Genomic DNA, 56,769 nt, shown 5'->3' with positions numbered 1-56,769 from the left:
CCCGCACGGCGCCGCACCCGCGATGCCCATCACCTGGGAGAACGTCGGCGGCACCTGGAAGCTCTCGGACCAGAGCGGCTGCCTGCTGCTCGGCTTCGCGCAGGCACCCTGCGTTCCGGCCTGACCAACGACGACGGCCGAGGGCGGCGTGCGGACGCCCTCGGCCGGTTCAGCCGGCGCGTCAGCCCTTCGACGGCCTGCGCTGCGGCTTGGGGGTCACCGTGCCCTCGGCGAGCTTGCGCGCGCTCACCAGGAAGGCCGTGTGGCCCTGCATGCGGTGCTCGGGGCGCACCGCGAGGCCGACCACGTGCCAGCCGCGCACGATCGATTCCCAGGACCGCGGTTCGGTCCAGCATTCCTGTTCGCGCAGCGCCTCCACGACCCTGGACAGCTGGGTCACCGTGGCCACGTAGACGATCAGCACCCCGCCGGGCACCAGCGCCTTGGCCACCGCGGGCAGCGCGTCCCAGGGCGCGAGCATGTCCAGAACCGCGCGGTCGACCGGTTCGCCATCGAAGTCGGCGACGTCGCCGACCGTCAGCGACCAGTTAGCCGGTCGTTCGCCATAGAACGTTTCGACGTTGCGGATGGCGTGATCGGCATGATCCTGGCGGATTTCGTAGGAGATGACCTCCCCCTGCGGCCCGACGGCACGCAACAGCGAACAGGTCAGCGCGCCGGACCCCGCGCCGGCCTCCAGCACCCGCGCGCCGGGGAACATGTCGCCCTCGTGCACGATCTGGGCGGCGTCCTTCGGGTAGATGACCGCGGCGCCGCGCGGCATGGACAGCACGTAGTCGACCAGCAACGGGCGCAAGGCCAGATACGGGGTGCCGTTGGTGGAGGTGACCACCGAGCCCTCGTCGGCGCCGATCAAGCTGTCGTGCTTGATCCCACCGCGATGGGTGTGGAACTCCTTGCCCTCCTCCAAAACCACCGTGTACAGGCGGCCTTTGGCATCGGTCAGCTGTACCCGGTCACCGAGGGTGAATGGCCCGGTCCGTCTGGCCGTCATGAATCTCCGTTCGCTGGAAGAACTAGTGCGGATGAATAGGCTTGCACCGACGTGCGGCCTCGCGCATTCGCGCTCGCAAGCGCTCTATGTCGGTGCCGCCGGATAGCCTGCCAGGTATGAGCTCGCCCGTGTCCACGCCCCCTACCGACGGCGCCCCGGCGTCCGATCCCGGTGAGGCGGCGAGCCGGTCGCGCCCGGCGCTGTCGCCTTCGCGGGCAATGGATTTCAAGCAGTGCCCGCTGAAGTACCGATTCCGGGCGATCGACCGGATCCCGGAGCCGCCGAATCGCAACGCGCTGCGCGGCACGGTGGTGCACGCGGTGCTGGAGGACCTGTACGGGCTGCCTGCGGCGCAGCGGCAGCCGCAATGCGCCGACGGCCTGGTCGTGCCCGCGTGGGCGCGGGTGGCGGCCGAATGGCCCGCGGTGACCGAGCTGATCACCGACGACGAGCTCGACGGCTTCCTCGGCGAGGTGCGCTCGCTGGTCCAGGCGTACTACCGCCTGGAAGATCCGACCCGCTTCGATCCGGAGTCCCGGGAGGCGCGGGTCGAGGTGGAGCTCGACGACGGAGTTCTGTTGCGCGGCTTCGTCGATCGGATCGATGTCGCGCCGACCGGACAGCTGCGGGTGGTCGACTACAAGACCGGCCGCGCGCCCGGACCCAACCAGGAGACCAGGGCGCTGTTCCAGCTGAAGTTCTACGCGCTGGTCGTGCTGCGCACCCGCGGCATCCTGCCGGCCCAGCTACGCCTGATCTACCTGTCCGACGAGCAGATCCTCACCTACGCCCCCGACGAGGAGGAACTTCGCCGTTTCGAACGCACGCTCGCCGCGCTGTGGGAGGCCATCCTGGCGGCGGGCCGCACCGGCGACTTCCCGCCGAACACCAGTTGGCTCTGCGCGTATTGCGACTACAAGCCGCTGTGCCCCGAATTCGGCGGCACGCCCCCGCCCTACCCCGGCTGGCCGGCCGGGGGCACCGGCGAGTCGCCGGACGAGACCCTGGCCGACGCGGTGGCCGAATGAGCGAGCGCTAGCGGCCCGACCCCAGGATGAAATCCAGTGACGTGCCATGTGATCCGATGATCGCCACCGCAACGATCAACACCACGACGCCCACCACGTCACCGGCCAGGATCAGCACGTTCCGGATGCGGGGCCATTTGTCGACTGTTTCGGTTTCCGTCGTCATCGACGTCCCTCCGTACCTCTGTGCAAGGGGCGCACAGCAGCGCCCCGACGTTCTCTCTGGGTGATTTCGCCCGACACATCGCACAGTGTCACCGACACCCCATGAAGTTTTCGTGAAGGCTCGCGGAACAAGCCGCCGGGCTCCCACCGCCGCGCGCACAACTGGGCAGATTACAACGCGCGCGGCGGCCGGGCCACTACTTCGCCGGATCGATTCAGAGGGTGAAGTTGTGGAACAGCAGCACGGAAAGGCCCAGTCCGACCGCCAGGTTGACCACGACCGCGGAGCCGAACACCACGACCGGCCGCCAGCCCGCCTCCCGCAGCCCACGCAGCGAGAACTCCAGCCCGATGGACACGAACGCGAAGATCAGGAACCAGGTGCGCAGATCGTTGACGATGGCGATGTGCGCGGCGCCGGATTTCTTGTCCGCGGCTTGCAGGTAGAGCGTGCCGATGACGGACGCGGCGACGAAGCCGAGCACGAACTTGGGGAACCGCTCCCAGAACTGCCGCAGCGAGGGCCGCACCGCGCCTGCGATGCGTTCCACCTTCAGGGTGAAGTACGCGGTCAACGCGATCGCCACGATGCCGATCAGCGCGTTCTGCGTGGTCTTGACGATGGTGGCGATCTGCAGCGCCTTCTCCCCCGCGATCGCGCCCGAGGCCGCGACCGCCGCCGTGGTGTCGATGTTGCCGCCGATCCACGCGCCGGCGACCGCGTCGGACAGCCCGAGAACATCGGCCAGCCAAGGCAATACGAAGATCGACGGCAGCGCGAAGATGATCACCAGCGAGGCCGCGTAGGCGATCTGCTCGCGCTTGGCCTGCACCGCGCCCGCCGCCGCGATGGCCGCGCTGACGCCGCAGATGGACACGGCCGAGGACAGCAGCGCGCGCAGCTTGTCGTCGAGCCCGAGCCGCCCGCCGAGCCACCAGGTGAACCCGAACACCACGGTGATCAGCAGCAACGCCTGCACGATCGACGGCCCCGCGGCGGTCACCAGGATCTTCAGGTTGATCGAGGCGCCGAGCAGCACCACGCCGGTCTTGATGAAGAACTCGGTCCGGAAACCGGCCGAAAGCCGTTCGCGCAGGGCGAGTTTGGACAGGATGACATTGCCGAGCAGTCCGATCGCGATGGCGTAAACCGGGAACTCGATCGACTTGGCCACCCGCTTGACCGGGGTGTCCGCCGCCCACCGCGGGACGTGGGTATCGAAGTAGCGGGTGAGCGCACCCAATACGATGACCACCGCCAGACCCGCCACGATCGCACCGACGGTGGGCCGTGAGACCGCTTGCAACGCCGCCGTTTCCGACTTCACCGGGTCGGAAGCCCGGGTCTGCGCGCCGGTTTCGGCCGACGCGGTGACGACACTCCCATCGGCGGCCGGATCACCTTCGCGCGCTGGCGTATCCGACATCACGGCACCAGCCAATCCGGAATCGCGCCGACCAGGACCAACGCGATCAGCGCCAGTCCGACGATCGCCGCCAGCCAGTCCTCACTCCAGGCGAATATGCTTCCCGAGCGTTCCTCGGGCGATGTCTGTGACACGGGCGTGCTCCTTGCGTTCCTCATCGAGAGGCCGCACGGTAGCAACGCCCGGTCACCCGGCACACCGGTTGCGTTCAGCGTGAATTATTCACGCATACCCGACAATTCAGACGGCGATAATCCGCTCAGAACGCGCGGCAGGAGCGGATGTCGAAGGCGAGGATGGCCTTGGCGCCGAGCTCGGCGAGCTGGTCCATCACCTCGTTGCCCTGCTTGCGCGGCACCATCGCCCGGATCGCGACCCAGTCCGCGTCGGCCAGCGGCGAGACCGTCGGCGACTCCAGACCCGGCGTGATCTTGACCGCCGCCTCCAGCAGTTCCTTCGGGCAGTCGTAGTCCAGCATGATGTACTGCTGGCCGAAGACCACGCCCTGCACGCGGGCGATGAGCTGGTTGCGTGCCCGTTCCTGCTGATCGGAGCCGGTGCGCTCGATCAGCACGCCCTCCGAGTCACACAGCGACTCACCGAACGCGACCAGGTTGTGCTGGCGTAGCGTGCGGCCCGAGCCGACCACGTCCGCGATCGCGTCGGCGACGCCGAGCTGAATGGAGATCTCCACCGCGCCGTCGAGGCGGATCACCTCGGCCTCGATGCCCCGGCGTTGCAGATCGCTGAGCACGAGGTTCGGGTAGGAGGTGGCGATCCGCTTGTCGTAGAGGTCCTCGACCTGCCAGGCCCGCCCGTCCGGTGCGGCGTAGCGGAAGGAGGAGCGGCCGAAGCCGAGGGCGAGCCGTTCGCTGACCGGCGCGCCGGAGTCGAGCGCGAGATCGCGGCCGGTGATGCCGAGGTCGAGTTCGCCGGACCCGACGTAGATGGCGATGTCCTTGGGCCGCAGGAAGAAGAACTCGACCTGGTTGGCCGGGTCCAGCACGGTCAGGTCGCGGGAATCGGTCCGCTTGCGGTAGCCGGCCTCGACCAGAATGGCGGTGGCGGCTTCGGACAGGGCGCCTTTATTGGGGACTGCGACGCGCAGCATGGGCTGGGGTCCTTTCGGGAAGTGAAACTACGGAGTAAGACGCGGCCGTCACAGATGTCGGTACACGTCTTCGAGCTTCAGTCCACGACCCACCATCAGCACCTGCACCCAGTACAGCAGCTGCGAGATCTCCTCGGCGAGCGACTCGTCGCTCTCGTGCTCGGCGGCCAGCCAGACCTCGCCTGCCTCCTCGAGCACCTTCTTACCCTGGCTATGCACGCCCGCGTCCAGCGCGGCCACGGTTCCGGACCCCTCGGGGCGGGTGACCGCACGTTCCTGCAGCTCGGCGAACAGGGTTTCGAAGTTCTTCACGATGAGCCATTGTTTCAGACCGGTGCGCGGGGGCGTTGCTCCGGCCCATCCCGGCTTTCGGGGACCGCCGCGGTGGGCATGATGGTGCCATGCCGTTCCGGACCGCGCTGACCGAGTTGTTCGCCCTGCGTCACCCGATCGCCCTGGCCCCGATGGGCGGGGTGGCGGGCGGCGAACTCGCCGCCGCGGTGTCGAACGCGGGTGGAATGGGGTTGATCGGGGCCGGGGGCGGGGATCGGGAATGGCTGGCGCCGCAGTTGTCGATCGTCGCGGAGCGGGCGCGGGCACCGTGGGGTGTGGGGTTTCTGTCCTGGGCGGTCGAGCCGGACACCGTGCGGTGGGTGCTCGACGAATACCGGCCGGGCGCGGTGGTGCTGTCGTTCGGCGATCCGAGCCCGTTCGTCGCGGCGGTGCGCGACGCCGGTGCGAAGGTGCTGGTGCAGGTCACCGATCTGGACGAGGCGCGGCGCGCCCGGGATCTCGGCGCGGATGTCGTCGTCGCGCAGGGCGGCGAGGCGGGCGGCCACGGCGGCGGGCGTTCGACCCTGACGATCGTTCCCGCGGTGGTCGATCTGGTGCAGCCGACGCCGGTGCTCGCCGCGGGCGGCATCGCGGACGGCCGCGGGCTGGCCGCAGCGCTGACGCTCGGTGCGGCCGGCGCGCTGATCGGCACCCGGTTCGAGGCGACGCACGAGGCGCTGCTCGCGCCCGAGGAGGCGAAGGCGATCGTGGCCGCGCGCGGCGACGACACCGCGCGCAACCGGGTGTACGACATCGCGCGCAGGTCACCGTGGCCGGCGCGGTACACCGCGCGCATGCTGCGCACCCCGTTCTTCGACAGCTGGCAGCACCGCGAGGACGAACTGGAAGCAGACGCCGCGGCGCGACAGAGCTACCTCGACGCCCTCGATCGAGACGACCCGGCGGCGATGGCGGTCTGGGCCGGCGAGGCGGTCGATCTGATCGGCTCGATCGACCACGCCGCCGACGTCCTGACCCGGATCATCGCCGAGGCGGACGCCGCCTTCGGACGCGCTGACACCCAGCGCGTCCGCGGCGACTGACTACTCCGAGCCGAGCAAGGCCGCCAAATCGGCCACCGCGGTACGCAAGTGGCCGGCGAAGGCGTGCATCTCGTCGGCGACCGTGGTCGGCGTGGCCAGATACAGATTCCAGCGATCCGGCAGCAGGACGTACGCGACGCCGATGCAGCGCGGGCTGGTCGAGCCGAAGCCGAAGTAGCGGATGTTGACCGACGGCGCCGAGCTGGTGCTCAGGTAGTCGTCGCGCAGGATCAGCCAGCCGGGGCTGTCGTAGAGCGGAATCGGTTCGGTGACACCGAGTTCCGCGCCACGGCGGCGCTGGATCCACTGGAGTTCCCAGAGGTGCTGTTCGGGCGCGTCCCCGGCCTGGCACTGCTTGGCCCTGGCCACGTGCGCGGCGGCCGCGGTACGCGCGGCGGCGAGCTTGGCCGCCCGATCGACGCCGGCGTCCTGCATCGCGTCGACGAACGCGATCATCTCCGGGGTGATCACCCGCATGGCCTCGGTGCGGCCGTTGCGATACTGCCGGGTGGCGATGGATTCGTAGGTGGCGCCGGTGATTCCCTTGCTGCGCCGATGCGCGAGCTGATAACTCAACTGCGCGAACGCATCCGGGGAGATGCCGAGCTGCTTGGCCTGGGTGGTGCCGAAGTCCGGGAAAGACACCGTCTGCGTGGCGTTTTCGGCGGCGTAGCGGGCGAAGTCGGCACCGGCGGCGGCAATGTCGTTGCGCTGCGCCGCATCCAGCACGAACTCGATCGGCTCGACCACGGGCAGGCCCTGCGCTTGCGCCCCGGACCGCTCGGCGTGGTCCTGCGCCGAGGTCTCCAGCAGGGTGTCGACGAAGGACAGCACGGTGGTGCCGTCGAGTCCGCAGTGCTCGATGTTGATGCCCGCCTGGCCATCCGCGAACACGATGAACGACACCGCCTTGTCGAACCACCGGTTCGCGCTGTCGCCGTGCAGCAGGCTGTCACACGCCTGCTGCTCATCGGCCGGCGCGAAGTCCTCCAGGCAGACGCAGAACAGCGCGGTCTCGATCGCGTCCAGCGCCGCGGCGTTGGCCGGCTCGGCCAGCAATTCCTGCCTGCTCGCCGCCCATTCGGCCCGCGCCTTGGTGGTGAGATGGCCTACCGCGGAATCGGTTCGGGTCGAGCGGGCACCGGCCTTGAGCACCTCGCGCAGCCCGCAGGCCAGGTCGTCCAGCGAGTGCGGCACGCCGTCCGGGCCGATGGCGTCCATCCGGAAGATGCTGCCGCGGAAGAAGACCACGATGTGCCGGGCGGTGGACGGACCGGGCCATTCCGCGCTGTAGGGCACCCGGACGGTGTCCTGCTCCGCGCCGGGGATGCGGGTCTCGGAGAACAGGTACTTGTTCTGCCACATGGACAGCGCCTGCCCGCGTTGCCGCACCGGCGGGATCGCCTCGGCGTCCAGGGCGATCTTGTAATCCACCGCGGCGGCGATGATTCCGGCCGCCCGGTCCACCTGGGTGGCGGCGGTCGAGGCGGCGAGCACGGTCTCGTCCCGGAACAGGAAGAAGAAGTTGGCGTTCAGCGCGATCCGGTCGCGCCGGCCCAGGTAGCGCGACGGCCAGAACAGGTCGAGCCAGCTGCCCGTGCCGGGGGCGGCGTCGTACTCGGCCAGGGCCGCGTGCAGCGTGCGGCCCGGCCCGTCGGCGCGCAGCAGGTCGGTGACCGCCGCCTCGGTGGTGGCGAGCTCGTCGGCGGTCAGCAACGGTGCGCACCACTCGAGAAATCTGGCGCAGCTGGCTTCCAGCGTCGGCAGTGGCACCCGGGGCAGGGTGTCGTCGGCGGCGAACGTGCGTTCGGTCAATGCTGGTCCTCGGTGTCGGCGTGGTGCTTCGGCAACGGTCGCGATAGGTACAGGCCGGCATAGAGCCAGCCGTCGGTTTCCCGGTCGGTGGTGTCGATTCCCTTGGCGGACAAGGTGTTCAGCACCTGGGTCTGCTCGGCCGCGGAGGCGAACCTGCGCTGCTGGTAGAGCCCCGGCGCCTGCTCGGTCCGGTAGCCGAGCGCGGCGAGGTCCGCGGCGATCGGGGCGAAGTCGAACATGCGCAGCACGAAGTGTGCCATCCATGGTCGCCGACGCGGATGCGCGGTCGCGAGCCGGGTCAGCGTTTTCTCGGTGACGTAGCCGATGCACCCGGTGGAGATGATGATGTCCGCGCCGGCCAGCAGCTCGCGCTGCTCGTCGGTCGGCTCGCCGGACTCCAGGTCGGCATGCACGGTGTCGTGCAGCAGGCCGGTCGCTTTCGCGTAGGCGAGCGCGGGCGCGGAGGCGTCCATGCCGAGGAAGCGGACGTCGGTGAGGCCGTCCCGGCCGCCGAGCGCGGCGTGGTCGCGGGCGATGAGCGCCGCGCGGTCCCCGCTCGCGGTGCGGTAGTGCTCGGTGAGTTCGGCCATGGTGGTGTCGAGGCGCAGCAGCGCCGCGTTGACGCCGTAGGAGCAGCCGATGTCCAGCACGGTGGGGGTACTCACCCGCGCCGAGGCGCGATACTCCCGGATCTGTTGCTGGAACACGGGTTTCGCCAGTTCCGGAATGCGATAGTGGAGGTCGGACATGCGGGCGTAGTAGTCGCGTGGATCGGGACGATCGTAGATGTCGTCGAAGGAGGCTTTCCCGGTCGTGTGTAACGGCACTGCCACAGTCGTTCCTCTCGGGTCGAGCGGTTGTCCCCGATCACAGTTTTCGATCGGGCCGTTCGGCTCAGTCGAGCAAACGGTCGCCGCGGACAACGTCGGCCGCGGCGGCCAGATGGTCGGGTAGTACACGGCCGAAGAGTTGCCGGGTGCGTTCCACCGTGCCGATCACGCCGGGGCGGTCGGTGTAGGCGAAGATCGCCGAATGCCGTTGCGTAGCACCGGCGACGGGCGACACCCGGTGCAGCGAGAAGCGACCCTGGAACAGTTGCAGGTCGCCGGGGCGCAGGTCGAGGCGCTGGATCAGGCCCTCGCCCGCGCCGGTGAGCACGGCGCGCACGTCGTCCAGGTGCTCCGCCTCCGGCGTGCGAATGTTGGGGCAGTACTCGAAGATTCCGCCTGACTCGGCGGGCTGGGTCAGCATGCTGACGGTGAATTCGTTGGTATCGAAGTGCCACGGATGCGACATGCCGGGCGCGACGACGTTGAGGCACAGGCCCGCCAGCGGATCGGCGAACTCGTGCAGCTCGGCCAGGCCGAAGCAGTCGGCGACGAATCGCTGAAATCCCTTGTCGGTGTAGAGCCGATGGATCAGCGCGTCGCCGGGGATGCGGTCGCGCGGCACGAAGGCGTTGCCGCGCTCCAGCACGATGGCACCCGGATGGTCCTGCGGCAGTTCGGTATCCAGCGGGATGTTGTACGCGTTGACCCGCTCGACCTCGTAGTAGGCGTGCGGTGCCATCGCATCGCCCTGTGCCCGCAACGTTTCGGTCAGTTCCGGGCGAATGAAGCCGCGCAGCACGGTGCACCCGCTCGCGGCCAGTTCGGCCCGCGCGTGCGCCACGGCGGCGCTGCGGCCGGGGTCCGCGGCACGCACCAGGGGATACCGTGCGGTATCGACGATCTCGTCGAGGACACCCAACGCTGCCATGGCGACATTCTGGTAGAGCGGACCGCCGACACGCCCGGGATTGGGCGAGATTGCCGGTGATCGCGGTCACACCTACCAGCAGCGCGCACTACCGTTGCGGCACAGTAACTCTCGGAAAAGCGCGGTCGGCAGTGTCGGACGGTCTCCGGTCAGCCGCGCCGCTCGAGCGCTTGCTCGAGGTCCTCGACCGTCAGACCGACCAGGGTGTCGCGGAAGCTGCGACCGGGTCCGTCCGGCACCGGAATCTCGCACGGGATCACGATCACCGCGCAACCCGCGGCGTGCGCCGCACGGGTGCCGGTCGGCGAATCCTCCACGGCGACGCAGTGCCGCGGATCGACGCCGAGCAATTCGGCGGCACGCTGATACACGTCCGGTTCCGGCTTGCCGCGCGCCACTTCGTCGCCGCAGACCGATACGTCGAAGAAGTCGCGCCCCAGGGTGTCGAGCCCGTACTCGGCGAGCGACCGCTTGGTATTGGTGACGAGCGCGGACTTCAGCCCCACGGACCGGACGAGTCCCAGCGCGTCCTTCGCGCCCGGCCGCCACGGGATGGGGCCGGTCATCAGCTCGGTCACCCGGTGCTCGATGAACTCCCCCGCCTCGCGCACCGCCTCGGGTGTCGGCTCGACGCCGATGCCGGTGAACAGCAGTCGCAGCGCGTCCGGCCCGGACGCACCGATGAACGTGTGCCGGAGCTCAGCGGTCAGCTCCCGGCCGTGCAGCCCGGCGAGCTCGCGCATCGCGACATCCCAAAGCTTCTCCGAATCCAGGAGCGTGCCGTCCATATCCCACAGAACAGCGAGTGGTCGCGCGCTCACACATCTCCTCGTTCGAAGTACCGATCCGGCCGTAGCCACGATAACCGCCGCCACCGCACCACCGCCGTGGCCAGTTGCGTAGTTGTGGCCTCTACCACGCCGGAGGGTTGCGCTTACGTTCCCGACGCGGTGATCAGCATGCGGCCGTTCTCGGTGGCGACCTGGAACCAGCGGGTCTCGTTCACCGTCTCACCGCTCTTCTTCACGTAGGTGAGCGAGGCGACCGCGCGGTTGTCGCCGTTCGGCGTCACCGAGCGAACGGTGATCGAGCGGATCGTGCCCCACCAGCGGACGTACTCGTTGTACCCGCCGGCCACGCCCTGATACGCGGGCGAGAGCTGCGACCACGCGGCACTGGGATTGCCGGGAAGCATGCCGTAGTAGCCGGACACGAACTGGGAGACCTTCTCCGGCGTCGGCGGACCGAACGGGGTCGCGCTGAGCGTCGGCGGTGGCGTGGTCGCCGGCGCGGACGAGGGCGGAGGCGTCGCGGAGGGCGGGGCCGAGGACGGCGTCGGCGTGCCGCTCGGCTGCTCCGACGGCGCGGGGTTGGTGGCAGGCGCCTGCGCCTCCGGCTGGCCGGGCCCCGCCGCGTTCGGCGGCTGCGCGGGGACCTCCGCGGATGTGGACGCGATCGTGTTGGCCTGCGGCGTCGCGGTGTCGCCGCCCTTGCGATCGTTGGTGAGGAAGGCGACGAGTCCGATCACCGCGAGCACGACGACGAACGCGGCGCCCGCCATGGCGAGCGAACGATTGCGCGACGGCCCGCTGCCCGGGCCGCCCGGCAGCGTCGCGCCGCTGCGCGGCGGGACCGGCGGCTGAGCGGAAACGGATTGGGCGACCGGCGGATCGGTCAGCGCGGCGGTCGGCACCACGGTGGTCTTGTCGTTCGCGTTACCGCCCGTCGCGTCGGCGCGCGGCGAACTCGGTTGCGGCAGAACGGTGGTCGCGTTGTCCGCGCCGGGCGCGGGCAGCGCCTTGGTGAGCGCGGGCTCGCCCAGGCTCGGAACCCGGCCCTCCGCAACGGCTTCCAGCGCCTTCTGCGCCTCGCGCATGGTGGGGCGCGCGTCGATGGTCGGGGCGAGCAGGCGCAGCAGGACGGGGCCGAGCGCGCCGGCGTGCTCGGGCGTCGGCACCTCGCCGCGCGCGACGGCGTGCAGCACGGCCAGCGGGTTGTCCCCCTCGCCGAACGGCGGCTGCCCCTCCACGGCGGCGTAAAGCGTTGAGCCGAGGGCGAATACGTCGGACGCGGGTTCCGGGTTCTCGCCGCGCGCCACCTCGGGCGCGAGGTAGGCCGGGGTGCCCGCGAGAAAGCCGGTGGCGGTCACGGTGACGTCGCCGACGGCGCGGGAGATGCCGAAGTCGGTGATCTTCACCGTGCCGTCGTCGCCGACGAGCAGGTTGGCCGGCTTCACGTCGCGGTGCATGATGCCCGCGTCGTGCGCGGCGGCCAGCGCGCCTGCGGCCTGCGCGCCGATCCGGGCGACCTCGACCGGCGACAGTGTGCGCTTGCCGGAGAGCTTGGCCGCCAGGCTCGGCGCGTCCATGTACTCCATCACCAGCCACGGCTGGCCGTCTTCCTCGGCGACGTCGAAGACGGTGATCGCGTGCGGATGGTGCAGGCGTGCGGCGATGCGCCCCTCGCGCATGGCGCGCAGCTTCGCCTCCAGCGCGGCGGTGCGGGTGAGTCCGGGCCCGAGGATGAGCTGCTTCACCGCGACCGTGCGGCGCAGGCGGACGTCGGTGCCTCGCCAGACGACGCCCATCGCGCCTGTGCCGATCGGATCCGTGAGTCGATACCGTCCCGCGATCAATCGGTCCGCCGTCATGCTGTTGTGCCTTCCTGCTTACGCGCCGAGCTGGTACTGCATCGGCCCGCAACGCCGGGAAATCCCCGAAATTGCTACGCGCCGTAGTCCTTTACACCCGTAAGCAGCGATGGCGACGCATCCGCCGACTGCCCCGGATGCAGTTGCAACGCTTCCGACAATGGCATACCCACCCGACACACATCCACCTCACCGCACGCTCTCCGGCGATCGCCCAGGTCAGCGCCCCGCCACGCCGAAGCACGAAATCCGCTCGGCGCGTCGGGATTTGCCCAAATCATGGCATACGAGCAGGTAGCCAAGGCCCTCGCGGTATGCGAACAGTGTTCCGCGACACGGTGACCACGGTCACTACGCACCGACCGGTTCGATAACCGATCGGACCCACCCCGGGCACGCGACCAGCCGCACACTCGCCGTAGCGAGCGTGCGGCTAACCCACACGAAAGCGCGGCGGCACTGCCCCCGGAGCAGAACCTCAGGCGTTGAAGTACTTCGCCTCGGGATGCAGCAGCACGAAGGCGTCGGTGGACTGCTCCGGATGCAGCTGGAGCTCCTCGGACAGGACGACACCGATCCGATCGGCCTCGAGCAGGTCGACCAGTTTGGCACGGTCGTCCAGGTCCGGGCAGGCGCCGTAGCCGAACGAGTAGCGCGCGCCGCGGTAGCCGAGTTTGAAGTATTCCAGGACGTCGCTGGGGTCGTCGTCGGCGACCGCGTGCCCGTCCAGGGTCAGTTCCTCGCGCACCCGGCGGTGCCAGTACTCGGCCAGGGCCTCGGTGAGCTGCACGCCGATGCCGTGCACCTCGAGGTAGTCGCGGTAGTTGTCCGCGGCGAACAACTCGTTGGCGAAGTCGGCGATCGGCTGGCCCATGGTGACCAGCTGGAACGGCAGCACGTCCACCTGACCGGTCTGCTCGGCCCGTTCGCGCGAGCGGATGAAGTCGGCGATGCACAGGAAGCGATCGCGCTGCTGACGCGGGAAGGTGAACCGATAGCGTTCGGGCGCACCGGGATTCGGTTCGGTGAGCACGATCACGTCATCGCCCTCGGACACCGCGGGGAAGTACCCGTAGACGACCGCCGCGTGCTGCAACACGCCCTCGGTGCTGAGCCGATCCAGCCAGGCGCGGAACCGCGGCCTGCCCTCGGTCTCCACCAGCTCCTCGTAGCTCGGCCCCTCGCCGCCGCGCTGGCCGCGCAGCCCCCACTGGCCGAGGAACAGCGCCCGCTCGTCGAGCAGCCCCGAATACTCGTGCAGCGCCAGGCCTTTCACCACCCGGGTGCCCCAGAACGGCGGCGTCGGCACCGGCACGTCCGCGGCGACATCGGAGCGGGCGGGCACCTCGATCGGCACCTCGGCCGCCTTGCGCTCCTCGGCGATCCGCTTGGACCGCTCGTGCCGCGCCTTGCGCTGGGCCGCCTTCTCCCGCTCGGCGATCGCCTCCGGGCTGTCCGGGTCGATGCCGCCGCCGCGCTTGCGGGTCATGATGTCGTCCATCAACCGCAGACCCTCGAACGCGTCGCGGGCGTAGTGCACGTCGCCCTCGTACACCTCGGTCAGGTCGTTCTCGACGTAACCGCGGGTCAGCGCCGCGCCACCGAGCAGCACCGGGAACTGCTCGGCCACGCCCTTGGTGTTGAGCTCCTGGAGGTTTTCCTTCATGATCACGGTCGACTTCACCAGCAGCCCGGACATGCCGATGACGTCGGCCTTCTTGTCCACGGCGGCGTCGAGAATGGTCGCGATCGGCTGCTTGATGCCGAGGTTGACCACCTCGTAGCCGTTGTTGGACAGGATGATGTCGACCAGGTTCTTGCCGATGTCGTGCACGTCGCCCTTGACCGTGGCCAGCACGATGCGGCCCTTGCCGCTGTCGTCGGTGGCCTCCATGTGCGGCTCCAGGTAGGCGACCGCGGCCTTCATCACCTCGGCCGACTGGAGCACGAACGGCAGCTGCATCTGGCCGGAGCCGAACAGCTCACCGACCGTCTTCATGCCGGACAGCAGCGTCTCGTTGATGATCTGCAACGGCGGCACCTGCCGCATCGCCTCGTCGAGGTCGGCCTCCATGCCGTTGCGCTCGCCGTCCACGATCCGCCGGGCCAGCCGCTCGAACAGCGGCAGCGCGGCCAGCTCCTCGGCCCGCGAGGCCCGCGACGACGACGTCGACACGCCCTCGAACAGGCTCATCAGCTTCTGCAGCGGGTCGTAGTCCTCCCCGCGACGGTCGTAGACCAGATCCAGCGCGGTCTCGCGCTGTTCCTCCGGGATCCGGGCCATCGGCAGGATCTTCGACGCGTGCACGATCGCGGAATCCAGTCCGGCCTGGACACATTCGTGCATGAACACCGAGTTCAGCACCTGCCGGGCCGCCGGATTCAGGCCGAAGGAGATGTTCGACAGGCCCAGCGTGGTCTGCACGTCCGGGTGCTTGCGCTTCAGCAACCGGATGGCTTCGATGGTCTCGATGCCGTCCTTGCGCGACTCCTCCTGGCCGGTGCCGAGGGTGAAGGTCAGCGTGTCGATGATGATGTCGCTTTCCCGCACCCCCCAGTTGCCGGTGATGTCCGCGATGAGCCGTTCGGCGATGGCCACCTTCTTCGCGGCGGTGCGCGCCTGGCCCTCCTCGTCGATGGTCAGCGCGACCACCGCGGCGCCGTGCTCGGCGACCAGCCGCATGGTCTGCTGGAACCGCGATTCCGGGCCGTCGCCGTCCTCGTAGTTCACCGAGTTCACCGCGCACCGGCCGCCGAGATGCTCCAAACCGGCCTTCAGTACCGGAGTTTCGGTGGAGTCGAGCATGATCGGCAGCGTCGAGGAGGTGGCCAGCCGCGAGGCCAGCGCCTCCATGTCCTTGGCGCCGTCACGACCGACGTAGTCGACGCACAGGTCGAGCATGTGCGCGCCGTCGCGGGTCTGGTCCTTGGCGATGTCGAGGCACTTCTGCCAGTCCTCGGCCAGCATCGCGTCGCGGAAAGCCTTGGAGCCGTTGGCATTCGTCCGCTCGCCGATCATCATGACCGACGCTTCCTGCTCGAACGGCACCGCGGTGTACATACTGGACACCGCGGGCTCGTGCACCGGGCTGCGCCGGTCGTCGAGCGGCGGCAGCTTCGGCTCGAGCTCGCGCACCGCCTCGGTGACCTGCCGGATGTGCTCGGGCGTGGTGCCGCAGCAGCCGCCGACCAGCGCGAGGCCGAACTCGGAGACGAAGCCGCTCAGCGCGACCGCCAGTTCCTCCGGGGTGAGCGGATATTCGGCGCCGTGCTTGCCGAGCACCGGGAGCCCGGCGTTCGGCATCACCGACACCGGCACCTGCGCGTGCCTGGACAGATGCCGCAGGTGCTCGCTCATCTCGGCCGGGCCGGTCGCGCAGTTGAGGCCGATCATGTCGATGCCGAGCGGCTCCAGCGCGGTGAGCGCCGCGCCGATCTCGCTGCCGACCAGCATGGTTCCGGTGGTCTCCACGGTGACGTGGGTGATGATCGGAATGCGCCGGCCGAGCAGGCGCATGGCCTCCCGGCTGCCGTTCACCGCGGCCTTGACCTGGAGCAGGTCCTGGCAGGTCTCGATGAGGATCGCGTCGGCGCCGCCCTCGAGCATGCCCAGCGCGGATTCGGTGTAGGCGTCGCGCAGCGCGGTATACGGAGCGTGGCCGAGGGTGGGCAGCTTCGTGCCGGGGCCCATCGAGCCGAGCACATAGCGCGGGGTACCGTCGGCGGACGGGCCCATTTCGTCGGCCACCTCGCGGGCCAGCCGGGTGCCCCGCTCGGACAGGTCGCGGATGCGATCGGCGATGTCGTAGTCGGCCAGGTTCGGCAGGTTGCAGCCGAACGTGTTGGTCTCGACCGCGTCGGCGCCTGCCTCGAAGTACGCGCGGTGAATGGTGCGCAGTACGTCGGGGCGGGTGTCGTTGAGGATCTCGTTGCAGCCTTCCAACCCGATGAAGTCATCGAGGGTCAGATCGGCCGCCTGCAACATGGTGCCCATCGCACCGTCGCCGATCACGACACGGCGGCGCATCGTGTCGAGGAGCGTGGTGTCGAACGCGGCGGGGATGGACGCAGACATGAGATCAAGCGTAATGGTCGGGTGCGACAGTGCAGCTCGCCGAGTCGAGTGGGCAGCGACACACCTGGCCGCCGCCGCTGCCGAACACGCCGGGGCCGTGCCGATGGCGCCCGGCCGCAGGGCCTGCGTGGTTGCGCCCCGCCGTCGCCTCCGGACCTGACACGGCCGAGCGGGCCACGGCATACGACACGCCAGTTCCCCGCACACATTAGGCTGACCGAGTGAACCCCAGTGAAACTCCCGATCCGGAACTGCCGACATTGCGGGAACCGGTGCTGGTCGCGGCCTTCGAAGGCTGGAACGACGCGGGCGACGCGGCAAGCGGCGCCGTTGAGCATCTGGAATTGATCTGGGACGCCGAGCCGCTAGCCGAACTCGATTCCGAGGACTACTACGACTATCAGGTCAACCGGCCGACCGTTCGGCAGGTAGACGGCGTGACCAGGGAAATCCAGTGGCCTTCGACCATGCTGTCGGTCTGCTCGCCCCCGGGCAGCGATCGCGACGTCGTGCTGCTGCGCGGCATCGAGCCCAACATGCGCTGGCGCAGCTTCTGCGAGGACCTGCTGGAGTTCATCGAACAGCTCGGCGTGCAGACCGTGGTCATCCTCGGCGCGCTGCTCGCCGACACCCCGCACACCCGTCCCGTTCCGGTCACCGGCTCCGCGTACAGCAAGGAGGCGGCCGAGCGCTTCAATCTGGAGCAGACCCGCTACGAGGGACCGACCGGCATCACCGGCGTGCTGCAAGACCAGTGCGTCAAGGCCGGTGTCCCGGCGGTGTCGTTCTGGGCCGCCGTACCGCACTATGTCTCGCAGCCGCCGAACCCGAAGGCCACCATCGCGTTGCTGCACCGGGTCGAGGACGTGCTCGATATCGAGGTGCCGCTCGGCGAGTTGCCCGCGCAGTCCGAGGAGTGGGAGACCGCGGTCAACGAGATGACCGCGGGCGACGACGAGGTGAGCGAGTACGTGCGCTCGCTGGAGGAGCGCGGCGACGCGGCGGTCGATGTGAACGAGGCGATGGCCAAGATCGACGGCGACGCCATCGCGGCCGAGTTCGAGAAGTACCTGCGCAGGCGCGGTCCGGGCAGCTTCGGCCTCTGAACCGCCTGAGCGCCAACCACTCTGATTCGCCGTGTGCCGGATGGTTGCGGCATGCGTCGGACACCGCCGCGGCGATCGCCGCGCCGATCGCCGCACGGGTAGCCGTCAGGTTGCTGCACTACCGCTGAGAAATCCGGCAAATATGCTGCTACGCAACGGGATTCCGGGGCGATGCGCGACGGCGGACGAAGCTGCGCCGCTCCCGCCGATGGGCACGTGGGTGTTCGCCATCGGCTGACGGCCGCCGAGGGGCGGCGGCGGTGGGCAGCTGCCTGTGCGCGTTGTCCGGTTGGCTTGGGCGCCCGGCTGTTTCGATTCGCCGGACCCGAAGCGAGTGGTCATGGCCGGGGCGCCTGCCCGCGTGCCACGGCTGCGGCGGTCCAGGGCCGACAGCTCGCTGTTCGGTTATCTCCTGCGCTGGCAGGGGGTTCCGTGGTGGGGCAACACCATGTTGCGGCGTTGCTCGCCTCGCTGCCGGCCCGGTGGCCGCGACGAGGGTGCGCACGGAGATGTGACGGCTGCGGGAACGCCTCGATGCCGGGTGGTGACCGATAACCGGGCTCGGCGCCGTCCTGGCGCTCAGGTTTCGATGGTCCAGACCTGGGCCGCCGCTTCGCGGGCCAGTTTCGCTAGCAGAATATCCCGCGGGATCGTCTGGCCGGCAAGGTGATCGAGCGACGGCACCACGACGTGATGGGCGTCTGCCCGCTTGAGTTCCTGGGTCAGCTCGACGAATGCCGCGCCGTCACCGGAAGTCGATTCATGGAACGTTGCGGCGAAGCAGAGCCCTTCTTCGCGGGCGAGGGTGCTCATCGCATCCTCTAGCTCTGCACAGTGGCCATCGGCCAAATCGTCACGCAAGTATCCATAGATCAACGCTTCCACCCGAACCTCCGTTGGATTGGGTACCGCTGTCCTTATGTGGATCTCCCCATTGTGGGGTACTGCGCCCTGCAAGGACAGATGCAATTGCATCTGATCGAGACGAGATGTGTCCGGCTAACTTTCCGCTCTCATGTCCAGCATGTACAACGCCAACTTGCGAATGTAGATGTCAACCCACTGACATCTATATGCCCTATCTCGGCCACCGGGCGTTAACTGGTGCGATACTACTGACGTGGCCGCTGGAGACGATCGACCCGTCTGGGCTGTCCGGATGCGCTCCGAACGCGATGCGCGGGGGTGGTCACAAGCCGATGCCGTCCGCGTGATGCGCGCCAAGTCATCCCACAACCTGCCGACAGACAGTACACTGCTGCGTAACTGGCGCCGCTGGGAATCGGGCGAGTCGCGGCCGGATGATTTTTACGCCCCGATCATTTCCGCCGCCTTCGACACGGTCACGGCGGCGTTCTTCCCCAAGGCCAGGCCGAATCGGGACGACGAGGTGCTCTCGGCAACCGGCATGGACACGCTGGAATTCATCGGGCGACTGCGCATGTCGGACGTCTCCCCCGCCACCCTGGACGCCATCCGGATCACCGCGGAACGCCTGTGCTGCGAGTACTCCTACGCCGATCCGCACGAGCTGCACGCCGAGGGCACCGGATGGTTGCGGCGAATTACCTCACTACTGGACGGCCGACTGACTTTGGCCCAGCACCGCGACATCCTGGTGCTCGCGGGATGGGTTGCGCTGCTGGTGGGTTGCGTGGACTACGACCTCGGCCGGCGCACCGCCGCGGAGGCGACCCGGCGCGCCGCGCTGTCCCTCGGCCAGGAGGCGGACAACGCCGAAATCACCGGCTGGAGTGCGGAAATGGCCGCTTGGTTCGCGCTCACCCAGGGTAACTACCGGGGTGCGATCGACGCGGTCGACCAGGCGCTGGAGACCAGCCAGAACCTCGGCGTCGGTGTGCAACTCGCCGCGCAGCGGGCCAAAGCCTGGGCGCGCCTTGGCGACCGGCAACAGGTCGAAACCGCCCTCGACGAGGGCCGGGCAATTTTGCAGCGACTGGACCATCCGATCAACCTGGACAACCATTTCGTGGTCGATCCGCAGAAGTTCGACTTCTACGCGATGGACTGCTGCCGCGTCGCGGGCGAGGATCGGCTCGCCGAGACCTACGCGAACGCGGTCATCCGCAACTCGACCAGGGCGGACGGTACGGTGCGCAATCCGATGCGGGTGTCCGAGGCGCATCTGACCCTCGCGGTGGTCGCGGTGCGCAACCGCGATCTGGAGCTCGCGGTCGACGAGGGCCTGCGCGCGTTCGCGGGCAAGCGCCGTTCGCTGCCCTCGCTGATGTGGATCGCCGGCGAGACCGCGCGCGAGATCATCGCCCGCTACCCCGGCGATCCACGCACCCGGGCGTACCTCGACCAGCTGCGTTCGCTCTCCAGCGAGTGACCGGTACCGGTCCGGCACAGCCGGATTCATCGGCGAACATCCGGCAAACAGGACACGCGCGCGCCGAACCGGGTATGTACGCGTCATCGGCGACCGGCCCGCTACTACCCTGTTCCCGGTGACCGACTCCGTCGACGCCGCCGCGAGCGCCTCCGTCCTGTGGGACGACCGGCTGCGGCTGTTCTCCTTCGCCACCGCCGAGCGCCGCGCCGACTACCTGTGGGTGCTGCGCGCCTTCGACAGCGCGCGGGCCGCCTATGTGGTGCTGCTGCACGCCGACGACGTGGCGGAGTGGATCGAGCGCAACGGGCAGAGCCTGCGGACCCCGGAACTGCCCGATTCCAGCGAGCCGGTACCCGCGCCTGACGTTGAGGCCCAGCAACATACAGAGGACAAGCAGACCAGTCAGTCTGTAGACAAATCTGCGGTCGACGACGGTCCCGCGAGCGCTCAGGCCTGGTCCAGCGAGCGTGGCGCCCGCCCGAACGCGCCGAGGCTCACCGCCGCCGAAATCGGACCGCTCCTCGATCAACTGCACCAATGGGGCGTGCTGGAACGCAGTTACGACGGAACGCGCGCGGCCACCTTGGCCGAATATCGCAACCGGCACTTCGTCTACCAGTTCTCCCAGGCCGGGTTCCAGGCCTACCGCGCGGTCGCGGGCGTGCTCAACGCGCGGCTGGACGAGGCCTCGCTGTCGCGGCTGGTGCTGCCGGAGTTGCTGGCCGATCTGCACACCCTCGCCGCGGCCAATCGCGAGGGCGACGCCGAGCGGGTCTATCGCACGCTGCGCCGCCTCGACGCGGCACTCACCGACATGGCGGCGCGCGCCGCGCACTTCTACCTATCCCTCGGCGATCTGGTGCGGACCACCGAGATCACCCCCGAATCGTTCCTGGCGCACAAGGACGCGCTGCTCGCGCACATGCGCGAGTTCAGCCTCGACCTGGCCCGGTTCGTGCCGCGGCTGGCCGGCGCGATCGCCGAGATCGAGGAGACCGGCGTCGACGAGCTGATCGAACGCGCCGCCGGGTGCGACGAGCGGGTGCTGCTGAGTGTCGCCGAGCGGCAGGCGGATTGGCACGCGCGCTGGGACGGGCTGCGCACCTGGTTCGTCGCGTCCGGCACCGGCGAGCACGCCGGAACCACCGAGGCGGAACGCCTGCGCGAGGCGACCATGAGCGCCATCGCCGCCGTGCTCTCGCTGCTGCGCCGGGTCACCGAGACCCGGCGCGGCGGGGTGAGCCGGGAGTCGGCGCTGCGGCATCTGGCCGGCTGGTTCACCGCCGCGCCCACCGTGGACAGCGCGCACGCGCTCTACGACGCGGTGTTCGGCCTCGGCCGGCCGCGCCACCTGGCGATGGAACATCCGGACGCGGACCTGATCCCGGCGCAGCGATCCTGGTGGGAGGCACCGCCGTTGGAGATCTCGCGCACCCTGGCCGAGACCGGGCGCCCGCCCTCGGCCGGCGCGCCCGCCCGCATCCATCGCAACGACGCGAGCATTCGCCGATTGCGCGAGGTGCAGCTGGACGCGCAACGGGCCAGGGCCGACGCGGCCAAGTCGCTGGCCGCCGCCGACGTGCACGATCGGGTGCTCGACGAACGGGAGACCGAGGTGCTGCTGCGGCTGCTCGACGCCGCGTCCACCGCGTGGGTGCCGGTGAGCGGGCGGGTCGCCGGGACCACCGGTTCCGACAGCGGCGTCACCCTGACCGTGTCCGAGCACGACGGGTCCACCGTCGTGCAGACCGCGCACGGGTTGCTGCACCTGAACAACCGGAGGCTGGAGGTGCGCCAGACCACCAGGACCCGGCCACGCGGCACCGGGGGGCGCGCATGATGCACGGACGCAAGATCGATTCCCTTGCGCTGGACAACTATCAGCGCGCCGCGCGGGTCATCCTCGCCAATCACCTGGTGACCAGGACCTATCCCGATCGGATCGCGCTGCCGCTGATCCGGCGCTGGGCCACCGAGCTGCGCGAGGACCTGGCCGAGCTGTTCGGCTACCGCCTCGAGGTCACCGAGACCACCGCGCGCGTGTTCCCCGTCATCGACCGGCTGGACGCGGGCAAGCCCGCGCGCACGCCCGCCGACCGGCTCTTCGATCGCCGCCGCTACGCCTATCTCGCGCTGTCCATCGCCGCGCTCGGCCGGGCCGGTGACCAGATCACGCTGTCGGAGTTGGCCGATCAGGTCGCCGCCTACGCGGGCCGGGTCGAGGGGTTGGAGCTGTCCACCGACCGCGCGGCGGACCGCGACGCCTTCGTCGACGCGGTCGGCTGGCTGACCCACCGCGGCGCGCTCACCCTGGCCGACGGCGACGCGGGCGGCTGGGCCAGCGACCCCGAGGCCGGCGAGGCGCTCTACGACATCGACCGGCCGGTCGTGTTCGCGCTGTTCCGGCCGCCGCGCGCGCTGCAACACCTGCACAGCGTGCGCGGGCTGCTCACCGAAGAGGCCGCGGGCGCAAGCGGTTCCACGCACGCGCCGACCGCGGCGGAGCTGGCCCGCCGGGTGCGGCGGACGCTGGTCGAGCGGCCGGTGGTGTATCTCGACGACCTCACGCCGGCGGAACGACCGGTGCTCGGCCAGGATCGAATCGTCGCCGATGTCGAGATGTTCACCGGCCTGAAGGCCGAACGACGGGCCGAGGGGGTCGCGCTGATCGACACCTCCGGCCGGCTGTCCGACATTCGCTTCCCGAGCACCGGAACCTTGGCACAGGTGGGGTTGCTGCTGGCCGGTGAGATCGCCGACCGGGTGCTCGATATCGACAATCCGCTCGAGCGGCGCACCGGTGCGCCGGACCCGGGCGAGGCGCTCGCGGCACAGCTGGACGGCGCGATCCCGGAGTCGACGGTCTTCGCGCCGCTGGCCGAGCTGCGCGCGCTCGACGACCTTGGCACCCAACCGGATTCGACGTTCGACGTGCAGACCGAGGAACCGGTCGAGCTGGCCTGCCCACTGATCGAATCGGCCTGGGTGCGCGAGACCGTGCAGGCGCTCGCCGATCGATACGGCGCGACCTTCGCCGCCCAGTGGCAGGCCGATGTGCCCGGCCTGACCACCGAGGTGGTGGCCTTGCTGGAGCGGCTGCGGCTGGTGCAGGCGGTGGACGACGGGCTGCTGGTCCTGCCCGCGCTCGCCCGCTATCGCGGCGCCGTGGTCACGGTCCGCACCAAGCGGACCGAGGAACTGTTCGTCACCGCGGCCGACACCTACGGATCCGACGGCACTGGCACGGAAGGGAACTGAGGCGATGTCGCTCATTCACGGCGGAGTGCGGTTCATCCCGACCCGCGCCGGGATCGTCAACCTGTGGGACTACCGCGACCAGGAATTCTGCTTCGCCGACGGCAGATTGGTGCTGCGCGGCCCCAACGGGTCCGGCAAGACCAAGGCCCTGGAGGTGCTGTTCCCGTTCGTGCTGGACGGGCGGATCGAGCCGCGCAGGCTCAACCCGTTCGCCGGCGAAGAGCGCACGATGAAGTCGAACCTGTTGTACCGCAAGCAGGAATCGGCCTACTCCTATGTCTGGATGGAATTCGCCCGCGGCGACTGGGACGACGCCGAGGCGGTGACCGTCGGCATCGGCATGCGCGCCACCCGATCCTCGGACAAGGTGACGCGCTGGTACTTCGTCGCCGACGGGCGGGTCGGCATCGACTTCTCCCTGATCGGGCCCGACGACCGGCCGTTCACCCGCAAGCAGCTGGCCGAGCAGATCGGCACCGACGCGATCGTCGATCGCCCGGTCGAATACCGCAACGCCATCGACGCCAGGATGTTCGGGCTCGGCACCCAGCGCTACGACCAGCTGATCAACCTGATCCTCACGCTGCGCCGCCCGCAGCTGGCGAAGAACCTGGACCCGCGCGGGCTTTCCCAGGCGCTCACCGACGGCCTGCGGCCGCTGGACGAGCAGCTGATCCTCGACGCGGCGCGCTCGTTCAGCGATATGGAGGAGGTCGGCCGCACCCTCGAGGGCCTGGTGCACGCCGACAGCGCCACCAGGGCGTTCGTCGACGTCTACCGGAAATACCTTGCGGTACAGGCCAAGACGGACGTCGACCAGCTGCGCACCCGGCTCGACGCGGTCACCCACGCGAGCACCGCGCTGTTCGCCGCGACCGCGCTGCGCGAGCGCCGCGAGGGCGAGCGGGCCGCCGCCGAGGCCCGTGCCGAGGACGCCGACCGCGCCTACGAGCAGGCCCTCGGCGACCGGGAGAACATCCAGCGCTCCAGCGCCTACGAGGGCAAACAGCAGCTCGACGACCTGGCCGACGCGGTCCGCCGCCTGGAGACCTCGGCGGGGGTGCACGGCGACAAGGCGCTGAAGGCGCGGCAGACGCTCGACCAGCGGGCCCAGGAGGCCGAACGCGCACGCGCCGCGGTCCGCACGGCCGCTGCGGCGCTGGCCCGGGGCGAGGACGAATTGCGCTGCGCCGCAGAGGAAGCCGGGATCGACTGGACCGCGCTGTCGGAGCACGCGCGCGCCGAACAGCTCACCGCGACGGTGCGCGCGCACGCCGAGGAGCGCGACGCCGACGTACGCGCGGTCCGGCAGGCCATGGGCGTCATGGAAACCGCGGCCGCCGAACGCACCAGGGCCGAACGGCTCGCCGAACGCGCACGGGAGCTCAGCGAGGCGGCGGCCGCCGAGGTCGCGCACGCCGAGGCCGCGGTCGTGCTGGCCCGCACCGAGGCGAGCAGCGCGCTGCGCGGCTGGTGGGAGGAGCATCGGGAGGTCTACGCCCCGCTCGGCAACGGACTGTTCGAGGACCTGGATACCGCGCTCGCCCAGGCGGGTTCGGAAGCGGCGACGGTCGCCGAGGTGCTGGCCGAGCGCACCGAGTCGTTGATCGACGAGATCCGCAACGACCGTCAGGCGGCGCGCGCTCGCGCGGCGACCACGGGCGAGCAGATCGCGGAGCTGACCGCCGAACGCGACCGGGTCGCCGCGCAAAGCGACGACGCGCCACCGGCTTTCGCCGCTCGAGCGCGCGCCGCCGGCGACCGGCCTGGCGCCCCGCTGTGGCGGCTGGTTCGTTTCGCCGACGACGTCGAGCCAGGGACGGCCGCCGGAATCGAGGCCGCGCTGCACGCCGCCGATCTGCTCGACGGCTGGATCTGCGCCGAGCCACCCGCGAAGTACGACTCGGATCAGTTCCTGGTGCCGCTCCCGGAGAAAGACCGGCCGAAGGGGCGCACCCTCGCCGATGTGCTTGTCGTCGAGGAGGATTCGGCCGAGCTGACGGTGCCCCGGCAGGCCGTCGCCGACGTGCTCGCCTCCATCGCCCTGCACGCGGGCAAGGGCGATCCGTCCGGCGGTCTCGCGGTCAGCGCCGCGGGTGGTTTCCGGCAGGGCGTGCAGGTCGGCAGGCACCACAAGGCCGATGCCGAGTTCATCGGCGCCACCGCCAGGGCGCGCCGCCGCGAGCACCGGCTGACCGAACTCGCGGCCGCGCTGGAGGCGGCGAACGAGGCGCAGCGCGGCGCCCTGGATCAGGAGGCCGACGCCACCGCCGAGCTGGCGCGAATCTCGGCCGCCGCCAAGGCACTGCCGCGCGCCAACGCGGTCACCGCCGCGTTGCGCGCGGTCTCCGAGACCGCGGGCATGATGCGCTCCCGTGCCGAGGCCGCCGCCCAGGCCGAGCGCGATCTCGATCAAGCCGTGGCCGACACCACCGCGGTCGAGAAGAAGCTGCGCGCCGCCGCGGCCAAGCACCGGACCCCGCGTGAGCCACGCGAACTCGACGCCTTGGCCGCCGCCATCCGCCATTTCGAGAACACCGGCACCGGCCTGCTGCGGCTGCGCACCGAACACGAGCGGGAGCGCGAACGCGAACGCGAGGGCTCCGACCGCCACGACGAGGCCAAGGACCTGGCCGAGGCGTTCGCCGAGGAGGCCGAGGCGGCCAAGTCCGGCTACCAGGAGCAGCTGCGCAAGCTCGAAACCCTGCGCGAGGCACTGGGTGCGGGCGCCGCCGACATCGACCAGGAACTGGAGAAGGCGCGCGCGAAGATCGAGGCGACCAAGGCCGAGCAGAAGGCCGCGCGCAAGGCCGCCAACGAGGCCATCGAGGCGATCGGCGACGCCGAGGCGGCCTACCGGACCGCGCACGAATCACTGGGCACCGCACTGACCGAAGTGCTCGCCGACGTGAAAGCCCTTGCCCCGTATGCCCGCCCGGACCTGCTCCGGTTGCTCGGCGCGGCGTCCGAGGGTCGCTGGCCGAGCAGCGAGGCCGCCTGGTCCACGCCGGAGCAGTTGCTCTACCGGATTTCCCAGGCCGGTCCGGCGGCCGAGCCGCAGGTGCTGCCGGACGAGGTCGCCGAACTCTTCGAAAGCCTTACCGCCGCAACCTCTTCGGTGCGGGCGAGCGAGGCGACGCGCAAGTCCACGCGCAGCGCGGTGACGGCGGCGCTGCAGGAGTTCGACGCCGCGCTGTCCGGATCCGGTCGCGACTACCGGCTGCAGTGGGACGCCGCCGACGGGCTGACCGTGGTGCAGGTGCAGGACGACGACGGCATGTCCGCGCTGGCCGACTTCGCGGCCCGCATCGACAGCGCGCGCAAGGATCAGGAACTGCTGCTCACCGACGCCGAGCGGCGCATCCTGGAGGACGCGCTGCTCACCGGGCTGGCCCAGCAGATCTACGAACGCACCAGCGACGCCCGCGATCTCATCGCCAGGATGGGCGCGGAGATGAAGCAGCGCCGGATGTCCTCGGGCAACACCATCGGCGTGCACTGGGTGCTGGCCGACACGTTGTCCGATCCGGCGCGGGCCATGTGCAAGCTGCTCGACCGCGACGCCTCGGCCCTCGGCGCGGACGAACTCGCTGCCATCCGTGCGCATTTCGCGTCCGAGATCCGCGCGGCCCGGGCCGCGCACCCGGAGCGCTCCTACCCGGAGATCCTGGCCGCCACCCTGGATTACCGCACCTGGCGGGTGTTCTCGTTCACCCTGATCTCCGCGGACGGCAGCGAGGACAAGCTCACCGTGGCCAGGCACAGCGCACTCTCCGGTGGTGAGCAGTCGGTCTCGCTGCACCTGCCGCTGTTCGCCGCCGCGCACGTCATGCTCGACTCGGCCGATCCGCAGGCCCCCCGCCTGCTCGCGCTGGACGAGGCGTTCGCCGGCGTCGACGACAACGGCCGCAGCGAATTGCTCGGCCTCAGCGTGCAATTCGACCTCGACCTGTTCATGACCGGCTACGACCTGTGGATCACCTACGCCCACGTCCCCGGCTGCGCGCACTACGACCTCGCCCACGCCGCCGCCGAGAACACGGTCAGCGCCACCCTTCTGGTCTGGGACAGCGGCGACCTGCTCGCCGAACACGACGGCACCGACCTCACCGCCGCCCTCGGCTCCCCCAACCGCCGCCGAGTCCCCACCACCATCGAGGGCGCCATCGAGCTCACCCCCGTCAGCTGACCCGCACCACTTCTGATTTCCCGCACCTGGAATCGCATGCGATTTTCGGTGCGAAAGATCAGGAGTGGTGCGGGAAGTCAGACCTGGATGCCTAGTGCGCCGGCGGCGGCTCGGGTGAGGCGGTCGGTGACCTGTTCGGCGGACCAGCGCTGGTGCACGCTGAGGTCGTAGACGACGCGTTCGTCGAAGATGGTGATCCACAGCAGGACCGCGAACGTGCGATCGTCGAGCGTCGTCTTGCCCTGCTGGACAAGGGCATCCAGCACGTCGGCGAGGATGTCGTGCATCGCGGTGATCGAGGCGTCGCCCGCGGCGAGCCGTTCGATGAAACCCTTGTGGCTGCGGATGTGCCGGACCGCGGGTCCCCACTGCCGCGCCTGAGCCACCCAGGTGCGGCAGAACCGGTGGAACCGCTCGACCGCGTCGGCGGTCGGCTCGAGCGCGGTGAACGCTTCCAGCAACTGCTCGATCGCCCGGCGGTGGAACGCCTGCATCGCGTCCTGCGGCGTCGGAAAGTGCCGGTACGCGGTGGCCACCCCGACACCGGCCGCGCCGGCCAGCTCGGGGATCGAGAAGCCGATCCGGCCCTCGGCCAGCAGGCTGCCGACGGCGTCGACCAGCACGGTCCGGCTGCGCTGGGCATCGCTGCGGGTGTTCACCGTTGGCACTCCTCCATCCTGCCCGCCGGCGGACCGGCGACGCCGTCGATCCGGATCGACACGCTCGAGTAGAGAAGATCTTCTCAGTTCGCTACGCTAGCAATCGAGGAGATCTCCTCACGTGGAGGACGGATGCGCTCAGCTGCTCCCGGCGTGCTGCTCGTGCTGATCATGGCCCAGCCCAACCTGGCGACCGGCATGATGCCGTACTACCGCCATGCCTGGGACCTGGCGCCGCTGCTCATCACCGTCATCTTCGCCGCGTACCTGTTCGCGCTGACCCCGACGCTCTCGTTCATCGGCACGCCGCCGTCGCGCACGGCCTGGTGGTGGCGGATCGGGGTGGGCAGCGCGTGCGGCGTCGGCGCGGACCTCGCGATGAGCCTCGCCGATTCGGCCGGACCCGCGTGCGTCGCGCGGGTGCTGGCCGGGCTGTCGGTCGGACTGGTCACCGGCTCGCTGGCCGGGCTGATCCTGGAGCGGTCCGGCGAAGGGGGCCGGACCGCGATGGCCACCGCGACCGTGCTCGGCTCGGCGCTCGGCACGATCGCGGCGGCCTGGGTCGCCCAGTATCTGCCCGCGCCCGGCGTGACGGTCTATCTCGGGCACGCGGTGCTGCTCGGCGTCGTCGCGGCGGCCGTGCTGCTGGATCGGCGTCCGCGAGGCCAGGTCGCGACCGGCGCGCATCGTCCGGCACTGCCGTCCACCGAGCCGCGAATCGCGGGATACCTCAACGGAATCGCCGCGTGGGTCTCCGCCGGGTTGGTGGTCGCGCTGCTGCCGAGCTACGGTGCGGAGTTGCTGGCGACGACCAGCCTGCCGCTGCTGGCGCTGCCGGTCACGCTGTACCTGGTGAGCGCGTGGATCGTGCAGCGCGCCGTGCCGCCCGGCCGGTTGCCCGCCGAACCGCTCATCGGTCAGCTGACCATCATCGCCGGCGTCGCCCTGGCCGCGACCGTGGCGGCCGCCCCGAGCCTCGCGGTGCTGCTCACCGGCGCGGTGGTCGCGGGCTGCGGGCAGGGCGTCGCCTATCGCACCGGGTTGCGCATCGTCAGCGCCGCGACCCCGCCCGACCAGCACGCACGGGTGGCCTCGCGCTACGCCGCCGTCGCCTACCTCTGCGCCGCCGTGGCCACCCTCGGCTTCGGCGCCGTCGCCACCCTCGGCACCATGCAGGACGCCGTCGTCGCGGCCGCGCTGGTCCTGCTCGTCGTCGCGGCGGCCACCGTTCTCGTCCGGAAACGTGCAGTGCCGCACGCCGATACGTCCGCAACCACCGAAACGACCACCACCACCGCATAACTCGAATACGTCGGCCTATTTGCGCAGCGCACCGCTGCGCATTTCGGCGTTGCCCTTCGATTCGATCACCAATCGAATTCCCGCACACCGCGAAACAGACACGTTACCTGAGTTCATCAAAACACAAACGGCCGCTGATTTACTGAATTGCATTCCAGCGAGAAGCACTGGCGTCATTGATATTTCGAACAGCGAACGGGACCGACATGGCCGCACCGACCCAACCGATCGCCGCAGCGCGCGGCGCCGACCCGACCCCCGCCCTCAAACGCACCCTCGGCCGGTTCGACCTGGTCGCGATGGGCGTCGGCACCATCGTCGGCGCGGGCATCTTCGTCACCACCGGCGTAGCCGCAGCGACCAAGGCGGGTCCGGCGATCGTGCTGTCGTTCGTGCTGGCCGGGGCGATCTGCGTGCTGGTCGCGCTGTGCTACAGCGAACTCGCCTCGATGACACCGCTATCCGGAAGCGCCTACACCTACACCAGGGCGACGCTCGGCGAATCGCCCGCGTTCCTGGTCGGCTGGAATCTGCTGCTGGAATACGCGGTGGCCGCCGCCGCGGTCGCGATCGGCTGGTCCGGACTGTTCACCGCCATGTTGAATTCCCTTTTCGGAGTATCCCTTCCGCATGAAATAACCGCAGGCCCCGCCGATGGTGGAATCATCAACCTGCCCGCCCTGCTCATCACCGGCGCGATAATTGCCGTCCTCATATTCGACGTGAAACTCACCGCGGCCGTGGTGAAAACATTGGTGGCGGTGACAATCGCCGTCCTGATACTCGTGATCGCCATCGGCACACCGCATCTCGACACCGCGAATTGGACGCCGTTCCTGCCGTTCGGCGTGCACGGCATAGCGGCGGGCGCGGCGCTCGCGTTCTTCGCCTACCTCGGTTTCGATATCGTCGCCACCTCCGCCGAGGAGACCCGCGACCCGGCGCGCGATCTGCCCTGGGGCATCATCGGTTCGGTCGTCATCGCCACCGGTCTGTATGTGGCCGTCAGCGCGGTGCTCACCGGCGTCGCGCCCTATCCCGGCTTGAACAACGCGGCCCCGGTCGCCACCGCGCTCAGCGCGATCGGCGCGGGCTGGATCGGCAAGGTCATCCTGGTCGCCTCGGTCATCGCGCTGACCAAGGGGCTGCTGATGCTCTGCTACGGGCAGACCCGGCTGATCTTCGCGATGAGCCGCGACGGACTGCTGCCGCGCGCGCTGTGTCACACCGGCCGCCGCGGCACCCCGGTGCGGTTGAGCCTGCTGCTCGGCGCGGGCATCGCCCTGGTCGCGGCGCTGCTGCCGATCGGGACCGTCGCCGAGCTGGTCAACATCGGCGCGCTGTTCGCCTTCCTCGTCGTCGCGCTCGGCGTGCTGTTGCTGCGCCGCAGCGCACCGGAGCGGCCCCGGCCGTTCCGGACGCCGTTCATGCCCGCGGTGCCGCTCGCCGCGATCGCGGGATGCGTCTGGCTGGCAACGACTTTCGAGGGCCTCACCTGGTTGCGCTTCGCCGTGTGGAGCGCGGCGGGGGCGGCCGTCTACTTCGGCTACGGCCGCCGTCATTCCCTTGTCGCGACGCAGGAAGGAACCGCATGACCGCCCAGCTCGACAGCATGTACCCGACCACGGTCGACTTCGGCACCCTCGACGAGATCCATCGGGCCGCGGGCGCCGCACTGCCCGCGGACGTGTTCGACTTCGTGGAGGGCGGTGCGGGACGGGAGATCACGTTGCGCGCCAATCGGGACGCGTTCGACCGCTGGCGAATCCTGCCGACCCCGATGAGCGGCGTGGCGAATCCGTCCACCCGGACCTCGCTGCTCGGCATGACCCTCGAAACCCCGATCCTCACCGCACCGTTCGGCGGTGACGCGATGTTCCACCTCGACGGCCATCTGGCGGTGGCGCGGGCGGTGCAGCGGCACGGGACGGTGACAATCGTGCCGGAGGCGGGCAGCTACTCCTACGAACAGATCCGCGCGGTCGCACCCGACGCGGCCCGGATCGCGCAGTTGCATCCGTTCGCGCACGCGCCTGCGGTCGCCGAACGGATCCAGCGCGCAGGCTATTCCGCGCTGTGCGTGACCGTCGACTGCCCCATCGGCGGCTTCCGCACGCGGAACATGGCCAATCGGTTCGCGCCGGACATGCGCCGGTTCGGCGGCAACCTCACCGGCACCGACGGCGCGCCCGGCGTCGCGGAGGTGTTCGGGCAGTTGCTCAAACACGGTGCCGCCGCCTGGAACTGGGCGGATCTGCGCGCGGCCGCCGCGCGGTTCCGGCTGCCGTGGATCGCCAAGGGGGTACTCACCCCAGACGCGGCGGAAAGGTCGCTCGCCGCGGGGGCTTCCGCGATCGTGGTGTCCAACCATGGCGGCCGCCAGCTCGATCCGGCACCCGCCAGCCTGGACATGCTGCCGCGCATCCGGGCGGCGGTCGGTCCCGAGCTGCCGATCCTGTTCGACAGCGGAATCCGCACCGGCAGCGACGTTTTCCTCGCACTCGCCCTCGGGGCCAGCGCGGTGGTGATCGGCCGGGCCGCGATCTACGGGCTGGCCGCCGCGGGTGAGGCCGGCGTCGGCCGGGTCCTGGAGCTGCTCACCGACGAACTGCGGACGCTGATGACCCTGTCCGGCGCCGCCACCATCGACCGAATCGACGCCACCCGACTGATCGGAGCGCAGTCATGACCGCCTTCCCGTCGGCTCGCCGCGGCTCCGGCCTGGTGTTCACCTCCGGGCTCGCCGCGATCGACCCGGACACGCTGACCCCGATCTCGGACAGCTTCACCGAACAGCTCGAATCCGTGCTCGACCAGCTGGACAAGGCGCTCACCGAGGCGGGCAGTTCACGCGGGCAGACGCTGAAGCTGGACTGCTATCTCGCCGACCGCCGCTGGTTCCCGGCGTGGAACGCCGCGTTCGCGGAGTTCTTCGGCGCCACCGCGCCGGCCCGCACCACCACCGTCACCACCCTGCCCATCGAGGGGCTGCTCATCGAAATCCAGGTAATCGCGCTCGCCGATTAGCCCGCACATCAGGAGGATCCGCCATGACCGCCGCAACCACCACCGTCGCACTGTTCAATCATCCATCGCCCGCCGGACTCACCATCCGCGACGTCATCGAGGGCCAGACCGCCGCACAGCTGGTGGTGGCCGCCGACGATTGGGGTTGGTGGACAACGCTGTTGAGCGGCGACCCGATCGCGCCGACCAGCGGCATCCAGCAGACCGTCACCGAGGGGTTGATCCGGGCCGGGTTCCTCACCCGCCGCGGGCACCGGTTCCAGCTGACCCACACCGGTCACGACGTCGCCAAGAACCGCGGCTTCGTCCGCATGGTGACCCGCGGCTGGGAACCCACGTTCCGGCAGCTGGCCGGCCACGCCGACCGCGCGTTCATCCCCGCGGCCACCGACGCGGGTGCGGTGGCGCGCGGCTGTACCGATATCGCGCGCCGTCGTCCGGAGATCCTGCAGGGCATCGGCAAGGCCATCGCCGCAACGGGTCCCGGATGCACGGTCGACCTCGGTTGCGCGGACGCGGGCCGGGTGCGGGCGCTCGCGCAGCTGGCCACGCAGGAGCAGTTCATCGGCGTGGACATCGAGGCGGAGGTGATCGCCGCGGCGTCGGCCGACGTGGTCCGGACCGGCTTCGCCGATCGAATCACGTTGCTGCCCGGCTCGGTTCAGCCCGAAGCCACCGATCCCGCATGGCTCGCGACGATCGACCGGAGCAAGGTCACCACCGCGATGTCGTTCTTCCTGCTGCACCAGCTGGCCAGCGACGGCGGCGGCATCATCGCGGTGCTGAAGGAATGGATGCGCTGGTTTCCGAACCTGCACCGGCTCGTGATCGGCGACGGCTACCTGCTGGAGGCGCCGCAGTGGTCCGGGCAGCCGTGGTTCTCCCCGACCTACGAGATCTACCACACCATCACCGGTGTGCGGCTGTGGACCAAGGAGGAGTACGAGGCGGCGTTCGCGGAGCTCGGCTGGACCATCGCCCGGACCTTCGACGATCACACCATGCTGGTCACCTCGATCCTGGAGCGATCGTGAGCGAGCGCCAGCGAGCGAACCAGAGACACAGCCAGCCTGTCGGCACGACGGAGCCGAGCGCCAGCGAGGTGGAGTCGTGACGACTGTTGCCGACCGGATCGATATCCGCGCGGCGGCGCTGGACGAGTACACCGTCGACGAGACCGGACGTTCCGGACGGCGCCCGCGCGGCATCGTCCGGGCTGCCGACCTCGACGACGTGCTCGGCACCGTCGAATGGGCAAGGCACACCGGCACTCCCATCATCTGCCGGGGCGCGGGCACCAGCCTGGAGGGGCATCTGCTCGCCCGCGGGGACGAGGTGGTGCTCGATCTCTCCGCGCTGGACGCGATCCGGTCCATCTCCCCGACCGACTTCACCGCGACCGTGCAACCCGGCGTCACCCGGACCCGGCTCAACGCGGCCGCCGCCGCGCACGGGTTGCAGTTCACCGTCGATCCGGGCGCCGACGCCAGCCTCGGCGGCATGGCCGCCACGAACGCCAGCGGCACCACCACGGTCCGGTACGGCGGGATGCACGCGAACACCCTTGCGCTGCAAGCGGTCTTCGCGGACGGCACGGTGGCTCGGCTCGGGCGCGCGGTGCGCAAGTCCAGCAGCGGCTACGACCTCAAGGATCTGCTGATCGGGTCGGCGGGCACGCTCGGCATCATCACCGAGCTCACCGTGCGGCTGCATCCCATCCCGGCTTGGCAACGCGCGCTGCGCGTCTCGTTCCCCAGCGTGGCCGAGGCGGTGGCCGCGGCGGTGGACATGCTCGGCCAGGCGCTGCCGGTGACCCGCGCCGAACTCGTCGACGCCGCCAGTATGGCGGCCATCAACGCCTATCGCGGCACCCGGCATCCGCTCGCCCCCGCACTGTTCCTCGACCTCACCGCCACCTCGGAGGTGGCGGCCGCGCTCGACGAAGCCGAGATCCGTGCGCTGTGCACCGGCCATCAGGCCCTGGAAATCGTTGCGGCGCAAACCCATACCGCACAACACAGCCTCTGGGAGGATCGCCACCACCTGTTCTTCGCGCTCAAGGCTCGCCACCCCGGCCACCGCTTCCTGGTGACCGACACCGCCGTGCCCTACTCGCGGATCGCCGACGCGGTGGCGACGGCCGAACAACTCGGCGAGCTACTCGACCTCGACATCGCCGTCGCGGGCCACATCGGCGACGGCAACGTCCACGTGGTCGTCCCCTACACCACCGAAACCGCCGAGCGAGCCCGCGATTTCTCCGATCAGGTAGTCCGCCATGCACTCTCGGTCGGCGGCACCGCCTCCGGCGAACACGGCATCGGCCTTGCCAAGAAGCAGTACCTCCAGGCCGAACACGGCGCCGCGGTCGAGCTGATGACCGCGGTTAAACGCGCGCTGGATCCGCTCGGCCTGCTGAACCCGGGCAAGATCCTCGACTGACGGCACCGCGGAAAGCGGGCTGTCGGTCGCGCGGCAGGCTCGCTATGGTGAAACGTCGCGTCCGGTGCAGGCGCGACTGGGGGTCCAACACCATTTCTGTTGGCGGGTAGGAAAGTTGGGTTCTTCATGGAAACTCGTGCAGTCGCGACGATGCTCGGGATCGGGGCGGGACTGGTTACCGTCATCGGGTCGTCCGGTGCGGGCGAGGCCGCTGCGCTCACGCCGTTCGTCGTGCCGGAAGCGGGTCTGTACAGCGTGGAGCTGAGCCACTCGGAGACCGTCGCATTGCGCGACTCGCCGTTGCCCGGCCTGCTGAACCCACTGTGGCACGACTACGGGGTGGCCATGGTGCTTCCGCCCTCGTCGACCAGCGAAGTCGATCCGGTCCGCGGTGAATTCTCCGACGTGGTCGCCCAGTCGGCCGGGTCGGCCTTCGGGTCGGTCGTCATCGCGTTCCTCGGCGCGACCGAGCCGGACTCTCCGGCCGCGGGCCGCCATCTGGTGACCTTCGGTTTCGTGGACTGACCCGGAGCAAGGCTCAGCGCGGTCCGTGTCCGAGTCCGAGCAGTGCGGCGACGATCTGGCCGGTGGAGTCGAGCATGGCGGCGAAGATGTCCTGCGGGACGAGTTTTCCGTGGCACCAGACGACGTTGCAGTTCGATGGGGCGTAGGGGCCGACGCCGAGCAGGATTTGGGCGGTGTGCTCCGGGTCCACCCAGAAGGCGAGGTCGTCGAGGTCGCCGATGATGGGGCCGAAGGTGTCGCCGTAGCGGTACGGGTCGTCGACGGGTTCGGCGGGGACGTCGGTGACCGCGGCGACGACGCGGCGCACGAATTCCTTGTTGTCCGGGTTGGATTCGGCGGCCAGGGAGGTCTGCACGTTGCCGGGGTCGATGCCGCCGGGGACGCCGAGCCGGACGATCACCATGTCGCGGCTGGGGATCACCACGTTGAACTGGCCGAGCGCGCCGACGAAGGCGTACAGGTCACGCGGTGCGCCGGGGAACATCCGGTGGTCGAACACCTTGGCCGTCGGCACGGTGGCGGTCTTGTAGGAATCGCCGGCGTTGAGCCAGAACAGGAATCCGTAGCCGCCGTTGGCGTCGGTCGGCTGCCGCGCCTGCCGGATGTAGTCGGGGTCGATGAGTTGCGCTGCGCCCCAACGGCCTTCGTGCAGCAGGAGCAGGCCGAGGCGGGCCAGGTCGTCGGCGCGCATGGCGAGTCCGCCGTTGACCGCCGTGTTCCCGCTGCGGTCGCGCAGCCAGACCCACTGGTCCCGGGCAATGCCCAACGGCTGCATGACCTCCCGCTGGACGAAGTCCTGGAAGTCCATCCCGGTGGCGATCTCCACGATCTTCGGCAGCAACGCCAGCACGGCCTGCGCGTATTGGAAGGTGGTGCCCGGTTCGAAGGCAGGCGGGGTTTCCAGGGACTGGAGTACCTCGTCGGTGGCGATGCCCGCGATATCGGCGGCCCAGGTGAAGCGCAGGCCGGTGGTTTGATTCAGCACCTGGCGCACGGTCAGCGCGGCATGCGCGGCGTCGGCCCGCGGGAAGAACTTGCCGAGCGGATCGTCGAGGCCGAAGTAGCCGAGGGTGATGGCGCGGCCGACCGCGACCGAGGCGACCCCCTTCGACGAACTGGCCAGCGGCGCGGGCAGATTGCCGGTGCCGGTGCGGTCACCGACCAGGCAGCCGTGCCGGTACACCTGAATCGCGTACCCGCCCTTGGCCGTGCCGAAGTCGATCGCGTCGGTCAGCGCGGCCGGATCCAGTCCGGCGGCCGCCGGATCGGCGCGTTGAACCGGTTGTCCCGCAGCAGGTTCGGCACACGCGATACCGGGATCTGCGGTGGCGCCGGGGCAGACCAGCGCGAAGGTGATCACCGCGGTGGCGCCGAGCCCACCCGCCCATGCCCGACGGAATCTCATACTCGACCCATTTCCGTTGTCCGTCTGTTCAGTTCAATGCGCCCGCGAGCGCGTTGCGCTCGACGCTGAAGTACGTCTTGTCGGCGGGCAGCCGCCAGTCCGGTCCGACGAAGTAGTCCTTCGCGACGTCGTCACCGAACGCCTGGTAGCGCAGCCAGGCCAACGCGGTACCCGCGGACAGGTAATTGTCCAGTCCGTCGACCGGCGAGAAGTGGCTCACCCCGCGCGCATTGGCGATCCACGCGGGCGCCTGGAAGGTCAGGTTGTACTGCCACCAGCGCACCCAGGCGAAGTCGGGCACCACGAAATCGTTGTAGCCGGTGAGGAACAGCGTCGGCACCGACACCAGCGCCCCGACCGCCAGCGGACCGGGCTCGATCGCCAGTACCCCGCGTACCCGCAGCGCCGGGTCGATCAGCGCCGCGACGCCGGGGAACACGGTTCCCGCTTGCAGCGACGCCTGCCCGCCGCCGGAATGACCGGCGAACAGGGTGCGACCCAGGTCGATCTTGTTGTACAGCGGGGAATTCGGGTCCCGCTGCGCGACGAGCGCGGTGGCGACGCCCAGGGCGGGCACGTAGGCGAGCGAGTTGAAGAACTCGTACGGGATCACGACGACGAAACCGTTACTGGCCCACTGCCGCGCGAGCGCGTCGTACATTCCCGGATTGGCGCCGAACCCGGAGGTGAACACCAGCAGCGGCGCGCCGGGCAGTTCGGCGATGTTCGCCGGATAGTAGGTGTTCACCCCGATCGGCGACTCCAGGCCGTTGGGAAAGGCCTGGGTGCAGGTCATGTCGTCGCGATTGCCGAACAGGTGCACCGCGATGTGCTCGAACATCCCGAACACCGACTCCTGGCACGGATTCGTCCGCACCGGTGTCGCGACGGGATAGGGACCGGGCTTGTTGAACACACTCTGCGCGGTGGGAACCGCCGCCGGCGGATCGGCGCCGACGGCAGGCGCCGCGGCCAGCACCGCCACCGCCGCAACCACTATCGCGACCCCCGAGCGCATCCACGCGGCACACCTCGTCATTGAGGACTCCCTCATCCACCCGGCCGCATCGCCGGATCTCTGCAATCCGATAGTGAAACCATTCAGTCTCGAATTCCAGCGAGAGTACCGCCTAGTGGCCTACGACACAATGGGCGGCCGCCACCCGCACCCCTCGCCCGCAGACCACCACCCGATCCCGAAAACGCAGCCCTGCCAAGCCACGGCCCCCTCGACAACAGCACCACGAACCCGCGCTCGCATCGCCGAAGATCCGCACCCCCACTCGGGAAACGCACCGAGAACAGGGTTCTAGAGCGAGTGCAGATCCCGAGTTGGAGTGCGGCCCCCAAGTGGAGACGCGACCCAAGTTGAGGTGCGGACCTCGGGTGAGCGTGCGGACCTCAGCGTCAGTGGGCGGTCAGGTCGCGGCCGGCGATCCAGCCCCAAGTCAGGGCGGAGGCGACGGTCAGGCCGCCGGCGAAGGTGCCGGGGCCGAAGACGGCGGCGGCCGCGTTGCCCGCGGCGTAGAGGCCGGGGACGGGCGCGCCGGACCAGCCGAGGACGCGGGCGCGGTGGTCGGTACGCGGGCCGCCCTTGGTGCCGACCGCGCTCGGGTAGACGGGAATGGCGAAAAACGGTGGCTCGCTGACCGGTCCGAGATTGGGGTGCGCGGCGGACGGGTCGCCGAAGGCGTGCTCGTAGCGGGTGCGGCCGCGCTGGAAGTCGTCGTCGCGGCCGGCCTCGGCCATCGTGTTGAACCGAGTGACGGTGTGCTCCAGTGCTTTCGGGTCGATAGCGAGGACCCCGGCGAGCTCGGCGACGCTGTCGGCGGTGATCAGCCAGTCCGGGGCGGGCGTGCCCGCGGGGATGCCCGCAACCGAATACTTGGCCCGGAAGCGCGCGTCGCCGATCGCCCAGGCGGGCAGGTTGCGCGGGCGATGGGTGTTGGGATCGAGTTCGGCGAAGGCGGCCGCACAGTTGTGGCTGGACTCGTTGACGAAACGGCGACCGGCCTGGTTCACCCACAACACATGCGGCACCGAACGTTCCGTGATGGCGAGTTGCGGCTGCGCCGTGCCTGCCGGATCCGGCCAGGCCCGGCCGGGCGCCTGATAGGCGGGCCAGGACCAGTACTCGCCGGTGTAGGCCAGGGCCGCGCCGACGCGTCCGGCCATCCGCAGGCCGTCGCCGTGCTGGACCGGCGGCGTCACCGGATGGGTGAGCGGCCCGGACAGCAGCTGCGCACGCAGGACCGGGTCGTGTTCGAAACCGCCGGAGGCGAGCACGACGCCGCGGTCCGCGCGCACGGAACGCAGCGGGTCGCCGGTGCGCACCCCGGTGACCCGCCCGCCGCCGTCGCGGACCAGCTCGGTCGCTCGACAGTCCCGGATGAGGTGAACACCCGCCTTCCGGCAGCCGTGCAGCAGGCCGACGATGAGGCCGGCGCCCAGCGTCACCACCCCGGCGGACAGGCGCTGTGCGATCAGCTCCATCGGCGGCGGCCCGCCGGCGAACAGGTGGGTTTCCATCGCCTCCTGATTGGTCAGCACCGGCGCGAAAAACGGTACGGGCCACACCAGTTCGGACAGCTCGCCGAGATCACCGAGGTCCTGCGGCGCCACCTCGACGTGCCGGGCGGTCTTGCCGCCGGGCAGCTCGACGAAGGTGTCCGGATAAGACGGCACCGGAGTGAACCGGATCGGCGAGTGCTCCTCGAGGAAACGCACCACCTCGGGCACGGTCCGCACGAACGTCTCCACCAGGGTGTCGTCGCGTCCGGGCGCCGCGGTCCGGCAGTAGGTCAGCGCCTCCTCGGCCGAGTCGGCGAAGCCCGCCTCGATCATCCGATGGTTGGCCGGGGCCCACACCTGTCCGCCGGACACCGCGGTGGATCCACCCCAGCGCGCCGACGCCTCCAGCACCACCACCTCGGCGCCTCCGTCGGCCGCGGCCAGCGCCGCCGCCAAACCGGCCGCGCCGGAGCCGATCACCACCACGTCCGCTTCGATCATGACTCTCTCCTCGCCTATTTGCGTATAAGTACACAAAATAGGCGAGGAGCTTGTCAAGAGTGCGAAATCAAGCCCTCTAGCAGCGCGTTCAGCCCGAAGTCGTAGGTGTCGAAGGCGTGCGGCCACGCATCCCCGAGCGCGGCGACGGCCGGGGTCCGCGCCGGGTCGGCGGCGGCGATCATCTCGGACTGGAAGCGCGGGCGATCCAGCGCCGCGGTGGTGCGCTCGGTGGCGATGCGAATGGTCAGCACGCCGACCGTGTACTGCCACACGGTTCGATACGCGGCACCCGCCTGAACCACGGTGAGCCCGGCGGCCATGAACGCCTGCAAGATCTCCTCGAGCAACCACAGAATCGATCGGCCGGCCAGGTCACCGCTGGCGAGCACGCCGACCAGCCACGGACGCGCGGCGAGTTCGTCGTGCAGGAATCGCCAGAGCAACCGCAACCGCTGTCGCGGCTCCGCGGGCAGTTCCGGGCGTTCGAGCGCGGCCGCGGCGCGGTCGAGCAGCAACAGCAGCAGCTCGTCCTTGTCCCGGACGTGCCGGTAGATCGCCATCGGCGAGCTGGACAGGCGCTCCGCGACGGCCCGCATGGTCAGCGCGTCGATCCCGGCGGACTCGACGATTTCCTGCGCGACCAGAAGGATCGCGTCCTGCGAGAGCCTGGCCGGGCGTCCGCGGCGCCGCACCGATTCGTTCATCTTCGCAGTCTGACAGCCGGCGGCCCAGGCGCCGGCGACCCGAGCCCGGTTCCACGATCACGAACGGCCGGCCGGCGCTCGGTAGGGTGCCGGGATGGCGAAAATCGGCTTTCTCGGGGTGGGTCGGATGGGGTCGGGGATGGCGGCGCGCCTGCTGGCCGCCGGGCACGAGGTGGCCGTGTTCAATCGGTCGGCCGGCAAAGCGGCGGAACTGATTTCGGCCGGGGCGGTGGGCGCGGCGACGCCGCGGGCGGCGGCGGACGGGGCCGACGCGGTCATTTCGATGGTGGCCGATGACGAGGCATCACGAGCGGTGTGGCTCGGTGCGGACGGCGCGCTGGCCGCGGACCTCGCGCCGGGCGCGTTCGCGGTGGAATGCTCGACGATCTCCCGGCCGTGGGTGTTGCGGCTGGCCGAACAGGCCGGCGCGCAGGGACTTCGATTCCTCGACTCCCCCGTCACCGGGTTGCCGTCGGCGGCGGCGGCAGGCAGGTTGACCCTCTTCGTCGGCGCCGAGCCCGCCGATCTCGACGCCGCCCGGCCGCTCCTGGAACCGCTGTGCACCAACATCATTCACTTCGGCGCGGTCGGCGCGGGCACCGCGTACAAGCTGGTGCAGAACCTGTTCGGTTCCATCCAGATCGCGGCGACGGCGGAGGCGCTGCGGGTCGCGGAGCTGGCCGGACTCGACCTGGCGACCGTTGTCGACACCCTCGCCGGCAGCATCTCCGGGAGCCCCAACGTGGCGCGCGTCGGCCGCTTGATGCTCGACGGCGTGCACGACCGAGATATCGCCTTCACCGGCACGCTGCGCCTGAAGGACACCCGCATCGGCGTCGAGTTGTCCGATGACGTGCACGGACCGGCCGCGCTGGGCCATGCCGCGCACGACGTCTTCCGCCGGCTCGTCGACGGCGGTTACGGCGAACTCAACGAGACCAAGATCATCGACCTGCTCCGGGAATGAGGTCTCGCTAGCGGCTGCTGGCGTCCGGGCGCATCGGCGGGCAGACCCCGCCGGGCGTGGTGTTCAGCTCGAAGTGCCACCACTCGTTGTCGTACATCCGGCACAGGCCCCAGCGGGTTCCGTTGGCCTCCAGCCACTGCGCCCCTTCGCGCGGGCCGACGTCGACCGCCTTGCCCGACACGTGGGTGGATTCCTCGGGCGGCAGCACCCACCGGCGCGCCACATCCGGGCTGCCGTAGGTGGCCAGTCCGTTGTCCCACAGCTGCTGCTGTTCGCCGGGCGTGCGATACCCGGAGGTGATCGACAGCGGCACGCCCTGCGCGTGCGCCTCGGTCTCGGCCAGCGTGTACGCCACCGCGAGCCCCGGCTCCAACCCCTCGGTCCCGGCCGCCGACCCCAGCGCCTCCCGCTGATCGATCACCACACCCTGCTCGGCGGCCGCCGCCTGCGGCGCCATCAAACCCGTCGCGACCAGCGCGGGCAGCACCGCCACCGGTAGCCCGAGCGCCATTCGATTCCGCACACCACTCCGCAACACCATGTCGGCGATGGTAACGGCCGAGGTCGGCGACCACCGAAGTCGCCGCCGACACTCAGAGATCGAGCTCGATTCGAAGCTTCGAGGACAGGCTCTCCATGGTCTCGGCACTCAGCTCGCCGAGCGGCCCGGACAACCACGGCCGATAGGTGCTGGTGATCAGGTCGGCCCTGACCCACCCCGCCACCGGGTCGGCGCAGCCGAGCTCGACCGCGACCATCGACTGCGGGTCCAGGCATTCGACCGGCGCGGTCAGCACCCGGACACGCTCGTCGGGCAGGCGGTAGTCCGCCGAAACGATCACCCGGTACGGCGTGCGCGGATCGTTCTCGCGGGAAGGGCGGTCACGCTCGAACTCGTAGACCTCACCCCGCCTCATGCGCGCGGGCCACGACGCGTCTCGGCGTCGGCGTCCGCCGCGTGTAGCCCGGCCAGCTCCGCCTCTGCCACTTCGAGGTCGTGCATGCCGAGGGTGCGGTCGCGGGCCGCAGAGCGGATGGCGTCTTGGTACAGCATCCAACTGTGTGCGCAGCGGGCGAAATAGGGCGACAGCTGCATCCCGGCGGCGGCGGCGCCCTGCTGCAAATCCGCGAGCACCGCCTCATCGACCGTGAGTGTGATCTTCCGTGTCGCCATACGCTTCACCATACCACCGGCCATACCATGAGCCGTCGGCGTTGGTTGCCACACATCAGTCACATTCGGTGCCGACACCCGGCGCCGTGGATGGGTTGACGAGGAGTCATAGTCGATAGGCATGGCCCATGCTTACCCGAAACCCCTTGCGTGGCAAATGCTTCATCCACAAGGAACGGGAGTTATCCACAATCTATCCCAGTGCTGTGGATCACATATTCGACGGTCTGCTACCAGTCCGATTCGCGAAAATTGCGGTGGTTTCCACAGTTTCACGACCGTACCGGTCGCGCCCAGATCCCCCGATCCGGCCGCGGACGGCACCCCGGGCTGCAGGGAGGGTGTTCGTCCGCGGGCCGAGCGGTTTGTGCACAGGCGGCGAAAGTGTCCACATTTGCTCCCCATCGATGTGAACAGCCACTACAACGGACAATTCGGCTACGGCACCGGACAATTCGGCGGTATCACTCGCGCAGCGGAGTGACCAGGGTGAGGTAGTCGCGCTCGGCGACCGAGGCGCGCATCGGCGCCGGACGGCGAATCGCCTCGGCCGCTGCACGATTGCGCCCGATCCGCTCGATGATCTCGCTGCCGTGGTCGCGCGCGTAGTCGATGGCGATCTTGATCTTGGTGGAGTGCAGGCTGGATTTCGCGCTGAGCACCTCGATGCGGCGCTCGACCGGGCCGTCCAATTCTTGTAGGCGGGCAACGACTTCCCACACGTCCGGACCCGCGACCAGCGCGGCGCGCCGGTCATTCATCGGCCCGCGGAACACGATGCCGGGATGATCGAGCTGATCGACGCCCTCCCGGATGAGGCGGTCGAGCAATGCGGTAGATGTTGTCCCCTCGCGCGCGGCACGTGCGGCCAGCCGGCGGCTGGCGGATTGCGAGAGACGCAGCGTTGACGTGATAACCCTGGACGTACTCATTGCCCTCCTCGACCTTCAATGGCATCTGCGATGAACGGCACCCTTGGAATCAACGATGTACATCGCTAAGGGTGCCTCGCGAACCCGCGGCATCACCCCGGCGATCGGGGTGACATTCGGGTGTCCGCACAAAAGCCTCCACGAAAATCGAACGTCCAGCTCAGGCCCCATACTCGCCGCCCAGCGGCCGCGAAATCGGGTGCCTCGGGGCCCGGCGCGGCGGGCCTTCCGGCCGAGAGACAGCAACCCCGACCGGCGACGGCGATCCGGTCCGGCGACCTATTCCGGCCGGAAGCGAACCACGGCCGACCACGGGTTGCGCGGGGGCTTGCCCGGGTCGGGCTGCGGGAGGTAGCTGAACGGTCGCAGATACCAGGGGGCTCGGCGCAGTCTGCGCGCGTGCACGAGCAGGTTCGCGCTGTCGACCGGCTGCCAGCCGAGCTTGCCGAAGAAGGCGAGGCCGTCGGCCGGATCGAACTTCATCGGCGCGTTCTCGAACATCGCACTGGTCCGCATGCGATCCATCCGGAACGCGAGATCGGCCATCCACCAGGCGATTTCCGGCCTGGTCAGCGCGCGGGCCAGGCCGGAGACGGTCGCCTCGTCGAGGTAGAACAGCAGGCCCTCGGTGAGCACCAGCGCCTTGGTGGCGGGGACACCGGCCGGTCCGAGCGGGCCGAGCGCCTCGTCCAGGAACGCGTCCCGCGCCGAGGGGTCGGCGAGATCGACTGCGCGCCGGATCAATACGCCGCGCGGGGTCTCCCCTGCCAGCGCCCGCTCCTTCTCCGCCAGCAGCTCGGGCAGATCCGCCTCGACCCAGACGAAACCGGCGGGCAGCGCGAGCCGGTACGGGCGGGTGTCCAGCCCGGCCGCCAGGTTCAGCACGCGGTCGCAGCCCTCGGCGATCGACTTGGCGATCAGGTCGTCGATGAGTGCGGTCCGAGTGACCACGGACCAGCCGTTGCGCATGATGCGCGGCGCCCGGTCGACGATCGTGTGCCCGTGTTCGCCGGCCAGCCGATCGGCCAGCGGATCCTGGAACAGCGCGTCGGGGCGCGCGGTCTCGCGCGCCCGGTACGCGGCCACCCAGCGAGCGGTGTCCGACACATTCGAGATCGATGCTTGCCCTCCAGCCATGCGGCCCAGTCTGGCACGACCCGTTCGCCCAGCTGAGCGGAGCGACCTGGCACAATTCGGAACGCTTTCGCTCCACACCGGTAACGAGATCCACGGTGTGCGCGACTCAGCTATCACAACCAACAAACACACAGTGGATAATTCAGCAGTCACAACAGATTACGGTTGCCCGGCGCCGGAATCTCATGGAAAGAAGCAAGCAGATCAACCGTCGTCAGCCCCGAGGCCAGGACCGCAAGCGCCCGCTGTGGATGCTCGGCCTGATCGCGCCTATGTGTGCACTGCTCCCCTCGCAGCTCGTGCTGCACACCGGCGCGCCGGTGTTCTGGTGGATCGGCCCGATCATCGTGCTGATCGTCATCCCGGTGCTGGACTGGGTGGTCGGCGAGGACGGCGCCAACCCGCGCGAAGAGGATTACGAGTTGCTCTCCGGGGACCGCTACTACCGCTGGTGCACCTATCTTTTCCTGCCGATCCAGCTGTTCGGGCTCGGCATCGCGAGCTACCTCTGGGCCGGGGACGAACTCACCGTCGTGGACAAGCTCGGCTTGGCCGCCACGCTCGGCTTCGTCAGCGGCATCGGCATCAACGCCGCGCACGAACTCGGGCACCGGGTCGAGCACCTGGAACGCTGGCTGGCGAAAATCGCCCTCGCCCAATCGGGTTACGGCCACTTCTTCGTCGAACACAACCGCGGCCATCACGTGCGGGTCGCGACGCCGGAGGATCCGGCCAGCGCCCGGCTCGGCGAATCGCTGTGGGAGTTCCTGCCGCGCAGTGTGAGCGGCGGTTTCCGCTCGGCCATCCGGCTCGAACGCGAGCGGCTCGCGCGCAAGGAGCGCGGCTGGTGGGACATCGACAACCACATCCTGCAGGCGTGGGCGATGACCGCGGTGCTGTTCGGCACCCTGGTCGCGCTGTTCGGCTGGCACATCCTGCCTTGGCTCGCGCTGCAGGCCGTGATCGGCATCGCGCTGCTGGAGACGGTGAACTACGTCGAGCACTACGGCCTGCTGCGCGCCCGCCGCAGCAACGGCCGCTACGCCCGCTGCTCGCCGCGCGACAGCTGGAACAGCGACCGCCTGGTCACCAACATCTTCCTGTTCCACCTGCAGCGGCACAGCGACCACCACGCCAATCCTGGACGCCGGTACCAAACCCTGCGCAGCTCCGCCCAGGCGCCGCAACTGCCTGCGGGTTACGCGACGATGGTCGTGCTCGCGGCCATCCCCCCGCTGTGGCGCATCGTGATGGACCACCGCGTGCTCGCCCACTACGACGGCGACCGCACCCTGGCCAACGTCCAACCGGCCAAGCAGGGCCGGCTGCGCGCCACCCTGGCATACCGACGGGCAACCGGCTGATCGTCGCGCCGCACGCGACGATCAGCCGGGTACGTCAGACCCGTTCCGCCGAGCGGGTACGCACGCGCAGCGCGATCGGCTTCTGCGTTTCGGCGAAGAAGTCGTTGCCCTTGTCGTCCACGACGATGAACGCGGGGAAGTCCTCGACCTCGATCTTCCACACGGCCTCCATGCCGAGTTCGGGGTATTCGAGGACCTCGACGGACTTGATGCAGTCGAGGGCAAGGCGGGCGGCGGGGCCGCCGATCGAGCCGAGGTAGAAGCCGCCGTGCTCGTGGCACGCCTTGGTCACCTGGGCGGAGCGGTTGCCCTTGGCCAGCATGACGTGCGAGCCGCCGGCCGCCTGGAACTGGTCGACATAGGAGTCCATCCGGCCCGCGGTGGTCGGGCCGAACGAGCCGGAGGCGTACCCCTCGGGCGTCTTGGCCGGGCCCGCGTAGTAGACGGCCATGTCGCGCAGGTACTGCGGCATCGGTTCGCCGGCGTCGAGCCGCTCCTTGATCTTGGCGTGCGCGATGTCGCGGGCGACGACCAGCGGTCCGGTCAGCGAAAGCCGGGTCTTCACCGGGTATTTCGACAACTCCGCGCGAATCTCCGACATCGGCCGGTTCAGGTCGATCCGCACCACGTCGCCGCCGAGGATCGAATCGGTCTGCTCCGGCAGATAGTGCGCGGGTTCGCGCTCGAGCTGCTCCAGGAACACGCCCTCGGCCGTGATCTTGGCCAGCGCCTGCCGGTCGGCCGAGCAGGACACCGCGATGGCCACCGGGCAGCTGGCGCCGTGCCGGGGCAGCCGCACCACGCGCACGTCGTGGCAGAAGTACTTACCGCCGAATTGCGCGCCGATGCCGAAGGATTGGGTGAGCTTGAAGACCTCCTCCTCCAGCTCCAGATCCCGGAATCCGTGCGCGGCGAGCGATCCCTCGGTGGGCAGGTTGTCCAGGTAGTGCGCGGACGCGTATTTGGCCGTCTTCAAGGCGAATTCGGCGCTGGTGCCGCCGATCACCACGGCGAGGTGATAGGGCGGGCAGGCCGCGGTGCCGAGCGAGCGGATCTTCTCGTCCAGGAACTCCAGCATGCGCGTGGGGTTCAGCACGGCCTTGGTCTCCTGGTACAGGAACGACTTGTTCGCCGAACCGCCGCCCTTGGCCATGAACAGGAACTTGTACGCCGGATGCGCGAGATCGCCCGGCGTGGAATACAACTCGATCTGCGCGGGCAGGTTGGACCCGGTGTTCTTCTCGTCCCACATGGTGATCGGGGCGAGCTGGGAATAGCGCAGGTTCAGCTTGGTGTAGGCGTCGTAGACGCCGCGGCTGATCCATTCGGCGTCGTCCACGCCGGTCAGCACGCCCTCGGACTTCTTGCCCATGACGATCGCGGTGCCGGTGTCCTGGCACATCGGCAGGATGCCGCCCGCGGAGATGTTCACGTTCTTGAGCAGATCCAGCGCGACGAAGCGGTCGTTGCCGCTGGACTCCGGGTCGTCGATGATCTTGCGCAGCTGCGCCAGGTGGGTGGGCCGCAGGTAGTGGCTGATGTCGTGCATCGCCTCCGCGGTCAGCAGGCGCAGCGCCTCTGGCTCGACCCGCAGGAAGGTGCGCCCGCCGGCCTCGAAGGTGTGCACGCCCTCGGTGGTGAGCAACCGATACGAGGTGTCGTCCGCGCCGATCGGCAGCAGGTCTGAATAGCGAAAGTCCGGGGCGGCCACGGGAACGCACTCCTTCGGGCGGGGGCAGGGCTGGTCACAGGCACAGCGAGCGTATCCACCCGGCTACGTCACACACTGGTTAGGCAAGGCTTATCTCTAGCAGTTGACACAAAAGGTTGCACGTTCAACCCCGGGGGTGCTACCTGTCGTTCCACACAAAAGCGTTAGGACGTCCAAGCGTCCCAGCGCCGCGACAACCGTCGCGCGACACACAACGACGCGCGACAATGTATGAACGCCAGAGTTTGGAGCGCTATCGTGACCGATCCCCATTGGCTCGATGACGTCGAAATGCGCGCCTGGGTGGGCTTCGTGCGCACCCGCGACCTCATCGCCGCGGCGGTCGGGCGAGACTCGACGCGCGAATCGAATCTCACCTATGTCGAATACTCGGTGCTGGCCTTCCTGAGCAAGACCCCGGAGCACCGCTGTACCTTCGCCGAGCTCGCCGCGCAGCTCGAGTGGTCGCAGAGCAGGCTTTCGCATCAGATCACCCGGATGGAGAAGCGCGGACTCGTTGTCCGCGAACCGATCCCCGACGACGCGCGCCGCACCGCGGCCCGGCTGACCCCGCGCGGCGCCGAGGTACTGACCGGTGCCGCGCCCGCGCACGTGGTCAGCGTGCGCAAGCACATGATCGACATCCTCGACCGGCAGCAACTGGCCGCGCTCGCCGATATCTACGACACCTTGCTCGCGCATCATCGACAAACGCCGAGCGAGAACTGACCGCTCAGGCGGAGGCGCTCGCCGCCTCCCGGTGCGATTCGGCCGTCGATTCGCCTGCCCCACCGCGTGTTTCGAGATGGCCGGCGGGCAGGCCGAGCGCGCGCTCGAACCCAGCGGGCACCACGAGATCGCCGCGATCCAGTTCGGCGACGCTGGTCTTGCGCAGGCCCAGCAGCGCCGAATCGATTCCCCCGCGCAGGATGTCGAGGACGTTCTCCACGCCCGCCTGCCCGTTCGCGGCCAGTCCCCACAGATACCCGCGCCCGATCATCACCGCGCGCGCACCGAGCGCGACCGCCTTGACCACGTCGCTACCGCGCCGGATGCCACCGTCGAGCACCACCTCGATCTGCGACCCCACCGCGTCGGCCACCGCGGGCAGCGCCCGGATGGCCGCCGGCGTCCCGTCCAGGTTGTTTCCGCCGTGGTTGGACACCGAGATCGCGGCGACGCCGGCATCGACCGCACGCAGCGCGTCGTCCACCCGGATGACGCCCTTGAGCAGCACCGGGCCGTCCCACTGGTCGCAAATCCATTGCACGTCCGCCCAATCCGGCGGCGGCGTGCCCATCCATTCGCCGTAGGCGCCGAAGAACCCGGGTGCCGGGCCGTCGCCGATGGCCATGTTCGGCGCGGTGAGATCCGGGATGTGCCCGGACTTCGCATAGGTGGCCAGCCAGCGTGGCCTGGCCAGGGTCTGCGGCGCGAACTTCAGCATGGTGCGCAGGTCGAGCTTCTCCGGGATGACCGGGCTCCCCCAGTCCCGGCCGTGCGAGAACGACCAGTCCAGGGTCAGGATCAGCCCCACCGCGCCGGCCGCCTTCGCCCGCGTCATCCGCTGCAGGATCTCGTCTTTGCTACCGCACCAGTACATCTGGAAGAAGGTCGCCGGATTGGCCGCGATGACCTCTTCGATCGGCTTGCTGGCGAACGAACTGAGCCCCATCGCGATTCCGCGCGCGGCGGCCGCACGGGCCACGGCCACTTCACCATCCGGGTGCACGGCCTGCACTCCGGTCGGCGAGATCATGACCGGCATCGAAAGGTGCTGCCCGAGAACGGTGGTCGACTGGTCGCGGGTGCCGATGGCGCCGGCGACGTGCGGGGCGAAACCGAGTTCGGTGAACGCCTGCTGGTTGTCCTCGATCGTCTGGCCCCGCTCGGAGCCGGCGATCAGCGCGCCGTACACCGACTTCGGCAGTCTCTTCTTCGCACGCCGCTGCGCTTCGGCAACGGTTTCGAACCACGGATTCATGGTCGGAGGGTCCTTTCGGGAGCGGCTACCGGCCACCACAGCCGGGTTCGGTCGAGCAGGTCGATGGTCAAGTGGTCGAGCAGCGCGGCGCCCTCCTCGGCGCCGGCGCCGGTGGGATCGCCGAGCACGCCGTTGGCGCTGACCGAGCGCACCCCCGCGCCGCGCAGCAACGGCATGAGCTCGGCGAGCGGCCGGACATCGCCGGGTTCGGCGCGGTCGAGCCGCACCCGGTCCGGGGTGAGCGCAAGTTGCACCGCGGTTTCGGCGCGGCCTGCGTGCAGATCGCCCTGGTAGCGCGGCAGATACACGCGCACGTCGCGGGATTCGCCGCGCAGCAGCGTTTCCGCGCGCCGCAGCGGTTCGAGGTTGCCGCCGTGCCAGTTGACCAACAGGATGCGGCCGAAGGTGTCGGTCGCCGAGCGGCACAGCTCGACCACCAGCAGTTCCAGCGCGGCCTGCCCGATGGACAGGGTGCCGGGGAAGCCCGCGTGCTCACCGCTGGCGCCGTACGGGATGGCCGGTGCGACAAGCACATCCGGCCGGGCCGCGGCCAGCCGCGCGCACAGGGCCGTGGCGATGTCGGTATCGGTGGACAGCGGCAGGTGCGGTCCGTGCTGTTCGGTCGCGCCGATCGCCACCGCGAGAATCGCGTCCGCGGCCGCCCGCTCCCCGGCCTCCGGCCAGGTGAGATCGGCCACCGCGCGGGCCGGATCGCCCGGCCCACCGCTGTGGTCTGCGACACCTTCGAACATATCCGGAGATTATCGTCAGTCACTGACATAATCAATAGCCGTGCCAGCCAGGACCACCCGCGGCCGCCCGCGCGGGACCAGCAAACGCGAACTCGAACTGATCGCCATGCGACTGTTCACCGAGCAGGGCTTCGAGGACACCACCGTCGAGCAGATCGCCGCCGCCGCCGGGATCAGCGGCCGCACGTTCTTCCGCTACTTCCCCACCAAGGCGGAGGTGCTCTGGTACCAGTTCGATGACGAAGTCGCCGCTCTGCGCACCGCCTTCGCCGAAGTGCCCGACGATGTTCCGATGATGACCGCGGTGCGCCGAGTCGTGGTGAACGCCAATCGATATCGGGCCGAGGACGTGCCCGAGCTACGCACCCGCATGCAACTGGTCGCCACCATCCCGGCGCTGGCCGCCACCGCGGGCGCGCACTACGACGCCTGGGAACGCGCGGTCAGCGACTTCGCCGCCCGGCGGCTCGGCGAGCCGGACAACGCCGTGATCCCGCTGGCCGTCGGACGCACCACCCTGGCCGCGGCCCGCGCCGCGTTCGACGCCTGGCTGGCCCGCGCCGACGCCGATCTCACCGTCTATCTGGAGGAGGCGCTTCGCGGACTGGAACGCGGATTCGCCCCCGAGCCATGAATCGCAGGCGAACAACCGGCAGGTTTCATCCGCAACCCAGCTGGGGTATGACTAGGCTCGGTGTCGGCCTCACGGCCGAGACGCACGATGATCCCGACTCAAACCGTCGAAAGGGGCAGGAGTTTCCATGTCCGAGGTGTCCATGAGCCTTTCGGCGGATTCGCTGACCGCGGGACCGGTCGACAACCTGCTTCCGCAGCTGGTCGAGCATCTGCGCCAGAACCGCACCGCGCTGCGTGAGGAGTGGGCTCGCCGCATCACCGACGCTCAGCTCCTGACCGCGATGACCCCGGAGGAGATCTTCTCCGAGGCGACCTCCGTCTACGACAACTACGTCGAGGTGCTCGAGACCGGTAGCGTCGAGGCGCTGCAGGCCTACGCCCGCGATCTGTCCGAGCGCATCATTCCGCGGGGCGTCGAAACCGACGAGGTGCTCGGCATCGTGCTGCTGCTGCGCGACGTGCTGGCCCGCTCGCTGTTCGAGAAGTACCAGGCCGACTTCCAGTTATTGAACGCGGTACTCGACGCGTACGAACCGGCGGCCAACCGCATCGCCAACACCGTGGGCGTCTCCTTCGTCCAGGAGCGCGAGCGCGTCATCCGCCAGCAGCAGGAGGCGATCCGCGAGCTGTCCACCCCGGTTCTCCAGGTGCGTGAACAGTTGCTCATCCTCCCCATCATCGGTGTGCTGGACAGCCAGCGCGCTCGCCAGCTCACCGAACAGCTGCTGCGCGCGATCCGGGCCAACCGGGCCAAGGTCGTCGTCATCGACATCACGGGTGTGCCGCAGATCGACTCGACCGTGGCCAACCACCTGGTGCAGACCGTCGACGCGTCCGGCCTGATGGGTGCGAACGTGATCATCACCGGTCTGTCCTCGGAGATCGCGCTGACCCTGGTCACCATCGGCCTGGACCTGTCCAAGATGAACGCGGTCGGTGACCTCCAGGGCGGTATCGAGGAGGCCGAACGTCTGCTGGGTTACGAGGTTTCCCGAGTCGCCGAACGGGTTACCGAACGCGACGGCCGCTAGATCAGGGCGGGCAGATGCCGGTACCGATTCTCAAACAGGGCACCTATCTCATCGCGTCGGTTCAATCAGCGTTGACCGACGCGGATACCGAACGCCTGCAGGACGACCTGATGAAACAGGTCAGCAAATACCGGGCACACGGCATCATCGTCGATGTCACCGCGATCGACATCATGGATTCCTTCGCGGCGAGATCGTTGCGTACCATCGCGCACATGACGCAGCTGCGCGGCGCCGAAACGGTGATCGTCGGGCTGCAGCCGGAAGTCGCGTTCGCGATGGTGCAATTGGGGCTGACGTTCGAGGACATGCACACCGCCCTCGATCTCGAAGAGGGTCTGGCCTGGCTGAACAAGAAGACCGCCTCCCCACGCCAGCGGGATGGTCGTGACAGTGGCCGCTGAGAACCTGGTGATTGCGGTCAGAGTGTCGGGCGACATCGTGATCGCACGTCAGGCAGGCCGCGAACTGGCAGCGAAGCTCGGATTCACACTGACAGACCGCACCATGATCTCCACGGCGATCTCCGAAATCGCCCGCAACATCACCAGTTACGCGGGCAGCGGCGAGATCCGCCTGATGGTCGACGACCGCGAGGGCAGACAGGCGCTGGTGGTGCAGGCCGAGGACCAGGGGCCCGGCATCATCGACATCCCCCGCGCGCTCGAGGACGGCTATTCGACCGGGCGCGGACTTGGACTCGGTCTCCCCGGCGCGCGCAGGCTGATGGATCGGCTGCTCGTCGATTCCGCGCCTGGCAAGGGCACGTTGGTGGAGATGTGGAAGTGGGTACCCAACGGTGCATGAAGACGGGTTCATCGGCCGAATCGAGTGGGCGGTGGCCGGTCGCGCACTCCCCGGCCAGCGCGTCTCCGGTGACCGCGGCCTCATCCTCGACACCGGTGGCGGCACCGTCCTTTTCGCCGTCCTGGACGGGCTCGGCCACGGTGCGCCCGCGGCCGACGCCGCCGACCGGGCCGCGCAAGTGCTCTCGGAGAACCGCGCCGAACCCTTGGACGTCCTGATGGTGCTCTGTCATCGGGCCATGGCCGATACCCGCGGCGCCGCGGTCTCGCTCGCGCTGTTCGATCCGAGCGACACGGTGCGCTGGCTCGGCGTGGGCAATGTCGAATCCCGTGTGCTCACCGTGAGTCCCGCCGGCCTGGCCGTCCGCGCGACCATCCTGCTCACCGCGGGGATCGTCGGCTATCGACTACCGCAGAACCTGCAACCGCAGACCATTCACGTGCGCCCCGGCGACCTGCTGCTGATGTCCACCGACGGCATCGTCACCGAGTCCGCCGACGCGATCGACCTGTCCAAGTCGACCGCGGACATCACCGCCGACATCCTCGGCAAGCACGCCAAGGACACCGACGACGCACTGGTGCTCGCCGCCCGCCACCGCGGCTCGGCGCAGGGCCTCGCGTCATGAGGGGCCGGGCGCTATGACGGCATTGGCCGAGTTCCTCGACGAGTACGCGAAAGCGCTACGGCGGCACCTGGATTCACCGACGCAGGCGACCCTGGCCGAAGGGTACGAGCTCGGCAGGCAGGCGCTGGTCGAGGGCATCAGCCTGCTCGATCTCAACGAGAACCACTTCCGGGTGGTGCAGGCCGCCGAGCACGACGCCGGCCTCGGCGAACGGGATTCCCGGCTGGCCGAGTCGGCACTGGAGTTCCTGCTGCAAACCCTGGCCGCCCTGGACATCGCTACCCGCGGCTACCTCGACGGGGTCGGGCGCTACGAGCAACAGCGCACCCGCGCGGACGATCTGGCCGGCCGCGACGCCTTCCGCACCGCGCTGGTGGAGTCGCTGCAGGACGGCTTCTTCGTCGCCGACTCGCAGGGCGCGATCATCGAGGTCAACTCCGCGTTCGGCGCGTTGACCGGTTACGGCGCCGCGGACGTGCCCTACCCGCTACCGCATCCGTGGTCCATGCCGGAGGGGCCGCGCTATCCCGATCTCGGCACGGAGGCACTGCGCTTCGTCATTCCGATCCGGCACCGCGACGGGCGCTCGCTGTGGCTGGCGGTGAGCACCAGCGCGCTGATCAAGCCGGAGAACAACGAACGCATCTTCGTCGGCACCATTCGCGACGTCACCGCCGAGCACGACGCGCAGGCCCGCGATCAGGCCGCGTCCCGGCTGGCCACCGCGGTGGGCGCGGCGACCAGCGTGGTCGAGGTGCTCGCGGTCGGACTCGACGAACTGCGGCGCACGGTCGGCGCGCAGACGGCCGTGGTGTCGGTCTGGCCGAGCAGGCACGTCGAGCCGGAGGTGTACGTCTCCGGCGCCGAGGGCGCCGACGGCCCGGAGAACGCCGAATTGGACGCGCGCGCACGGGCGATGCTCGATCGGGCCAGGCGCAGACCCGGCCGCAGCCTGTTCGCGATCCCGGAGGGGGCCGACAGCTCCGAGGGGATCGTCGCGCCGCTCGGCGAAACCGGTGACGCCGCACTGTGGTTGCGCTTCGCCGCGCCGCGCGCGATCAGCGCGGCCGACTGGACCCTGTTCTCCCTGCTGATCGGGCACCTGAGCCTCGCGGTGCAGCGGGCGCGCAACTTCGATCAGGCCCGCTCGACCTCGCTGACCCTGCAACGCGCCATGCTCGGCCCGATCGAACTGCCGCCGCGGTTCTCGGTGCACTACGAGCCGGCGCTGCCGCCGCTGGAGATCGGCGGCGACTGGTACGACGTGGTCCCGTTGCGCGACGGCACCATCGGCGTCGTGGTCGGCGACTGCGTCGGCCGTGGCCTGTCCGCGGCCGTGGTGATGGGTCAATTGCGTACGGCCGCACAGGCTTTGCTGCTGCGCGGGGCCGGTCCGGCGCAGTTGCTCGCCGAATTGGACACCGTCGCGGCACGGATTCCCGGCGCGATGTGCACGACCGTGTGCGCCGCGGTGCTCGATCCGGTGCGCGGGCTGGTGCGCTACAGCAGCGCGGGGCACATGCCGCCGATCCTGGCCGATGTCGACTCGACCGGTCGCCTGCTGGAGGGTGGGCGGTCGTTCCCGCTGGCGACCTTCGAGACGCCGCGCCGCCCGGAGGCGACCACCGCGCTGACGCCGGGCTCGACCCTGGTGCTGTTCACCGACGGGCTCGTCGAACAGCGCGGCGTGGACATCGACGACAGCTTCGCCAAGATCGCCGACGTGCTCTCCGGGACCTCCGCCAAGCTGCCCCGCGAGGTGGCCGACGCGGTGCTCTCGCGCCTGCGGCCGGCCGCGGGTTACGACGACGACGTCGCCATGGTGGTGTACCGTCAGCCTCCCGCGCCGCTGCGCCTGGAGGTGCCCGCGCACGCGGATGAGCTTGCGGCCCTGCGCCGTACGCTCAAGGCCTGGCTGGCCGCCGCCGCGGTGCCGCACGATCTCGCCTCCGATCTGGTCGCCGCCACCAACGAGGCGTGCAGCAACAGCATCGAGCACGCCTACCGCAACGGCGCCGTGCCGACCGGGCGCCCGGAGAGCACCGACCGTTCGATGGGCCGCGTCGCCCGGTCGCTGCGCGACCCGTCCGGCGACGTCAACCGGGTCGAGCTGACCGCGACCTGCAACACCGAGACGGTGGTGATCACCGTCGAGGACGCCGGCAGCTGGAAACCCCGCTCGGCCGATCCCGGCTACCGCGGCCGCGGCATCGACATGATGCGCGCCCTCACCGAGGAACTCGACATCGACCACACCGGCCCCGGCACCCGCGTCCGGATGTCCGTCACCCTCCCCGCCATCACCTTCCCGGTAGCAAACCCGTTGCGCGGCACCACCCGCCGCATCACCGGCTGACCATTCCGCCGAATCCCTAGCGCGAGCGGACGACTCGCGCTCGCCGGGATCCGGCTGGCGACGCCGCTCGATCGGCTCACCGAATTCCGTAGCGGCGCTTGGCGACCCACGCACCGGCTCCGGCCAACGCCGCGTCGTTTTACCGCCAGCACCGGCCGGTCCGGGCACGGCATCGTGGTCGGCATGCATCGAGTCGTTGATCTGAAGGTTCTGTATTTCGGCACGCCGGTGGTGTTGATCGGCACCCGGAACCCGGACGGGACAGCGAATCTCGCGCCCATGTCGTCGGCGTGGTGGCTCGACGATCAGTGCATGCTCGGGATGAACACGGGATCGCAGACCTCGCGAAATATGGCGCGGGAGCGCGAGTGTGTGCTGAACCTGCCGTCGTCGAGCCTGGCGGCGGCGGTGGATCGGCTGGCGCTGCTGACCGGTTCGCCCGTCATGAGCCCGCACAAGATCGACAAGGGGTACCGGTACGAGCCGGACAAGTTCGCCGCCGCCGGGCTCACCCGGCTCCCCGCGGACCTCGTCGCGGCGCCGCGGGTCGCCGAGTGCCCGATTCAGCTCGAATGCGAGCTGTTGTCCGCCGCACCGTTCGGCGTCGACACCGGCGCCATCGCGCACACCGTGCGGGTGCTGCGCGCGCACGTGGCCGACGAGCTGATCATCCCGGGCACCGCGCACGTGGATCCGGCCGGCTGGGATCCGCTGATCATGAAGTTCTGCGAGTATTTCGGCGACGGCACCCAGTTGCGTCCGTCTCGGCTGGCCACCGCGTGGCAGATACCGAGCGCCGCGACCAGCCGTTGAGCAGATCCGCCGGTAACGCTCCGATTCTGAAGCGCCGCAACGGCAACTTCGACTCGCGTCCTACGGTAATGT

General features: G+C 69.6%; 51 protein-coding genes (1 of these 51 cut by a window edge). 25 read left to right on the top strand and 26 right to left on the bottom strand.

Annotated elements, in window-relative coordinates:
* Positions 1-124, top strand: partial view of a hypothetical protein gene (locus ACFQ9K_RS25085; protein WP_378983676.1) — the final stretch only. 386 nt of this gene lie to the left of the window's left edge; only the last 124 of its 510 coding nucleotides appear in the window; the start codon falls outside the window, past its left edge; it ends in the stop codon at positions 122-124.
* A 57-nt stretch (positions 125-181) separates the two neighbouring features.
* Here ACFQ9K_RS25085 and ACFQ9K_RS25080 read toward each other — a convergent pair whose 3' ends face one another.
* Entirely contained in the window at positions 182-1,015 is an 834-nt protein-coding gene (locus ACFQ9K_RS25080; protein ID WP_378720968.1) for a tRNA (adenine-N1)-methyltransferase, read from the bottom strand.
* A 116-nt stretch (positions 1,016-1,131) separates the two neighbouring features.
* Between ACFQ9K_RS25080 and ACFQ9K_RS25075 the strand changes: the two genes are divergently transcribed.
* Complete coding sequence (locus tag ACFQ9K_RS25075) at positions 1,132-2,043, top strand: RecB family exonuclease (protein WP_378720967.1); 912 nt, start codon at positions 1,132-1,134, stop codon at positions 2,041-2,043.
* Positions 2,044-2,050: 7 nt separating this feature from the next.
* On the opposite strand, the gene ACFQ9K_RS25070 is transcribed toward ACFQ9K_RS25075, so the two are convergent.
* The 5 genes from ACFQ9K_RS25070 to ACFQ9K_RS25050 form a co-directional block, all read right to left on the bottom strand.
* On the bottom strand, positions 2,051-2,209 hold the full coding sequence (locus ACFQ9K_RS25070; RefSeq protein WP_378720965.1) for a hypothetical protein: 159 nt from the start codon (positions 2,207-2,209) through the stop codon (positions 2,051-2,053).
* A 214-nt stretch (positions 2,210-2,423) separates the two neighbouring features.
* Positions 2,424-3,635, bottom strand: a complete 1,212-nt coding sequence (locus tag ACFQ9K_RS25065) for a YeiH family protein (RefSeq protein ID WP_378720964.1) — start codon at positions 3,633-3,635, stop codon at positions 2,424-2,426.
* Entirely contained in the window at positions 3,635-3,769 is a 135-nt protein-coding gene (locus ACFQ9K_RS25060; protein ID WP_378720962.1) for a hypothetical protein, read from the bottom strand. The genes ACFQ9K_RS25065 and ACFQ9K_RS25060 overlap by 1 nt, the downstream gene beginning before the upstream one ends.
* Positions 3,770-3,894: 125 nt before the next feature.
* A complete protein-coding gene (gene hisG / locus ACFQ9K_RS25055) occupies positions 3,895-4,746 on the bottom strand; it encodes an ATP phosphoribosyltransferase (RefSeq protein WP_378720960.1) in 852 nt (283 codons plus the stop codon).
* Positions 4,747-4,794: 48 nt separating this feature from the next.
* Complete coding sequence (locus ACFQ9K_RS25050; protein WP_378720983.1) at positions 4,795-5,076, bottom strand: phosphoribosyl-ATP diphosphatase; 282 nt, start codon at positions 5,074-5,076, stop codon at positions 4,795-4,797.
* Positions 5,077-5,147: 71 nt separating this feature from the next.
* On the opposite strand from ACFQ9K_RS25050, the gene ACFQ9K_RS25045 reads away from it, so the two are divergent.
* The gene (locus ACFQ9K_RS25045; protein ID WP_378720959.1) at positions 5,148-6,122 is read left to right on the top strand and encodes an NAD(P)H-dependent flavin oxidoreductase; all 975 of its coding nucleotides are present in this window, start codon (positions 5,148-5,150) and stop codon (positions 6,120-6,122) included.
* Here ACFQ9K_RS25045 and ACFQ9K_RS25040 read toward each other — a convergent pair whose 3' ends face one another.
* The 6 genes from ACFQ9K_RS25040 to metH form a co-directional block, all read right to left on the bottom strand.
* A complete protein-coding gene (locus ACFQ9K_RS25040; protein WP_378720958.1) occupies positions 6,123-7,937 on the bottom strand; it encodes a choline/carnitine O-acyltransferase in 1,815 nt (604 codons plus the stop codon).
* On the bottom strand, positions 7,934-8,770 hold the full coding sequence (locus tag ACFQ9K_RS25035) for a class I SAM-dependent methyltransferase (RefSeq protein ID WP_378720957.1): 837 nt from the start codon (positions 8,768-8,770) through the stop codon (positions 7,934-7,936). The genes ACFQ9K_RS25040 and ACFQ9K_RS25035 overlap by 4 nt, the downstream gene beginning before the upstream one ends.
* Before the next feature lie 61 nt (positions 8,771-8,831).
* Positions 8,832-9,695 (bottom strand): arpA protein, encoded by an 864-nt coding sequence (locus ACFQ9K_RS25030; protein ID WP_378720956.1) that lies wholly within the window; start codon positions 9,693-9,695, stop codon positions 8,832-8,834.
* Between the two features lie 149 nt (positions 9,696-9,844).
* Complete coding sequence (locus ACFQ9K_RS25025; protein ID WP_378720954.1) at positions 9,845-10,516, bottom strand: HAD family hydrolase; 672 nt, start codon at positions 10,514-10,516, stop codon at positions 9,845-9,847.
* A 113-nt stretch (positions 10,517-10,629) separates the two neighbouring features.
* Positions 10,630-12,345 (bottom strand): protein kinase, encoded by a 1,716-nt coding sequence (locus ACFQ9K_RS25020; protein WP_378720952.1) that lies wholly within the window; start codon positions 12,343-12,345, stop codon positions 10,630-10,632.
* Positions 12,346-12,823: 478 nt separating this feature from the next.
* Positions 12,824-16,420 carry a methionine synthase gene (gene metH, locus ACFQ9K_RS25015; RefSeq protein ID WP_378720950.1) on the bottom strand — a complete coding sequence of 1,199 codons (3,597 nt, stop codon included), beginning with the start codon at positions 16,418-16,420 and terminating at the stop codon, positions 12,824-12,826.
* A gap of 221 nt (positions 16,421-16,641) precedes the next feature.
* Between metH and ACFQ9K_RS25010 the strand changes: the two genes are divergently transcribed.
* On the top strand, positions 16,642-17,526 hold the full coding sequence (locus ACFQ9K_RS25010) for a PAC2 family protein (protein ID WP_378720949.1): 885 nt from the start codon (positions 16,642-16,644) through the stop codon (positions 17,524-17,526).
* Between the two features lie 579 nt (positions 17,527-18,105).
* On the opposite strand, the gene ACFQ9K_RS25005 is transcribed toward ACFQ9K_RS25010, so the two are convergent.
* Positions 18,106-18,411, bottom strand: coding sequence for a hypothetical protein (locus ACFQ9K_RS25005; protein WP_150404546.1), 306 nt, complete (start codon positions 18,409-18,411; stop codon positions 18,106-18,108).
* Between the two features lie 328 nt (positions 18,412-18,739).
* Here ACFQ9K_RS25005 and ACFQ9K_RS25000 point away from each other — a divergent pair, with 328 nt between their 5' ends.
* The 4 genes from ACFQ9K_RS25000 to ACFQ9K_RS24985 all read left to right on the top strand — a co-directional run bounded on the left by ACFQ9K_RS25000 (position 18,740) and on the right by ACFQ9K_RS24985 (position 27,329).
* Positions 18,740-19,879: an XRE family transcriptional regulator gene (locus ACFQ9K_RS25000; protein ID WP_378720948.1), complete on the top strand. Its 1,140-nt coding sequence runs from the start codon at positions 18,740-18,742 to the stop codon at positions 19,877-19,879.
* Between the two features lie 172 nt (positions 19,880-20,051).
* Positions 20,052-21,722, top strand: coding sequence for a TIGR02677 family protein (locus ACFQ9K_RS24995; protein ID WP_378720982.1), 1,671 nt, complete (start codon positions 20,052-20,054; stop codon positions 21,720-21,722).
* On the top strand, positions 21,722-23,140 hold the full coding sequence (locus ACFQ9K_RS24990) for a TIGR02678 family protein (protein WP_378720980.1): 1,419 nt from the start codon (positions 21,722-21,724) through the stop codon (positions 23,138-23,140). Before ACFQ9K_RS24995 ends, ACFQ9K_RS24990 begins: the two co-directional genes overlap by 1 nt.
* Positions 23,141-23,144: 4 nt before the next feature.
* Entirely contained in the window at positions 23,145-27,329 is a 4,185-nt protein-coding gene (locus tag ACFQ9K_RS24985; protein ID WP_378983672.1) for a TIGR02680 family protein, read from the top strand.
* A gap of 77 nt (positions 27,330-27,406) precedes the next feature.
* Here ACFQ9K_RS24985 and ACFQ9K_RS24980 read toward each other — a convergent pair whose 3' ends face one another.
* Positions 27,407-27,988 carry a TetR/AcrR family transcriptional regulator gene (locus ACFQ9K_RS24980; RefSeq protein ID WP_378726344.1) on the bottom strand — a complete coding sequence of 194 codons (582 nt, stop codon included), beginning with the start codon at positions 27,986-27,988 and terminating at the stop codon, positions 27,407-27,409.
* Between the two features lie 132 nt (positions 27,989-28,120).
* Here ACFQ9K_RS24980 and ACFQ9K_RS24975 point away from each other — a divergent pair, with 132 nt between their 5' ends.
* The 7 genes from ACFQ9K_RS24975 (at position 28,121) to ACFQ9K_RS24945 (ending at position 35,284) form a co-directional block, all read left to right on the top strand.
* Positions 28,121-29,290, top strand: a complete 1,170-nt coding sequence (locus ACFQ9K_RS24975) for a hypothetical protein (RefSeq protein ID WP_378726346.1) — start codon at positions 28,121-28,123, stop codon at positions 29,288-29,290.
* 206 nt (positions 29,291-29,496) lie between these two features.
* Positions 29,497-30,885 carry an amino acid permease gene (locus tag ACFQ9K_RS24970; RefSeq protein WP_378726348.1) on the top strand — a complete coding sequence of 463 codons (1,389 nt, stop codon included), beginning with the start codon at positions 29,497-29,499 and terminating at the stop codon, positions 30,883-30,885.
* Positions 30,882-31,979: an alpha-hydroxy acid oxidase gene (locus ACFQ9K_RS24965; RefSeq protein WP_378726350.1), complete on the top strand. Its 1,098-nt coding sequence runs from the start codon at positions 30,882-30,884 to the stop codon at positions 31,977-31,979. The genes ACFQ9K_RS24970 and ACFQ9K_RS24965 overlap by 4 nt, the downstream gene beginning before the upstream one ends.
* Positions 31,976-32,317, top strand: a complete 342-nt coding sequence (locus ACFQ9K_RS24960; protein ID WP_378726352.1) for a RidA family protein — start codon at positions 31,976-31,978, stop codon at positions 32,315-32,317. The genes ACFQ9K_RS24965 and ACFQ9K_RS24960 overlap by 4 nt, the downstream gene beginning before the upstream one ends.
* 23 nt (positions 32,318-32,340) lie before the next feature.
* The gene (locus ACFQ9K_RS24955) at positions 32,341-33,351 is read left to right on the top strand and encodes a hypothetical protein (protein ID WP_378726354.1); all 1,011 of its coding nucleotides are present in this window, start codon (positions 32,341-32,343) and stop codon (positions 33,349-33,351) included.
* A 76-nt stretch (positions 33,352-33,427) separates the two neighbouring features.
* Positions 33,428-34,759 carry an FAD-binding oxidoreductase gene (locus tag ACFQ9K_RS24950; RefSeq protein WP_378725216.1) on the top strand — a complete coding sequence of 444 codons (1,332 nt, stop codon included), beginning with the start codon at positions 33,428-33,430 and terminating at the stop codon, positions 34,757-34,759.
* 126 nt (positions 34,760-34,885) lie between these two features.
* Entirely contained in the window at positions 34,886-35,284 is a 399-nt protein-coding gene (locus ACFQ9K_RS24945) for a hypothetical protein (RefSeq protein ID WP_378725218.1), read from the top strand.
* Positions 35,285-35,297: 13 nt separating this feature from the next.
* Here ACFQ9K_RS24945 and ACFQ9K_RS24940 read toward each other — a convergent pair whose 3' ends face one another.
* From ACFQ9K_RS24940 to ACFQ9K_RS24925, 4 genes are all read right to left on the bottom strand, one after another.
* Positions 35,298-36,689 (bottom strand): serine hydrolase domain-containing protein, encoded by a 1,392-nt coding sequence (locus ACFQ9K_RS24940; protein WP_378725220.1) that lies wholly within the window; start codon positions 36,687-36,689, stop codon positions 35,298-35,300.
* Positions 36,690-36,717: 28 nt separating this feature from the next.
* Positions 36,718-37,728 (bottom strand): alpha/beta hydrolase, encoded by a 1,011-nt coding sequence (locus tag ACFQ9K_RS24935; protein ID WP_378725222.1) that lies wholly within the window; start codon positions 37,726-37,728, stop codon positions 36,718-36,720.
* Between the two features lie 368 nt (positions 37,729-38,096).
* Entirely contained in the window at positions 38,097-39,701 is a 1,605-nt protein-coding gene (locus ACFQ9K_RS24930; protein WP_378725224.1) for an FAD-dependent oxidoreductase, read from the bottom strand.
* Between the two features lie 53 nt (positions 39,702-39,754).
* Complete coding sequence (locus ACFQ9K_RS24925) at positions 39,755-40,405, bottom strand: TetR/AcrR family transcriptional regulator (RefSeq protein ID WP_378725226.1); 651 nt, start codon at positions 40,403-40,405, stop codon at positions 39,755-39,757.
* A 94-nt stretch (positions 40,406-40,499) separates the two neighbouring features.
* On the opposite strand from ACFQ9K_RS24925, the gene ACFQ9K_RS24920 reads away from it, so the two are divergent.
* Entirely contained in the window at positions 40,500-41,372 is an 873-nt protein-coding gene (locus tag ACFQ9K_RS24920; protein WP_378725228.1) for an NAD(P)-dependent oxidoreductase, read from the top strand.
* Between the two features lie 7 nt (positions 41,373-41,379).
* On the opposite strand, the gene ACFQ9K_RS24915 is transcribed toward ACFQ9K_RS24920, so the two are convergent.
* From ACFQ9K_RS24915 to ACFQ9K_RS24895, 5 genes are all read right to left on the bottom strand, one after another.
* Positions 41,380-41,913 carry a M15 family metallopeptidase gene (locus tag ACFQ9K_RS24915; RefSeq protein ID WP_378725230.1) on the bottom strand — a complete coding sequence of 178 codons (534 nt, stop codon included), beginning with the start codon at positions 41,911-41,913 and terminating at the stop codon, positions 41,380-41,382.
* A gap of 52 nt (positions 41,914-41,965) precedes the next feature.
* Positions 41,966-42,289: a hypothetical protein gene (locus ACFQ9K_RS24910; protein WP_378725232.1), complete on the bottom strand. Its 324-nt coding sequence runs from the start codon at positions 42,287-42,289 to the stop codon at positions 41,966-41,968.
* A complete protein-coding gene (locus ACFQ9K_RS24905) occupies positions 42,286-42,546 on the bottom strand; it encodes a hypothetical protein (protein ID WP_378725234.1) in 261 nt (86 codons plus the stop codon). The genes ACFQ9K_RS24910 and ACFQ9K_RS24905 overlap by 4 nt, the downstream gene beginning before the upstream one ends.
* 464 nt (positions 42,547-43,010) lie before the next feature.
* On the bottom strand, positions 43,011-43,478 hold the full coding sequence (locus tag ACFQ9K_RS24900; RefSeq protein WP_378725236.1) for a hypothetical protein: 468 nt from the start codon (positions 43,476-43,478) through the stop codon (positions 43,011-43,013).
* 279 nt (positions 43,479-43,757) lie between these two features.
* Positions 43,758-44,615, bottom strand: coding sequence for a class I SAM-dependent methyltransferase (locus ACFQ9K_RS24895; protein ID WP_378725238.1), 858 nt, complete (start codon positions 44,613-44,615; stop codon positions 43,758-43,760).
* A gap of 185 nt (positions 44,616-44,800) precedes the next feature.
* Between ACFQ9K_RS24895 and ACFQ9K_RS24890 the strand changes: the two genes are divergently transcribed.
* Positions 44,801-45,979: an alkane 1-monooxygenase gene (locus ACFQ9K_RS24890; RefSeq protein WP_378983667.1), complete on the top strand. Its 1,179-nt coding sequence runs from the start codon at positions 44,801-44,803 to the stop codon at positions 45,977-45,979.
* A 34-nt stretch (positions 45,980-46,013) separates the two neighbouring features.
* On the opposite strand, the gene ACFQ9K_RS24885 is transcribed toward ACFQ9K_RS24890, so the two are convergent.
* The gene (locus ACFQ9K_RS24885; RefSeq protein WP_378721539.1) at positions 46,014-47,690 is read right to left on the bottom strand and encodes a fumarate hydratase; all 1,677 of its coding nucleotides are present in this window, start codon (positions 47,688-47,690) and stop codon (positions 46,014-46,016) included.
* A gap of 258 nt (positions 47,691-47,948) precedes the next feature.
* Between ACFQ9K_RS24885 and ACFQ9K_RS24880 the strand changes: the two genes are divergently transcribed.
* Positions 47,949-48,419, top strand: coding sequence for a MarR family winged helix-turn-helix transcriptional regulator (locus ACFQ9K_RS24880; protein ID WP_378721538.1), 471 nt, complete (start codon positions 47,949-47,951; stop codon positions 48,417-48,419).
* A 4-nt stretch (positions 48,420-48,423) separates the two neighbouring features.
* On the opposite strand, the gene mftD is transcribed toward ACFQ9K_RS24880, so the two are convergent.
* Positions 48,424-49,674: a pre-mycofactocin synthase MftD gene (gene mftD / locus ACFQ9K_RS24875; RefSeq protein ID WP_378721537.1), complete on the bottom strand. Its 1,251-nt coding sequence runs from the start codon at positions 49,672-49,674 to the stop codon at positions 48,424-48,426.
* Positions 49,671-50,426: a mycofactocin biosynthesis peptidyl-dipeptidase MftE gene (gene mftE, locus ACFQ9K_RS24870; protein WP_378721536.1), complete on the bottom strand. Its 756-nt coding sequence runs from the start codon at positions 50,424-50,426 to the stop codon at positions 49,671-49,673. Before mftE ends, mftD begins: the two co-directional genes overlap by 4 nt.
* Before the next feature lie 40 nt (positions 50,427-50,466).
* Here mftE and mftR point away from each other — a divergent pair, with 40 nt between their 5' ends.
* The 7 genes from mftR to ACFQ9K_RS24835 all read left to right on the top strand — a co-directional run bounded on the left by mftR (position 50,467) and on the right by ACFQ9K_RS24835 (position 56,697).
* On the top strand, positions 50,467-51,060 hold the full coding sequence (gene mftR / locus ACFQ9K_RS24865; RefSeq protein ID WP_378721535.1) for a mycofactocin system transcriptional regulator: 594 nt from the start codon (positions 50,467-50,469) through the stop codon (positions 51,058-51,060).
* Positions 51,061-51,187: 127 nt separating this feature from the next.
* Positions 51,188-52,093 carry an STAS domain-containing protein gene (locus ACFQ9K_RS24860; protein ID WP_040735778.1) on the top strand — a complete coding sequence of 302 codons (906 nt, stop codon included), beginning with the start codon at positions 51,188-51,190 and terminating at the stop codon, positions 52,091-52,093.
* A gap of 14 nt (positions 52,094-52,107) precedes the next feature.
* A complete protein-coding gene (locus ACFQ9K_RS24855; protein WP_107660644.1) occupies positions 52,108-52,497 on the top strand; it encodes an STAS domain-containing protein in 390 nt (129 codons plus the stop codon).
* Positions 52,475-52,900 carry an ATP-binding protein gene (locus tag ACFQ9K_RS24850; protein ID WP_150404521.1) on the top strand — a complete coding sequence of 142 codons (426 nt, stop codon included), beginning with the start codon at positions 52,475-52,477 and terminating at the stop codon, positions 52,898-52,900. Before ACFQ9K_RS24855 ends, ACFQ9K_RS24850 begins: the two co-directional genes overlap by 23 nt.
* Positions 52,893-53,528, top strand: coding sequence for a SpoIIE family protein phosphatase (locus ACFQ9K_RS24845; RefSeq protein WP_378721534.1), 636 nt, complete (start codon positions 52,893-52,895; stop codon positions 53,526-53,528). Before ACFQ9K_RS24850 ends, ACFQ9K_RS24845 begins: the two co-directional genes overlap by 8 nt.
* A 13-nt stretch (positions 53,529-53,541) precedes the next feature.
* Positions 53,542-55,884: a SpoIIE family protein phosphatase gene (locus ACFQ9K_RS24840; RefSeq protein ID WP_378721532.1), complete on the top strand. Its 2,343-nt coding sequence runs from the start codon at positions 53,542-53,544 to the stop codon at positions 55,882-55,884.
* 183 nt (positions 55,885-56,067) lie between these two features.
* Positions 56,068-56,697 (top strand): flavin reductase family protein, encoded by a 630-nt coding sequence (locus tag ACFQ9K_RS24835; protein WP_378721531.1) that lies wholly within the window; start codon positions 56,068-56,070, stop codon positions 56,695-56,697.
* The last annotated feature ends 72 nt before the right edge of the window (positions 56,698-56,769 follow it).

The sequence above is a fragment of the Nocardia sp. NPDC056564 genome (assembly GCF_042793755.1).
GTDB lineage: Bacteria > Actinomycetota > Actinomycetes > Mycobacteriales > Mycobacteriaceae > Nocardia.
The sequence above is the reverse complement of the archived record's forward strand: the minus strand, read 5'-3'. Positions and strand labels throughout refer to the sequence as shown.

What these genes read in the sequence shown, in the direction of transcription:
- ACFQ9K_RS25080 (WP_378720968.1), bottom strand. Translation starts at nt 1,015, where the DNA reads ATGACGGCCAGACGGACCGGGCCATTCACCCTCGGTGACCGGGTACAG.
- ACFQ9K_RS25075 (WP_378720967.1), top strand. Translation starts at nt 1,132, where the DNA reads ATGAGCTCGCCCGTGTCCACGCCCCCTACCGACGGCGCCCCGGCGTCC.
- ACFQ9K_RS25070 (WP_378720965.1), bottom strand. Translation starts at nt 2,209, where the DNA reads ATGACGACGGAAACCGAAACAGTCGACAAATGGCCCCGCATCCGGAAC.
- ACFQ9K_RS25065 (WP_378720964.1), bottom strand. Translation starts at nt 3,635, where the DNA reads ATGTCGGATACGCCAGCGCGCGAAGGTGATCCGGCCGCCGATGGGAGT.
- hisG (WP_378720960.1), bottom strand. Translation starts at nt 4,746, where the DNA reads ATGCTGCGCGTCGCAGTCCCCAATAAAGGCGCCCTGTCCGAAGCCGCC.
- ACFQ9K_RS25045 (WP_378720959.1), top strand. Translation starts at nt 5,148, where the DNA reads ATGCCGTTCCGGACCGCGCTGACCGAGTTGTTCGCCCTGCGTCACCCG.
- ACFQ9K_RS25030 (WP_378720956.1), bottom strand. Translation starts at nt 9,695, where the DNA reads ATGGCAGCGTTGGGTGTCCTCGACGAGATCGTCGATACCGCACGGTAT.
- ACFQ9K_RS25020 (WP_378720952.1), bottom strand. Translation starts at nt 12,345, where the DNA reads ATGACGGCGGACCGATTGATCGCGGGACGGTATCGACTCACGGATCCG.
- metH (WP_378720950.1), bottom strand. Translation starts at nt 16,420, where the DNA reads ATGTCTGCGTCCATCCCCGCCGCGTTCGACACCACGCTCCTCGACACG.
- ACFQ9K_RS25000 (WP_378720948.1), top strand. Translation starts at nt 18,740, where the DNA reads ATGCGCGCCAAGTCATCCCACAACCTGCCGACAGACAGTACACTGCTG.
- ACFQ9K_RS24990 (WP_378720980.1), top strand. Translation starts at nt 21,722, where the DNA reads ATGCACGGACGCAAGATCGATTCCCTTGCGCTGGACAACTATCAGCGC.
- ACFQ9K_RS24985 (WP_378983672.1), top strand. Translation starts at nt 23,145, where the DNA reads ATGTCGCTCATTCACGGCGGAGTGCGGTTCATCCCGACCCGCGCCGGG.
- ACFQ9K_RS24975 (WP_378726346.1), top strand. Translation starts at nt 28,121, where the DNA reads ATGCGCTCAGCTGCTCCCGGCGTGCTGCTCGTGCTGATCATGGCCCAG.
- ACFQ9K_RS24970 (WP_378726348.1), top strand. Translation starts at nt 29,497, where the DNA reads ATGGCCGCACCGACCCAACCGATCGCCGCAGCGCGCGGCGCCGACCCG.
- ACFQ9K_RS24965 (WP_378726350.1), top strand. Translation starts at nt 30,882, where the DNA reads ATGACCGCCCAGCTCGACAGCATGTACCCGACCACGGTCGACTTCGGC.
- ACFQ9K_RS24960 (WP_378726352.1), top strand. Translation starts at nt 31,976, where the DNA reads ATGACCGCCTTCCCGTCGGCTCGCCGCGGCTCCGGCCTGGTGTTCACC.
- ACFQ9K_RS24955 (WP_378726354.1), top strand. Translation starts at nt 32,341, where the DNA reads ATGACCGCCGCAACCACCACCGTCGCACTGTTCAATCATCCATCGCCC.
- ACFQ9K_RS24945 (WP_378725218.1), top strand. Translation starts at nt 34,886, where the DNA reads ATGGAAACTCGTGCAGTCGCGACGATGCTCGGGATCGGGGCGGGACTG.
- ACFQ9K_RS24940 (WP_378725220.1), bottom strand. Translation starts at nt 36,689, where the DNA reads ATGAGATTCCGTCGGGCATGGGCGGGTGGGCTCGGCGCCACCGCGGTG.
- ACFQ9K_RS24935 (WP_378725222.1), bottom strand. Translation starts at nt 37,728, where the DNA reads ATGACGAGGTGTGCCGCGTGGATGCGCTCGGGGGTCGCGATAGTGGTT.
- ACFQ9K_RS24930 (WP_378725224.1), bottom strand. Translation starts at nt 39,701, where the DNA reads ATGATCGAAGCGGACGTGGTGGTGATCGGCTCCGGCGCGGCCGGTTTG.
- ACFQ9K_RS24925 (WP_378725226.1), bottom strand. Translation starts at nt 40,405, where the DNA reads ATGAACGAATCGGTGCGGCGCCGCGGACGCCCGGCCAGGCTCTCGCAG.
- ACFQ9K_RS24920 (WP_378725228.1), top strand. Translation starts at nt 40,500, where the DNA reads ATGGCGAAAATCGGCTTTCTCGGGGTGGGTCGGATGGGGTCGGGGATG.
- ACFQ9K_RS24915 (WP_378725230.1), bottom strand. Translation starts at nt 41,913, where the DNA reads ATGGTGTTGCGGAGTGGTGTGCGGAATCGAATGGCGCTCGGGCTACCG.
- ACFQ9K_RS24910 (WP_378725232.1), bottom strand. Translation starts at nt 42,289, where the DNA reads ATGAGGCGGGGTGAGGTCTACGAGTTCGAGCGTGACCGCCCTTCCCGC.
- ACFQ9K_RS24905 (WP_378725234.1), bottom strand. Translation starts at nt 42,546, where the DNA reads ATGGCGACACGGAAGATCACACTCACGGTCGATGAGGCGGTGCTCGCG.
- ACFQ9K_RS24900 (WP_378725236.1), bottom strand. Translation starts at nt 43,478, where the DNA reads ATGAGTACGTCCAGGGTTATCACGTCAACGCTGCGTCTCTCGCAATCC.
- ACFQ9K_RS24895 (WP_378725238.1), bottom strand. Translation starts at nt 44,615, where the DNA reads ATGGCTGGAGGGCAAGCATCGATCTCGAATGTGTCGGACACCGCTCGC.
- ACFQ9K_RS24890 (WP_378983667.1), top strand. Translation starts at nt 44,801, where the DNA reads ATGGAAAGAAGCAAGCAGATCAACCGTCGTCAGCCCCGAGGCCAGGAC.
- mftD (WP_378721537.1), bottom strand. Translation starts at nt 49,674, where the DNA reads ATGAATCCGTGGTTCGAAACCGTTGCCGAAGCGCAGCGGCGTGCGAAG.
- mftE (WP_378721536.1), bottom strand. Translation starts at nt 50,426, where the DNA reads ATGTTCGAAGGTGTCGCAGACCACAGCGGTGGGCCGGGCGATCCGGCC.
- ACFQ9K_RS24860 (WP_040735778.1), top strand. Translation starts at nt 51,188, where the DNA reads ATGTCCGAGGTGTCCATGAGCCTTTCGGCGGATTCGCTGACCGCGGGA.
- ACFQ9K_RS24855 (WP_107660644.1), top strand. Translation starts at nt 52,108, where the DNA reads ATGCCGGTACCGATTCTCAAACAGGGCACCTATCTCATCGCGTCGGTT.
- ACFQ9K_RS24850 (WP_150404521.1), top strand. Translation starts at nt 52,475, where the DNA reads ATGGTCGTGACAGTGGCCGCTGAGAACCTGGTGATTGCGGTCAGAGTG.
- ACFQ9K_RS24840 (WP_378721532.1), top strand. Translation starts at nt 53,542, where the DNA reads ATGACGGCATTGGCCGAGTTCCTCGACGAGTACGCGAAAGCGCTACGG.
- ACFQ9K_RS24835 (WP_378721531.1), top strand. Translation starts at nt 56,068, where the DNA reads ATGCATCGAGTCGTTGATCTGAAGGTTCTGTATTTCGGCACGCCGGTG.